The 56428-nt window shown below is 65.1% G+C and carries 56 protein-coding genes and 1 riboswitch (2 of these 57 only partly in view); of the genes, 42 read left to right on the top strand and 14 right to left on the bottom strand.

The window, feature by feature from the left end; translation table 11 throughout:
* The 33 genes from OOT33_RS13005 to OOT33_RS12845 all read left to right on the top strand — a co-directional run.
* A protein-coding gene (locus OOT33_RS13005) for a segregation/condensation protein A (protein ID WP_307750449.1) crosses the window boundary here: on the top strand, positions 1–431 show its 3' portion. It extends 376 nt beyond the left edge of the window; the window shows 431 of its 807 coding nt (coding positions 377–807); the start codon falls outside the window, past its left edge; its stop codon occupies positions 429–431.
* A gap of 2 nt (positions 432–433) precedes the next feature.
* Positions 434–1045, top strand: coding sequence for an SMC-Scp complex subunit ScpB (scpB, locus tag OOT33_RS13000; RefSeq protein WP_307750999.1), 612 nt, complete (start codon positions 434–436; stop codon positions 1043–1045).
* Between the two features lie 40 nt (positions 1046–1085).
* Positions 1086–1328 carry a twin-arginine translocase TatA/TatE family subunit gene (locus OOT33_RS12995; protein ID WP_307750448.1) on the top strand — a complete coding sequence of 81 codons (243 nt, stop codon included), beginning with the start codon at positions 1086–1088 and terminating at the stop codon, positions 1326–1328.
* A 35-nt stretch (positions 1329–1363) separates the two neighbouring features.
* Complete coding sequence (gene tatB, locus OOT33_RS12990) at positions 1364–1735, top strand: Sec-independent protein translocase protein TatB (RefSeq protein ID WP_307750447.1); 372 nt, start codon at positions 1364–1366, stop codon at positions 1733–1735.
* A complete protein-coding gene (gene tatC / locus OOT33_RS12985; RefSeq protein ID WP_307750446.1) occupies positions 1732–2514 on the top strand; it encodes a twin-arginine translocase subunit TatC in 783 nt (260 codons plus the stop codon). Before tatB ends, tatC begins: the two co-directional genes overlap by 4 nt.
* Positions 2515–2747: 233 nt before the next feature.
* Positions 2748–3749, top strand: a complete 1002-nt coding sequence (locus OOT33_RS12980; protein ID WP_307750998.1) for a cysteine synthase A — start codon at positions 2748–2750, stop codon at positions 3747–3749.
* Between the two features lie 36 nt (positions 3750–3785).
* Positions 3786–4118, top strand: coding sequence for a hypothetical protein (locus tag OOT33_RS12975; protein ID WP_307750445.1), 333 nt, complete (start codon positions 3786–3788; stop codon positions 4116–4118).
* A 44-nt stretch (positions 4119–4162) separates the two neighbouring features.
* The gene (locus tag OOT33_RS12970; RefSeq protein WP_307750444.1) at positions 4163–5290 is read left to right on the top strand and encodes a hypothetical protein; all 1128 of its coding nucleotides are present in this window, start codon (positions 4163–4165) and stop codon (positions 5288–5290) included.
* Positions 5291–5541: 251 nt separating this feature from the next.
* Positions 5542–6051: a division/cell wall cluster transcriptional repressor MraZ gene (locus tag OOT33_RS12965; RefSeq protein ID WP_307750443.1), complete on the top strand. Its 510-nt coding sequence runs from the start codon at positions 5542–5544 to the stop codon at positions 6049–6051.
* Positions 6052–6074: 23 nt separating this feature from the next.
* Complete coding sequence (rsmH, locus tag OOT33_RS12960) at positions 6075–7025, top strand: 16S rRNA (cytosine(1402)-N(4))-methyltransferase RsmH (protein ID WP_373690591.1); 951 nt, start codon at positions 6075–6077, stop codon at positions 7023–7025.
* The gene (locus OOT33_RS12955; RefSeq protein ID WP_307750441.1) at positions 7022–7666 is read left to right on the top strand and encodes a colicin transporter; all 645 of its coding nucleotides are present in this window, start codon (positions 7022–7024) and stop codon (positions 7664–7666) included. The genes rsmH and OOT33_RS12955 overlap by 4 nt, the downstream gene beginning before the upstream one ends.
* Positions 7666–9369, top strand: coding sequence for a penicillin-binding transpeptidase domain-containing protein (locus OOT33_RS12950; RefSeq protein ID WP_307750440.1), 1704 nt, complete (start codon positions 7666–7668; stop codon positions 9367–9369). The genes OOT33_RS12955 and OOT33_RS12950 overlap by 1 nt, the downstream gene beginning before the upstream one ends.
* Positions 9369–10796, top strand: a complete 1428-nt coding sequence (locus OOT33_RS12945) for a UDP-N-acetylmuramoyl-L-alanyl-D-glutamate--2,6-diaminopimelate ligase (RefSeq protein ID WP_307750439.1) — start codon at positions 9369–9371, stop codon at positions 10794–10796. Before OOT33_RS12950 ends, OOT33_RS12945 begins: the two co-directional genes overlap by 1 nt.
* A complete protein-coding gene (murF, locus tag OOT33_RS12940; protein WP_307750438.1) occupies positions 10793–12175 on the top strand; it encodes a UDP-N-acetylmuramoyl-tripeptide--D-alanyl-D-alanine ligase in 1383 nt (460 codons plus the stop codon). The genes OOT33_RS12945 and murF overlap by 4 nt, the downstream gene beginning before the upstream one ends.
* Before the next feature lie 4 nt (positions 12176–12179).
* Positions 12180–13250: a phospho-N-acetylmuramoyl-pentapeptide-transferase gene (gene mraY, locus OOT33_RS12935; protein WP_307750437.1), complete on the top strand. Its 1071-nt coding sequence runs from the start codon at positions 12180–12182 to the stop codon at positions 13248–13250.
* Positions 13251–13260: 10 nt separating this feature from the next.
* Complete coding sequence (gene murD, locus OOT33_RS12930; RefSeq protein WP_307750436.1) at positions 13261–14604, top strand: UDP-N-acetylmuramoyl-L-alanine--D-glutamate ligase; 1344 nt, start codon at positions 13261–13263, stop codon at positions 14602–14604.
* The gene (locus tag OOT33_RS12925; RefSeq protein ID WP_373690574.1) at positions 14597–15835 is read left to right on the top strand and encodes an FtsW/RodA/SpoVE family cell cycle protein; all 1239 of its coding nucleotides are present in this window, start codon (positions 14597–14599) and stop codon (positions 15833–15835) included. The genes murD and OOT33_RS12925 overlap by 8 nt, the downstream gene beginning before the upstream one ends.
* Positions 15832–17007, top strand: a complete 1176-nt coding sequence (gene murG, locus OOT33_RS12920; RefSeq protein WP_307750435.1) for an undecaprenyldiphospho-muramoylpentapeptide beta-N-acetylglucosaminyltransferase — start codon at positions 15832–15834, stop codon at positions 17005–17007. The genes OOT33_RS12925 and murG overlap by 4 nt, the downstream gene beginning before the upstream one ends.
* Positions 17004–18437 (top strand): UDP-N-acetylmuramate--L-alanine ligase, encoded by a 1434-nt coding sequence (gene murC / locus OOT33_RS12915; RefSeq protein ID WP_307750434.1) that lies wholly within the window; start codon positions 17004–17006, stop codon positions 18435–18437. The genes murG and murC overlap by 4 nt, the downstream gene beginning before the upstream one ends.
* The gene (locus OOT33_RS12910) at positions 18434–18574 is read left to right on the top strand and encodes a hypothetical protein (protein ID WP_307750433.1); all 141 of its coding nucleotides are present in this window, start codon (positions 18434–18436) and stop codon (positions 18572–18574) included. Before murC ends, OOT33_RS12910 begins: the two co-directional genes overlap by 4 nt.
* A 3-nt stretch (positions 18575–18577) precedes the next feature.
* Positions 18578–19492 (top strand): UDP-N-acetylmuramate dehydrogenase, encoded by a 915-nt coding sequence (gene murB, locus OOT33_RS12905; RefSeq protein WP_307750432.1) that lies wholly within the window; start codon positions 18578–18580, stop codon positions 19490–19492.
* Positions 19489–20418 carry a D-alanine--D-alanine ligase gene (locus OOT33_RS12900; protein ID WP_307750431.1) on the top strand — a complete coding sequence of 310 codons (930 nt, stop codon included), beginning with the start codon at positions 19489–19491 and terminating at the stop codon, positions 20416–20418. Before murB ends, OOT33_RS12900 begins: the two co-directional genes overlap by 4 nt.
* Positions 20415–21410: a cell division protein FtsQ/DivIB gene (locus tag OOT33_RS12895; RefSeq protein WP_307750430.1), complete on the top strand. Its 996-nt coding sequence runs from the start codon at positions 20415–20417 to the stop codon at positions 21408–21410. Before OOT33_RS12900 ends, OOT33_RS12895 begins: the two co-directional genes overlap by 4 nt.
* A gap of 5 nt (positions 21411–21415) precedes the next feature.
* Positions 21416–22681: a cell division protein FtsA gene (gene ftsA / locus OOT33_RS12890; protein WP_307750429.1), complete on the top strand. Its 1266-nt coding sequence runs from the start codon at positions 21416–21418 to the stop codon at positions 22679–22681.
* 159 nt (positions 22682–22840) lie between these two features.
* Positions 22841–24325: a cell division protein FtsZ gene (gene ftsZ / locus OOT33_RS12885; protein ID WP_307750428.1), complete on the top strand. Its 1485-nt coding sequence runs from the start codon at positions 22841–22843 to the stop codon at positions 24323–24325.
* Between the two features lie 182 nt (positions 24326–24507).
* Complete coding sequence (locus tag OOT33_RS12880; protein WP_307750427.1) at positions 24508–26112, top strand: SPOR domain-containing protein; 1605 nt, start codon at positions 24508–24510, stop codon at positions 26110–26112.
* A gap of 3 nt (positions 26113–26115) precedes the next feature.
* Complete coding sequence (locus tag OOT33_RS12875; RefSeq protein WP_307750426.1) at positions 26116–27279, top strand: deoxyguanosinetriphosphate triphosphohydrolase; 1164 nt, start codon at positions 26116–26118, stop codon at positions 27277–27279.
* A 56-nt stretch (positions 27280–27335) separates the two neighbouring features.
* Positions 27336–27438: riboswitch (glycine riboswitch) on the top strand.
* 172 nt (positions 27439–27610) lie between these two features.
* Positions 27611–28744 carry a glycine cleavage system aminomethyltransferase GcvT gene (gene gcvT, locus OOT33_RS12870; RefSeq protein WP_307750425.1) on the top strand — a complete coding sequence of 378 codons (1134 nt, stop codon included), beginning with the start codon at positions 27611–27613 and terminating at the stop codon, positions 28742–28744.
* 19 nt (positions 28745–28763) lie between these two features.
* Positions 28764–29135 carry a glycine cleavage system protein GcvH gene (gene gcvH, locus OOT33_RS12865; RefSeq protein ID WP_307750424.1) on the top strand — a complete coding sequence of 124 codons (372 nt, stop codon included), beginning with the start codon at positions 28764–28766 and terminating at the stop codon, positions 29133–29135.
* Between the two features lie 15 nt (positions 29136–29150).
* Complete coding sequence (locus OOT33_RS12860; RefSeq protein WP_307750423.1) at positions 29151–29918, top strand: methyltransferase domain-containing protein; 768 nt, start codon at positions 29151–29153, stop codon at positions 29916–29918.
* Between the two features lie 3 nt (positions 29919–29921).
* Positions 29922–31280, top strand: coding sequence for an aminomethyl-transferring glycine dehydrogenase subunit GcvPA (gene gcvPA, locus OOT33_RS12855; RefSeq protein ID WP_307750422.1), 1359 nt, complete (start codon positions 29922–29924; stop codon positions 31278–31280).
* Between the two features lie 139 nt (positions 31281–31419).
* Complete coding sequence (gcvPB, locus tag OOT33_RS12850) at positions 31420–32982, top strand: aminomethyl-transferring glycine dehydrogenase subunit GcvPB (RefSeq protein ID WP_307750996.1); 1563 nt, start codon at positions 31420–31422, stop codon at positions 32980–32982.
* Positions 32983–33018: 36 nt separating this feature from the next.
* The gene (locus tag OOT33_RS12845; protein WP_307750421.1) at positions 33019–33489 is read left to right on the top strand and encodes a methyltransferase; all 471 of its coding nucleotides are present in this window, start codon (positions 33019–33021) and stop codon (positions 33487–33489) included.
* A 9-nt stretch (positions 33490–33498) separates the two neighbouring features.
* Here the strand turns inward: OOT33_RS12845 and OOT33_RS12840 are convergent, their stop codons facing one another.
* The 5 genes from OOT33_RS12840 to OOT33_RS12820 form a co-directional block, all read right to left on the bottom strand.
* Complete coding sequence (locus OOT33_RS12840; protein WP_307750420.1) at positions 33499–34419, bottom strand: EamA family transporter; 921 nt, start codon at positions 34417–34419, stop codon at positions 33499–33501.
* A 69-nt stretch (positions 34420–34488) separates the two neighbouring features.
* A complete protein-coding gene (locus OOT33_RS12835) occupies positions 34489–35280 on the bottom strand; it encodes a methyltransferase (RefSeq protein WP_307750419.1) in 792 nt (263 codons plus the stop codon).
* A 103-nt stretch (positions 35281–35383) separates the two neighbouring features.
* Positions 35384–36928 carry an ATPase, T2SS/T4P/T4SS family gene (locus OOT33_RS12830; protein WP_307750418.1) on the bottom strand — a complete coding sequence of 515 codons (1545 nt, stop codon included), beginning with the start codon at positions 36926–36928 and terminating at the stop codon, positions 35384–35386.
* Between the two features lie 61 nt (positions 36929–36989).
* Positions 36990–37592 carry a hypothetical protein gene (locus tag OOT33_RS12825; RefSeq protein WP_307750417.1) on the bottom strand — a complete coding sequence of 201 codons (603 nt, stop codon included), beginning with the start codon at positions 37590–37592 and terminating at the stop codon, positions 36990–36992.
* A complete protein-coding gene (locus OOT33_RS12820) occupies positions 37589–39574 on the bottom strand; it encodes a hypothetical protein (RefSeq protein ID WP_307750416.1) in 1986 nt (661 codons plus the stop codon). The genes OOT33_RS12825 and OOT33_RS12820 overlap by 4 nt, the downstream gene beginning before the upstream one ends.
* 408 nt (positions 39575–39982) lie before the next feature.
* Here OOT33_RS12820 and OOT33_RS12815 point away from each other — a divergent pair, with 408 nt between their 5' ends.
* From OOT33_RS12815 to OOT33_RS12805, 3 genes are read left to right on the top strand one after another with little or no spacing between them, the layout of a single operon-like run.
* Positions 39983–41215: a glycosyltransferase gene (locus tag OOT33_RS12815; RefSeq protein ID WP_307750415.1), complete on the top strand. Its 1233-nt coding sequence runs from the start codon at positions 39983–39985 to the stop codon at positions 41213–41215.
* Positions 41216–42202 carry a glycosyltransferase gene (locus tag OOT33_RS12810; protein ID WP_307750414.1) on the top strand — a complete coding sequence of 329 codons (987 nt, stop codon included), beginning with the start codon at positions 41216–41218 and terminating at the stop codon, positions 42200–42202.
* Between the two features lie 13 nt (positions 42203–42215).
* A complete protein-coding gene (locus OOT33_RS12805) occupies positions 42216–42602 on the top strand; it encodes a GtrA family protein (protein WP_307750413.1) in 387 nt (128 codons plus the stop codon).
* Here OOT33_RS12805 and OOT33_RS12800 read toward each other — a convergent pair.
* The 7 genes from OOT33_RS12800 to OOT33_RS12770 all read right to left on the bottom strand — a co-directional run bounded on the left by OOT33_RS12800 (position 42559) and on the right by OOT33_RS12770 (position 51529).
* The gene (locus OOT33_RS12800; protein ID WP_307750412.1) at positions 42559–44622 is read right to left on the bottom strand and encodes a hypothetical protein; all 2064 of its coding nucleotides are present in this window, start codon (positions 44620–44622) and stop codon (positions 42559–42561) included. The genes OOT33_RS12805 and OOT33_RS12800 overlap by 44 nt on opposite strands.
* Before the next feature lie 72 nt (positions 44623–44694).
* Positions 44695–44949, bottom strand: coding sequence for an ATP synthase F1 subunit epsilon (locus OOT33_RS12795; protein ID WP_307750411.1), 255 nt, complete (start codon positions 44947–44949; stop codon positions 44695–44697).
* 298 nt (positions 44950–45247) lie between these two features.
* Positions 45248–46717, bottom strand: coding sequence for a F0F1 ATP synthase subunit beta (gene atpD / locus OOT33_RS12790; RefSeq protein WP_307750410.1), 1470 nt, complete (start codon positions 46715–46717; stop codon positions 45248–45250).
* A gap of 26 nt (positions 46718–46743) precedes the next feature.
* Positions 46744–47613 (bottom strand): F0F1 ATP synthase subunit gamma, encoded by an 870-nt coding sequence (locus OOT33_RS12785; RefSeq protein WP_307750409.1) that lies wholly within the window; start codon positions 47611–47613, stop codon positions 46744–46746.
* Positions 47614–47741: 128 nt separating this feature from the next.
* Positions 47742–49271 carry a F0F1 ATP synthase subunit alpha gene (gene atpA / locus OOT33_RS12780; RefSeq protein WP_307750408.1) on the bottom strand — a complete coding sequence of 510 codons (1530 nt, stop codon included), beginning with the start codon at positions 49269–49271 and terminating at the stop codon, positions 47742–47744.
* Positions 49272–49273: 2 nt separating this feature from the next.
* Positions 49274–49828 (bottom strand): F0F1 ATP synthase subunit delta, encoded by a 555-nt coding sequence (locus OOT33_RS12775; RefSeq protein ID WP_307750407.1) that lies wholly within the window; start codon positions 49826–49828, stop codon positions 49274–49276.
* Between the two features lie 123 nt (positions 49829–49951).
* Positions 49952–51529 (bottom strand): trypsin-like peptidase domain-containing protein, encoded by a 1578-nt coding sequence (locus tag OOT33_RS12770; RefSeq protein ID WP_307750406.1) that lies wholly within the window; start codon positions 51527–51529, stop codon positions 49952–49954.
* Positions 51530–51676: 147 nt separating this feature from the next.
* Between OOT33_RS12770 and leuC the strand changes: the two genes are divergently transcribed.
* The 5 genes from leuC to grxD all read left to right on the top strand — a co-directional run bounded on the left by leuC (position 51677) and on the right by grxD (position 54819).
* The gene (leuC, locus tag OOT33_RS12765; RefSeq protein WP_307750405.1) at positions 51677–53116 is read left to right on the top strand and encodes a 3-isopropylmalate dehydratase large subunit; all 1440 of its coding nucleotides are present in this window, start codon (positions 51677–51679) and stop codon (positions 53114–53116) included.
* Positions 53117–53231: 115 nt separating this feature from the next.
* Positions 53232–53825, top strand: a complete 594-nt coding sequence (gene leuD / locus OOT33_RS12760; RefSeq protein ID WP_307750404.1) for a 3-isopropylmalate dehydratase small subunit — start codon at positions 53232–53234, stop codon at positions 53823–53825.
* A 58-nt stretch (positions 53826–53883) separates the two neighbouring features.
* Complete coding sequence (locus OOT33_RS12755) at positions 53884–54210, top strand: ATPase inhibitor subunit zeta (protein WP_307750403.1); 327 nt, start codon at positions 53884–53886, stop codon at positions 54208–54210.
* Between the two features lie 10 nt (positions 54211–54220).
* Complete coding sequence (locus OOT33_RS12750; protein ID WP_307750402.1) at positions 54221–54457, top strand: BolA/IbaG family iron-sulfur metabolism protein; 237 nt, start codon at positions 54221–54223, stop codon at positions 54455–54457.
* A gap of 32 nt (positions 54458–54489) precedes the next feature.
* Complete coding sequence (grxD, locus tag OOT33_RS12745) at positions 54490–54819, top strand: Grx4 family monothiol glutaredoxin (protein WP_307750401.1); 330 nt, start codon at positions 54490–54492, stop codon at positions 54817–54819.
* Positions 54820–54830: 11 nt separating this feature from the next.
* Here the strand turns inward: grxD and OOT33_RS12740 are convergent, their stop codons facing one another.
* Together OOT33_RS12740 and OOT33_RS12735 are read right to left on the bottom strand one after the other, a co-directional pair.
* Entirely contained in the window at positions 54831–55325 is a 495-nt protein-coding gene (locus tag OOT33_RS12740) for an SRPBCC domain-containing protein (RefSeq protein ID WP_307750400.1), read from the bottom strand.
* Positions 55322–55663, bottom strand: a complete 342-nt coding sequence (locus tag OOT33_RS12735; protein WP_307750399.1) for a metalloregulator ArsR/SmtB family transcription factor — start codon at positions 55661–55663, stop codon at positions 55322–55324. The genes OOT33_RS12740 and OOT33_RS12735 overlap by 4 nt, the downstream gene beginning before the upstream one ends.
* Positions 55664–55994: 331 nt before the next feature.
* On the opposite strand from OOT33_RS12735, the gene OOT33_RS12730 reads away from it, so the two are divergent.
* On the top strand, positions 55995–56428 hold the beginning of the coding sequence (locus tag OOT33_RS12730; RefSeq protein ID WP_307750398.1) for an MBL fold metallo-hydrolase. It continues 457 nt past the right edge of the window; 434 of the gene's 891 nt are visible here — the first part of the coding sequence; the start codon lies at positions 55995–55997; its stop codon lies off the right edge, out of view.

Raw genomic sequence — 56428 nt, 5'->3', positions numbered from 1 at the left:
TGCTCGCGCGGGATCGGCTGGGGCGCGATGTGTTTGCGCGCGGCGCGCCCGAGGGGCTGCGCGTCGACAAAAAGGCGCTGTGGCAGGCGAGCCTCTATGAGCTGGTCGCGGCCTATGGGCAGGTCAAGGCGCGCACCGCACCGGTGGTGCATGTGGTATCGCGCCGCCCGGTGATGACGCTCGACGAGGCGATCGAGCGGGTGGGGCGGCTGGTCGGCGCGCGGCTCGACTGGGCGCGGCTGGAGAGTTTCCTGCCCGAGGGCGTCGGTGGGGCGCTGGGCCGATCGGCGCTGGCGTCGAGCTTCGTCGCGATGCTGGAGCTGGCGCGGCAGGGCAGGGTGGACATCCGGCAGGACGGTATTTTCGAGCCGATCTTCATGCGCGTGGCGGCCGGCGCGGAGGCGGATGCGCGCGAGGAGGCGGAGGCATGAGCATGGACGCGCGCGACGAACCGGATGACCTCTCCCGCGCGCTGGAGGCTGCCTTGTTCGCCGCGACCGAGCCGATGAGCATCGCGCAGCTGCGGCAGATACTGGGCGATGCGCCGGATATTGCAGGCGCGCTCGCCGCGCTTGCGGCCGCCTATGCGGGGCGCGGCGTCAATCTGGTGGAGCGGGGTGGGCGCTGGCATTTCCAGACGGCGCCGGACATGGCGCACCTGCTGCGGCGCGAGAAGGACGAGCCGCGCAAGCTGAGCCGCGCGGGTATGGAGACGCTCGCCATCATCGCCTATCATGAGCCGGTGAGCCGTGCGGAGATAGAGGCGATCCGCGGCGTGCAGGTGGCGAAGGGCACGCTCGACGTGCTGATGGAGGCGGGCTGGATCCGCCCCGCCGGGCGGCGCGAGGTGCCGGGCAGGCCGCTGATCTACGCCACCACGCCCGATTTCCTGACGCATTTCGGCCTTGCGAGTCGCCGCGACCTGCCGGGGATCGACGATCTGCGCGCCGCCGGGCTGCTCGACCCGATAGACCTGGCCAGCGAAGGGCTGTTTGAACGCGACGAGGGCGATTCCGCGCTGGAAAATGAAGGCGAAGACGCCTAGACTCGCATGCTTGAAGGGTTTCGCCCCAAGGAGATTTTAAATGGGTTCGTTTTCGCTGATGCACTGGGTTCTGGTGGTGCTGGTCATCGTGCTGCTGTTTGGCGGCGGCCGGATTTCCGGGCTGATGGGCGATGTCGCCAAGGGCATCAAGGCTTTCAAGAAAGGCATGGCCGACGACGATGATGCGTCGATTGCGGCGCGCCCGGCCACCCGCATCGAGGGGCAGCCCGCGCCAGATGCGCCCGCCCCGTCCGCAACCAAGGATGAGCAGAAGCAGGCTTGAGCGCGCACCGCTTCACACGCATCGCGGTTTGACCCATGTTTGACGTTGGCTCTTCCGAGCTGTTGCTCATCATCATCGTAGCCGTTGTCGTCATCGGCCCCAAGGATCTGCCGCGCGCGCTCTACAAGGTGGGGCAGGTGGTTGGGAAGGCGCGGGCGATGTCGCGCCATTTCCGCTCCGGCATCGACGCGATGATCCGCGAGGCGGAGATGGAGGAGCTGCAAAAGAAGTGGGACGCGGACAACCGCCGCATCATGGCGCAGCATCCGCAGGCCGATGCGCTGCCGGAGCCGGAATATGACCCATCGACGGTCATTGGCGCTGGCAGCCTGCCGCCGCCGGATAGTGACGCATCCGCCGCGCCGGAGTCCGCGCCTGCTGCGCCCGCTTCGGAAAAGCCGGCATGAAGGATCTGGACGACACCAAGGCGCCGTTGCTCGATCACCTGATCGAGCTGCGCGGGCGGTTGCTCAAGTGCGTGATCGCGCTGGTGCTGGGCTTTGCGCTGTGCTTCTATTTTTCCGACACCTTGTTCGCGATCCTCGTGCATCCGCTGAAAGACGCCTTCGGCCCGGCGGGCGGCAAGCTCGTCTACACCAAGCTTTACGAGGCCTTTTTCGTGCAGGTGAAGGTGGCGCTGTTCGGCTCTTTCTTCCTCTCCTTCCCGATCATCGCCAACCAGCTCTGGGCGTTCGTGGCGCCCGGCCTTTATGCCAAGGAAAAGCGCGCGCTGCTGCCGTTCCTGCTGGCGACGCCGGTGCTGTTCATCGCGGGCGCGAGCCTCGCCTATTTCGTGGTGATGCCGACCGCGTTTCATTTCTTCCTGCAATATCAGGGGACGAGCAGTGGCTTGCAGGTGGAGGCGCTGCCGAGCGCCGACGCCTATCTCGGGCTTGTGATGCAGTTCATCCTCGCGTTCGGCATCTGCTTTCTGCTGCCGGTACTCTTGATGCTGCTCAATCATGCGGGGCTGGTGACGCGCGCGCAGCTGGTGGGCCTGCGCCGCTATATGATTGTGGTGGCGTTCGTGGTGGCTGCGGTGCTGACCCCGCCGGATGTCGTCTCGCAGCTGATGCTCGCGGTGCCGCTGGTGCTGCTCTATGAGCTGGCGCTGATCGCGATGTGGTTCACCGACCGCAAGCGTGGGGCGGACGAACAGGCTTTGGCGCTTTCGGAAAAAAGTTGAGCCCGGAACGCGGGGTTGGGGGGGATGCGTTCCGGGCTCTGGTATCGGATGGCTCTGCGGGGGGCAAAGGGTCGCCATCCGAAGAACAGAACCCGGCACCACGCACATGGTTCCAACGCGACGCAAAAAATTTTCAATTTTTTTCGCGCTGGTCCGAACGCCGCATTCTGCCTTTACCGCGCTAAAGGATCGCTCGCTTGGCACGGGCCATGCCGTGCGCTATTCGGCAGAGCATGACCACGATTACCGACACGCTTTCGCTCATCGGCAACACACCGCTCGTTCGCCTCGCCGGGCCATCCGAGGCAAGCGGCTGTGACATTTACGGCAAGTGCGAGTTCGCCAATCCCGGTGCCTCCGTGAAGGACCGCGCCGCGCTTTTCATCGTGCGCGATGCCGAGGAGCGGGGCTTGCTCAAGCCCGGCGGAACGATCGTCGAAGGAACCGCAGGCAATACCGGGATCGGGCTTGCGCTCGTTGCCAATGCGCGCGGCTACAAGACGATCATCGTCATGCCGGAGACGCAGAGCAAGGAGAAGATGGACACGCTCCGCGCACTGGGGGCGGAGCTGATCCTCGTGCCCGCTGCGCCATATTCCAACCCCGGCCATTTCGTGCATACCTCGCGCCGCATCGCCGAGGAAACGCCCGGCGCGGTCTGGGCCAACCAGTTCGACAACATCGCCAACCGCAAGGCGCATATCGTCGGCACGGCGGAAGAAATCTGGACGCAAATGGACGGCCGCATCGACGGATTTACCTGCGCGGCGGGGACGGGTGGCACGATTGCGGGCGTGGGCCTCGGCCTCAAGGCGAAGGATGAAGACATCACGATCGCGCTGTCGGACCCCTATGGCGCGGCGCTCTATAACTATTACGCGCATGGCGAGCTGAAGGCCGAGGGGTCTTCGGTGGCCGAGGGCATCGGGCAGGGGCGCATCACCGGCAACCTCGACGGCGCGCCGATCGACACGCAGTTCCGCATCTCTGACGAGGAAGGGCTGGAGTGGGTGCGCCGCCTGCTGAGCGAGGAGGGACTGTGCCTAGGACTTTCCAGCGGCATCAACGTTGCGGGTGCGGTGGCGCTGGGTAAACAGCTGGGGCCGGGCAAGCGCATCGCCACGATATTGTGCGACACGGGCTTCCGCTATCTCTCCACGCTCTACAACCGCGAGTGGCTGGAAATGAAGGGCTTGACGGTGTTCCCCTGGCTCATGCACAAGGTGGACGCCTGAGCGACCCCGCGATGGGTCGTGAGTTAAGCGAGGCCAATGACCGAAGCAGCCACACGCCGCAAGGAAGCGATGCAGCGGATTCAGACCGGATTGACCGGCCTGGTCGGCATTGTGTTGCTGATCGGCCTTGCCACGGTGGTGGTGGACACGGTGCGGCGCGACGACGTCACCGAAGCCGATCCGGCGGTCGCCGCCAATGTTGCGGAGGCCGATGCGGCCAATGGCGCACCGAGCGAGCCGCTGGCTGAGCTAGGCGTGACGCCGTCAGCCGATGAGGAAACGGACGAGTCCGTCGTTGCCGATCTCAAGCCCGATCCCAACCTCAAGAAGCGCATGGATCGCGCGCCCGCGCCGGATGGCGGCAAATAGCTGGAGAAACATCTGCGACGAGTGGAGGCTGGCGCGGTTTCATCGTGGCGGCGGGGGTTTTCCTGTTGATTGCGGCTGTGCTGTTCGCCGGGATGCTGCCGCTCGTCATGCCGCTCGGCTTGGCGGCGGGCGGGGTGCTGGAAACGGGGCAGATCGCGCCGACGCGCTGGTGGCTGGCGGGCAGTATCGCCGTCGCGCTCTACGGGCTGGCGAGCTGGCGGATGGGCGCGCGGGCGCGGCGCTGGTGGCTGGGTGTGCTGGTGGGTGGAATGGTGAGCGCGGTGCTGCTGTTCGGCTGGCGCGGCGCGCGGGATCAGCCGGAGTTCGGGGCGCGAGGCGCGTTGAGCGGGGCCGGTACGGTTGGCCTGATAAGTGCGCTGCCCTTGTTCTGGGCCGAGGGCGCCGGGCCGGGTGGGGCGATGACGGGCACGGAGGGCGGCGGGCGCTCGCCGCTTGTTGACCTCCTCAAGCCCCGGGCGGTCGATCATATCGACGCGGCCTCCTTGCGCGGCCTCGACTCACTTGTTCTCGCGCAGCCACGGCTGTTGCAGCCTGCCGAGCTCGTGGCGTTTGATGCCTGGGTGCGGGGTGGCGGCAGGGCGGTGATTTTCGCCGATCCCTTGCTGGCGTGGCCGAGCGAGCTGCCGCTGGGCGATCCGCGCCGCCCGCCGCTTACCAGCCTGCTCGATCCGCTGATGCTGCACTGGGGTCTCGCGCTGGCGCCGGTTCGGGAGGGCGGGGGTGGAGTCGAGCGGCGAATGCTTGGCACCGGCCATGTGGTGATGCTGGCGGGAGCCTCCCGCTTCCTGCCGCTGGGCAAGACGGCGTGCGCGCTGGAGGAGGATGGCCTGATGGCGCTGTGCCGCATCGGCAAGGGCAGGGTCCGGCTGATCGCGGACGCGGACGTGCTGGACGATCGGCTGTGGCTGGCGGACCCGGACCATCCTGGACGCAGGGAGGCGCATGCCTCGGACATCATATCGTTGCTCGCAGGTTGGGCGGCGGATCCGCTCGCGCCGCCGCGCGACACCGCGCCGCGCAGGGTAACAAACGATGCTGCGCTGATCGCTGCGTTGCGCTGGGGGCTGCTGGCTGGTTTGGGCTGGGCAGGGCTGGGATGGTTTGGGTTGCATGGCCCTTTTGCACGGAAATCAGCCAAAAACACGACATAGGGTACACACGGAGGTGGCCGGTGACAGTCCATGTCCCTTACGAGGAAGCGCGGAAAACGAGATAAAACGAGTCTTTTCCCACAATTTCCCAAAATTTCCCCTTTTCTCCCAAGTCGACCCTTGATACACAATCCGCACTAGGGGCTGTTCATCCTGTGTGATTCCGTGGCGGATCGGCGCTCCCCAATGCGCTTTTCCGGGCGGCGTCGTGCGGCCTTCGAACGGCGCAGAAATTGGGGATTTGTGCACCGGTGTCCGAGGGCGTCTTCTTTTCAGGGCACGACATCAGCGTCGCGGACGGCAAGGGCCGTTTCGTACTGCCGCTGGACATGCGCAAGGCCACCCGGCAGAGCAGCGGCGACGCCAACAAGCTGTGCATCACCCTCCACCCCGAGCATGACTGCGCCGTCGGTTTTGGCCTGGCGCACAAGCAATGGCTTGAGGATCAGGTGACGGCGGACCAGCAGGCGGCCCGCTCGCGCGGCGAGGTATTCGATGATGAAGCCGCGCGCGAGAAATTCTTCCCCGATCTCGAAGACCTGAACTTCGACGATGGCGGCCGGTTTTTCATGCCGGAGGACATCAAGGGCATGATGGGCATTGGCGATGTCGCGCTGTTCGTCGGCACCGGGCGTCATATCCAGATCTGGGCGCCGGAAAAATATCTGGAGTACAAGGGCCGCAGCCGCCGCGTCGTCTATGCGGTCGAGCAGTTCCTGGCAGGCAACGCGCCGACCAAGGGCAAGGGGGCGGCCAAATGAGCGCCTCCACTGCCGCCCCGGCGATGACGAACGCGCCGCACATCCCCGTGCTGCTCGATGAAGTGCTGGCCGCGCTGGGCATCCGGCAGGGCGAAACGCATGTAGACGGCACCTATGGCGCGGGTGGCTATTCCCGCGCGATGGCGGCGGCGGGCGCGCATGTGATCGCGATCGACCGCGACCCGGATGCTGTATCCGAAGGCCGGGAGCGGATCGCGCGCGAGGGCAGCGATATCCGTCTTGTCGAAGGGCCGTTTTCCGCCATGGCCTCGCTGGTGGAGCAGGCGGGCGCAGCCCAAGTGGATGGCGTGGTGCTCGATATCGGCGTGTCCTCGATGCAGCTCGACCGGGCAGAACGCGGTTTTTCGTTTCAGGCCGATGGCCCGCTCGACATGCGCATGGCTCAGGCGGGCATGACCGCCGCCGAATTCGTCAACAGCGCGGATGAGGAAGAGATTGCGGACGTGCTCTATCGCTATGGCGAGGAGCCGCGCTCGCGCCGGGTCGCCCGCGCCATCGTCGCCGCGCGGCCGATCACGCGGACGAGCGAGCTGGCGAACGTGGTCCGCCGCGCACTCGGCCACAAGCCGCATGACAAGAAGGATCCGGCCACACGCGCATTCCAGGCGATCCGCATTCACCTGAACGGCGAGCTTGATGAGCTGGAGCGCGGGCTGGAGGCGGCGGAAGCGATCCTCGCGCCGGGCGGGCGGCTCGCGGTCGTGACGTTTCACAGCCTTGAGGACCGGATCGTGAAGCAGTTCCTGCGGCGGCGCTCCGGCAGCGAGGCGGCAGGATCGCGCCACCGGCCGTTGACGCAGCAGGCGCAGGCTGCCGCTTTCGCCAAGCCCGCCAAGGCCGTGCGCCCCTCCGACACAGAGATCAGCCGCAATCCGCGTGCGCGCTCCGCCACATTGCGCAGCGCCGTGCGGCTCGATGATCGCATCACCCCCGTGCAGGAGACCCGAGAATGATCGCCGTCAAGCGTCTGCAAAGCCTGTTCTGGGTGCTGTTCGTGGCGTTCGGCGCGCTGTCCGCCTATCTGGTGTCGCTGAAGGTGGCGACGGAGCGCAACGAGCTGATGCGGGTGCGCGCGCAGATCGCCTCGGCCCGCGCGGATATCCGCTATCTTGAGACAGAGTTCGCTGCGCGCGCCAATATGCGCCAGCTGGAGCAATGGGCGAGCCGGGATTTCCATTATTCGGCGCTAGGGGCGGACAATTATCTGTCCGACGAGCGCCAGCTCGCGCATTTGGATGGATTGCAGCCCAATGGCCCTGACTATGTGCCGCAGCCGGTGCTGGTGGCGATGATCGAGAGCGGCGACCGGGCGCCTGCGGCAGATGAGGCTGCGCAGCCTGTGAGCGTGGCCGCGCCCGCTGAGCAGCCCAAGCCGATCACGCCTGCTATCGTCAAGGCGAAGCCCGAGAAGGTGGAGGTAGCGCCCGCGCGGTTGGCCAAGGCGGAGAAGCCCGCACGCGCCGAGGCTGCCACCCGCAAGGCTGAGCGCAAGGCCGAACGGCTTGCCATGCTGGATGCGCAATTGCTCGATAGCAGCACATTGGGCGAGCTGGGCCGGAGGGCCGCCTCCGAAGGCCGGAGGGGCGCGCGCTGATGGCCACCATCGTCGTCCGGCATGACAGACCCCCGATCCGGCGCGAGCGGCTGAACCTGACGGCGGTGGCGCATCAGCGGCTGATGCTGGTGCTGTTGATCCTGATTGCGGTGTCGGTGATTCTGGTGGTGCGGCTGACGTGGATCGGTGCGGCTGCGGGCGGAAAGGGCGGACGGGATGGCGCGCTCGCCGGGGTGCCGCCGCGTGCGGACATCGTCGATCGCAACGGTGTACCGCTGGCGCGGATGATGGACGCCTATGCCATTTCGGTGCGGCCGCACAAGCTGATCAGCGACCCTGCCGAGCTGGCGCGCAAGCTGCACGAGATTTTCCCCGATACGCCTATGGCCGAGTTCTACGCCAAGCTGACCGGCAAGGGCTGGGCCTATCTGCGCCACCGTGCGCTGCCCGAGGAGGTGGCGGCGGTAAACGCGCTGGGCGAGATTGGCATCGAGTTCCCGCGCGAGAAGGAACGCTTCTATCCGCAGAGCACGCTCGCCGCGCATGTGCTCGGTTTTGCACCGGTGAAGGACGGGGACACTTTTTCGGGCGGCATGGGTGTGGAGGCCGCGTTCAACGACCGGCTTGTCGACCCGGCGCAGCGCGGCGAGCCTTTGGTGCTGGCGCTCGATGCGCGCGTGCAGGGGGCGCTGGAGAGCGAGCTTTATTCCGCTATGGTCGACCAGAAGGCCAAGGGTGCGACCGGCATCGTATTGAACGCCAATACCGGCGAGGTGGTGGCGATGGCGTCCTTCCCGGTGTTCGACCCGAACAAGCTCGGCAGGGATGCCAATGCGCGCAGCAACAATGTGGTGCAGGCGCGCTATGAGCTGGGATCGACTTTCAAGCCGCTGTCGATTGCGGCGGCGATGGATGCGGGCGTAGTCACCTCGATGGCGCGCACCTATGATGCGACCGCGCCGATCCAGGTGGGGAAATACAAGATCAAGGACGATCACCCGCTGGGCCGCTGGCTCAACGTGCCGGAGACGCTGATCCATAGCTCCAACATCGTCACCGCGCGCATCGCGGACGAAATGGGCTCCGGGCCGATGCAGACGCTCTATCGTGCGCTGGAGTTTGACCGGCGGCCGAGCATCGAGCTGAAAGAGCGCTTCCCGACGCTGTGGCCGCGCGACTGGGGCCGCATCACCAACATGACCGTGTCCTACGGCCATGGCATCGCCGTTACGCCGATGCATCTGGCGAGCGCCTATGCCGCGCTGGTCAATGGCGGCATCTGGCGCCCCGCGACGCTGCTCAAGCTGGAGGCGGACAAGGTGCCCGAGGGGCGCCGCGTCTTTTCCGCCGCGACCAGCGCGCGGATGCGCCAGCTGCTGCGCCTGATCGTGATGTATGGCACCGGCCGCACCGCCAATGCGCCAGGTTACCGGATTGGCGGCAAGACCGGGACGGCGGAAAAGCCGTCTGCGGGCGGCTATGCGCATCATGCGAATATCACCACCTTTGCCTCGGCCTTTCCGATGGACAATCCGCAATATGTCGTGCTGGCGATGATGGACGAGCCGCAGGGCAGCAGCAAATATCCCGGCGTGCGCACGGCGGCCTATACCTCCGCGCCGGTGGTGAAGCAGGTGGTGACGCGCATCGGCCCGATGCTCGGAATCCTGCCCGATCAGCGCCGCGATGTTGACATCTCCGAACTTATGCCGCTCCTGTCCCAAGACACAGGAGAAGAGTGATGCGCCTCGATATGCTCGCCAAGGGTCTGGCGGGAGAAGTGCCCGAAGTGGAGGTGAGCGGCTTTGCCCTCGACAACCGCAAGGTGGCCCCGGGCTGCGTGTTCGGCGCGTTCGAGGGCGCGCGCGTCAACGGCGAGGACTATATTCCGCAGGCGGTGGCGGCCGGGGCGGTTGCGGTGGTGGCGCGGCCGGAGGCGAAAGTCGAGGGCGTTTTCCACGTAGCGGATGCCAACCCGCGCAGGCTGTTCGCGCAGATGGCTGCACGATTTTATGCCCCGTTTCCAGATACTTGTGTGGCGGTTACGGGAACCAATGGCAAGACATCGTGCGTTGAGTTGACGCGCCAGCTCTGGCGCGCTTTGGGCCACTCCTCGGCGTCCATCGGCACGCTCGGCGTCACCACCTCGGTCGATCAGGTGTCGACCGGACTGACGACGCCGGACATCGTGACCTTCCTATCCAACATGGCGGGCCTCAAGAAAGAGGGCATTACCCACGCCGCGTTCGAGGCATCGAGCCACGGCCTCGCACAATATCGCACCGAAGGGCTGCCGGTGAAGGCGGGCGCGTTTACCAACCTCTCACGTGATCATCTCGATTATCATGGCACGATGGAGGCCTATTTCGCCGCGAAAATGCGCCTGTTCGACGAGGTGATCGAGGACAATGGCGCGGCGGTGATCTGGACCGATGACGCATATTCAGACCAGGTGATCGCGCGGGCGAAGGCGCGGGGACTCCGGCTGGTCACCGTCGGTGAGGCGGGTGAGACCCTGCGCCTCGTCAGCCGTGAGCCGACCGCGCTTGGCCAGAAGCTCGTCATCGCGGCCGAGGGTGTGGAGCACAGGATCGAGCTGCCGCTGATAGGCGCTTATCAGGCCGCCAATGTGCTGATTGCCGCCGGGCTGGTGCTCGCAACCGGCACGCCGTGGGCGCAGATCATGCCGCATCTTTCCCGCCTGATGCCGGTGCGCGGGCGGCTGGAGCGCGCGGTGCTGAGCAAGACGGGCGCCCCGGTCTATGTCGATTATGCACATACGCCCGATGGCCTGCGCGCGGCAATCGAGGCGCTGCGCCCGCATACCAGAGGCCGCCTGATCGTGCTGTTCGGCGCGGGCGGAGACAGGGATGCGGGCAAGAGGCCGCTGATGGGCAAGGTGGCCTCGGAAATGGCCGATCATGTGATCGTGACCGATGACAATCCCCGCTCCGAAGACCCGACCGTCATTCGTGCGGCGATCATGGCGGGCGCTCCGCAGGCGCAGGAGATCGGCGGGCGCCGCACCGCCATCGCCGCCGCCATCGCGCAGGCAGGGCCGCAGGATATCGTGCTGCTTGCCGGCAAGGGGCATGAGCAGGGGCAGATCATCGGTGAGCGGGTGCTGCCGTTCGATGATGTCGAGGTGGCGCGGGAGTGCGCGCGATGAGCGATGCGCCGCTGTGGACCGCGCAGGAGATTGCAGAGGCGACCGGAGGCAAGGCCTCGGCGGATTTCGATGTCTTTGGCGTCGCATTCGACAGCCGCGAGGTCGGGCCGGGCGACCTGTTCATCGCCTTGAAGGGCGAAGCGACCGACGGGCACAAGTTTCTCGACAAGGCGTTCGGCGCTGGCGCGGCGGGGGCGATCGTCTCGCAGCCGATAGACCAGCCCCATGTGCTGGTGGCCGATACCACCGAGGCGCTGAACGCGCTCGGCCGGGCGGCGCGGGCGCGGATGAAGGGCAAGGTAATCGGCGTCACCGGCTCGGTCGGCAAGACCAGCACCAAGGAGGCGCTGTTCGCCGCGCTGGAGCGGGGGCGGCGCGGGCCGGTGCACCGCTCGGTCAAGAGCTATAACAATCATGTCGGCGTGCCGCTGTCCTTGGCGAGAATGCCGCGCGATGCGGCGTTCGGCGTGTTCGAAATGGGCATGAACCATGCGGGCGAGCTGGCGGCGTTGACGCGGCTGGTGCGGCCGCATGTCGCGATCGTCACCGCGATTGCCCCCGCGCATATCGAGTTTTTCGGCACGGAGGAGGCGATTGCCCGCGCCAAGGCCGAGATCTTCGAGGGGCTGGAGCCGGGGGGCTTTGCCATCGTCCCCTATGACAGCCCGCATCGTGACCTGCTGGTGAAGGCGGCGGAGGACCAGGGCGCGCGCGTCGTCACCTTCGGCCTGAAGCAGGGCGCGGACGTGCGCGCGGCGGAAGCCGTTCCCGCATCGTCGGGCGGCACGCTGGTGGCGGCGCAGCTGCCCGAGGTGGAGCTGTGCTACACGGTCTCGACCCCGGGCGATCATAATGTGGCGAACTCGCTCGCCATCATCGCGGCGGTGGAGGCAGTCGGCGGTGATCTGGCGGCGGCGGGCCTCGCGCTGGCGGAGATGCCGGGGCTGGCGGGGCGCGGGGCGCGGCACACCGTTCCGCTTGAGGATGGCACCGCGCTGCTGATCGACGAAAGCTATAATGCCAACCCGCTCTCTATGGCGGCGACGCTGGGTCAGCTGGGGCGCGAGCAGGCGGCGCGGCGCATCGCCGTGCTCGGCGCAATGAAGGAGCTGGGCGATCAGAGCGAGCGGCTGCACGCCGGCTTGGCCGATCCGGTCGAGCAGGCCGGTGTCGATTGTGCCATATTGGTGGGGCCGGAGATGGATCCGCTCGAACGCAGGCTTGAAGGCCGCCTCGCTTTGGCGCATGTGGCCGATGCGGAAGCAGCGACGGCGACGCTGCGCGATATGATGCGCGCGGGCGATGCTGTCCTTGTCAAGGGTTCAAACAGTGTCGGCCTGTCGCGGCTTGTCGCGGCGCTGGCGGGCGGAGAAAGATAGACCGATGCTTTACTGGCTGGCGGCGCAGCTCGACTTTCCCGGCGTTCTGAACCTTATTCGCTACCTTACATTCCGGGCGGGTGCGGCGGTGATGACGGCGCTGTTCCTCGGCCTCATCATCGGCCCGCGTTTCATCGGCTGGTTGCGGGTGCGGCAGGGCAAGGGCCAGCCGATCCGCGACGACGGGCCGCAGAGCCACCTCGCCAAGAAGGGCACGCCGACCATGGGCGGGCTGATGATCCTCACGGCGATGATGGTCTCCGTGTTGCTGTGGATGGACCTTAGCTCCACCTATGTCTGGGCGTGTATCGCGGTGACGATGGGGTTCGGCGCGATCGGTTTTCTCGACGATTATGACAAGGTGACGAAGGCGAGCCACAAGGGCCTGTCCGGCAAGTTCCGGCTGCTGGCTGAGTTCATCATCGCAGGGATCGCGGCGATGCTGATCGTGCAGCACAATGGCACCGCGCTCTATGTCCCATTCTGGAACGGACCGGCGCTGGACCTTGGACCGCTTTATTATGTCTTTGCCGCGTTCGTGATCGTATCGTTCGGCAATGCTGTCAACCTCACCGACGGGCTGGACGGGCTGGCGACGATGCCGGTGATCATCGCCTGCATGGCATTTACGGCGATCACCTATCTTGCCGGGCGCGCGGATTTTGCCGCTTATCTCGGCATCCCGCATGTGCCGGGCGCGGGCGATCTCGTGATCCTCACCGGGGCGATGATCGGCGCGGGTCTGGCGTTCCTGTGGTTTAACGCGCCGCCCGCCGCCGTCTTCATGGGTGACACCGGCAGCCTCGCGCTGGGCGGCACCATCGGCGTCATTGCGGTGGTCAGCCATCACGAGATCGTGCTCGCGATTATCGGCGGGCTGTTCGTGGTGGAGGCGCTGTCGGTCATCATCCAGGTGTTCTTCTACAAGCGCACCGGCAGGCGCGTGTTCAAGATGGCGCCGATTCATCATCATTTCGAGCAGCTGGGGTGGCCGGAGACGCAGGTGGTGATCCGCTTCTGGATCGTCTCGTTCGTGCTGGCGCTGGCGGGCCTCGCCACGCTGAAGCTCAGATAAGGGGGCGCGGGTGGGGATCGTCTCTTCCGTCTTTGCTGGCAAACGCTATGCGGTGCTGGGGCTGGCGCGCTCCGGCCTTGCGACCGTGGAGTGTCTGCTGGAGAGCGGCGCGCGGGTGCTGGCATGGGACAGCCGAGAGGATGCGCGCGCGGAAGTGGAAGGCAGGGCGGAGATTGCCGACCCGCTGCTGGTCGATCTTGCAGGGTTTGACGGCGTGGTCGTCTCGCCCGGCGTGCCGCTCAACAAGCATCCAATTGCCGAGCATGCGCGCAGCTTTGGCGTGCCGGTGATCGGCGATATCGAGCTGTTCGCGCTGGCGCGACCGACGCTGCCCGCGCACAAGGTTGTCGGCATTACCGGCACCAACGGCAAATCGACCACCACCGCGCTGGTGCATCACATCATCGAGACGGCCGGCATACCGACGCGGATGGGCGGGAATATAGGGTTACCCATCTTGGGGCAGGAACCGCTGCCCGAAGGCGGCATCTATGTGCTGGAGCTGTCGAGCTATCAGATCGACCTGACGTTCAGTCTCGATTGCGATGTGGCGGTATTGCTCAACGTTACGCCGGATCATCTCGATCGCTATGACGGGTTTGCGGGCTATGTCGCGTCCAAGATCAGGCTGCTTGAAATGCAGAGCTGGGACCATGTCGCGATTGTGGCCAGTGGCGAGAATGGCCTCAAAGAGGCGGTCATGGCTCTGGAAGGCGGAGCGGAGCTGACCCAGTGGTTCGGCGGCGATTATGCGAGCGATTTCGCGGACGAGCAACGCAGTTGGCCCGCATTGCAGGGACCACATAACGCGCAAAACGCATGGGCAGCCCGCATGGTCTGTCTCGCGCTGGGGCTGGCGCGCGATCAGATCAATCTCGGCCTCCAGACCTACGCCGCGCTGCCCCATCGGATGCAGCGGGTGGCGGAGCGCAATGGGGTGCTGTGGGTGAACGACAGCAAGGCGACCAATGCCGCGTCCACGGCGCCCGCGCTTGGCGCTTATCCGCCGGTGAACGGCAAGCCACGTATTCACTGGATCGTCGGCGGTCTCGCCAAGGCCGATCATCTGGACGAGTGCGTGCCATATTATCCCAACATCAAGGCGGCCTACACCATCGGCGAGGCAGGGCACAAATATGCCGAGCTGCTCTCCCCCCACATGCCGGTGGACGACTCGGAGATGCTCTCCGCCGCCGTGCGCCGCGCCGCGCGGGTGGCGGAGCCGGGCGATGTCGTGCTGCTCTCGCCCGCCTGCGCGAGCTTCGACCAGTTTCGCGATTATGAGGCGCGCGGAGAGGCCTTTGTAGCCGCCGTCGCCGCGCTGGACGAGAGCGAGGCCGCAGCCGATGCGTGAGACCCGCCCGCGCCGCATGTTCTCTCGCCCCGGCGAAATGGTGCGCGACTTCCGCAGCCGCACCGTGCCGCGCGAGCGCACGCCATTGGGCGTCTGGTTCTGGGAGATCGACCGTGTTCTCCTTTCGCTCATCGTCGTGCTGATCGCCATCGGGCTGGTGGCGGTGGCGGCAGCGTCTCCGGTGGCGGCGATCGACCGCTCGACAGCGAAGGTCAGCGTCGATCCGCTGATCTATTTTTATCGCCAGCTTTTGTGGGTGGGCCTCGGCGTGCCGTTGATGCTCGTTATATCGATGATGCAGCGCGATCAGGCGCGCAGACTTGCGATCGGTCTGTGCGGATTTTTCCTGCTCACGCTGGTTCTGGTGCCGATATTGGGCAGCAGCATCAACGGTGCGAAGCGCTGGATCGAGCTGCCCGGCATGCGCTTTCAGCCCTCCGAATTCCTGAAACCCGCCTTTGTGGTGACGATGGCGTGGCTGCTTTCCCTGCGCGAGCGGGATGCGGCGCTGCCCGTGGTGCCGCTGACCGGCGCGATCACGGGGATCATCGCGCTGCTGCTGATGCGCCAGCCCGATTTCGGGCAGACGGTGATCTTCTGCGTGTGCTGGGGCGTGCTGCTGTTGCTCGCGGGGGTGAGCTGGCGGCTGATCGGCGGGCTGACGGGCGCGGGCGTGGCGGGGCTCTTCGCCGTCTATCTGTTTTACGAGAACGGGCGGCAGCGCATCAACGACTTCCTCGGGCTGGGCATTGTGGCGGACACGGGGCCGGACCAGGTGGAGCTGGCGCATCGCACGATCAGCAACGGCGGCTTCGGCGGCGTAGGGCCGGGGCTGGGGCAGGCCAAGTTCCGCCTTCCGGAAGCGCACACGGATTATATCTTCTCGGTGATCGGCGAAGAGTTCGGCCTGATCTCGTGCATTGCGGTGGCGCTCGTCTATCTCGCGATCATCGTGCGCGTGCTGCTGAAGCTGCTCGACGAGGACAATCTGTTCATCCTGCTGGCGGCGGCGGGCCTCACGATCCAGTTCGGCCTGCAGGCGATCATCAACATGGGTGTCAATGCACAGATTTTTCCTTCAAAGGGCATGACGCTCCCCTTTATCAGCTATGGCGGCTCCTCTATGCTGGCGCTGAGCATCGGCGTGGGGCTGCTGCTCGCCTTCACCAGGCGCAACCCGTATCTGGATGGCAAGCCCCGCGCGAGCAAGACAAGGTGGAGTGGCCGATGAGCGTTACCCGTCACTTCGTTCTCGCGGCAGGCGGGACCGGGGGGCATATGATTCCGGCGCATGCCGTGGCGGAGGAGCTGATGGCGCGCGGCCATCATGTCGCGCTGGTGACGGACGAGCGCGGCGCGAAGATCCCCGGCATTTTCGAGAAGGCGGCGGTGCATGTGCTGCCCGCCGGGCGGATGCAGGGCGGGCCGCTGGGCTGGCTGAGGGGCTTGAAGGGCATCCGCGACGGGCGCGACATGGCGCGGCGCATGTATGACAATTTCCAGCCGATGGTCGTGTGTGGCTTTGGCGGATATCCGGCGCTGCCCGCGCTGCTCGCCGCGTTGAAAGAGGGCATCCCCACCGTCGTGCACGAGCAGAACGCCGTGCTGGGGCGGGTGAACCGCTATCTGGCGGGCAAGGTCAACGCCATCGCCACCGCCTATCCGCATGTCGAGCGGCTGAAGGACAAGTTCGACCACAAGGTTCACCTCGTCGGCAATCCGGTGCGCGAGGAAGTGTTGGCGCTGAGGGGAGAGGAATTCCCCGCGCTGACCGACGAGAGCGTGTTCCGCCTGCTCGTCACCGGCGGTAGCCAGGGCGCGAGCATCCTGTCCGACGTGGTGCCGGAGGGGCTGTCGATGCTGCCTATCTCGCTGCGGCGGCGCTTGCAGGTGACGCAGCAGTGCCGCGCGGAAGATATAGAGCGGGTGCGCGCCACCTATGCCGAGCTGGAGATACCGGCGGACCTCGCGACCTATATCACTGACATGCCGGAGAAGCTCAACTGGGCGCATCTGGTGATCGCGCGGGCGGGGGCGTCGACGCTGGCGGAGCTGACGGTAGCCGGGCGGCCCGCGATCCTGATCCCGCTGCCCAGCGCCATGGACGACCACCAGACCGCCAATGTGCGCGAGCTGGTCGAGGCGGGCGGGGCGCGCTCGATCCCGCAGGCGCATTTCACGCCGGTCGAGCTCGCCAAGCAGATGCAGAAGATGGCGATGGAGCCGGGCGCACTGCAAAATGCGGCGAAGCGCGCATGGAATTGTGGCCGACCGGACGCCGCGCGCGATATGGCCGACCTGCTGGAATCGATAGGAAGTGCTCCCCTGATGAATGACCCGTTGCCCGTGAAACCCCGAATTGCTTCGCCCTCCGCGCTCAACCTTGGCGGGGCGGCGGCATGAGGGGTGTTGCGACCGACATCGGCACGATCCATTTCATCGGCATCGGCGGTATCGGCATGTCCGGCATTGCCGAGGTGATGCACAATCTCGGCTATAGCGTGCAGGGGTCTGACGTTGCCGAGGGCTATGTGATCGAGGGCCTGCGCAAAAAGGGCATCAAGGTGATGATCGGCCACAAGGCCGAGAATCTGGGCGATGCGGCGGTTGTCGTCACCTCCACCGCAATCAAGCGCGGCAACCCTGAGGTCGAGCTTGCGCTGGAGAAGCGGGTTCCGGTGATCCGCCGGGCGGAGATGCTGGCCGAACTGATGCGCCTCAAATCCACCGTCGCGGTGGCGGGCACGCATGGCAAGACGACGACGACCAGCATGATCGCGGCGCTGCTCGATGCGGGCGGGGTGGACCCCACGGTGATCAACGGCGGCATCATCAATGCCTATGGCTCCAACGCGCGGCTCGGCTCTTCCGAATGGATGGTGGTGGAGGCGGACGAGAGCGACGGCAGCTTCCTGCGCCTCGACGGCACCATCGCCGTGGTGACCAACATCGACCCCGAGCATCTCGATCATTATGGTGATTTCGAGAAGGTGAAGGACGCGTTCGTCGAGTTCGTGGAGAATGTGCCCTTCTATGGCGCGGCGATGCTGTGCCTCGATCATCCGGAGGTGCAGGCGATCCTGCCGCGCGTGCAGGACCGGCGGATCGTGACCTATGGCTTTTCCGCGCAGGCGGACATTCGTGGCGAGCACGTGCAGCCCATTCCGGGCGGCAACCGCTTTGACGTGCAGGTGCGCGCGCGCGATGGATCGGTGCGGCGGATCGAGGGGATCGAGCTGCCGATGCCCGGAAGGCACAATGTGCTGAACGCGATGGCCGCGATCGGCGTCGCGCTGCATATGGGCATATCCGACGAGACGATCCGCACCGGCTTTGCCAAGTTCGGCGGGGTCAAGCGGCGCTTCACCAAGGTGGGTGAGATCGCGGTTGCGGGCGGCGGCATGGCGACGGTGATCGACGACTATGGTCATCACCCGGTCGAGATCAAGGCGGTGCTTGCGGCAGCTCGCGAGGGCGCGAAGGGCCGCGTCATCGCCGTGGTGCAGCCGCACCGTTTCACGCGCCTGCGCGATCTGATGGATGAGTTTCAGCAGGCATTCAACGATGCGGATGTCGTTTATGCCGCGCCGGTCTATGCGGCGGGCGAGCAGCCGATCGAAGGTGTGGACAGCGCGGCGCTGGTGGCGGGGTTGAAGCGGCGCGGGCATCGCGCGGCGGCGGAAATCGCGGGTGCCGACGCGCTTGCGCAGGTGATCGCGGGCGATTGCCAGGCGGACGACATGATCGTCTGCCTCGGCGCGGGCGACATTACCAAATGGGCGGCGGGGCTGGCGGCGGCGGTTTCGTCCGAGCTGGAGACGCAGGCGGCATGACGTTCGCCGGTCAATTGTTTACCCGTCATGCTGAACTCGGTTCAGTATCCATTTCGCCGCCTTGGGCCTGGCTCTGTCGGGATGGATGGATCCTGAAACAAGTTCAGGATGACGTCGGTTTTGAACAGGCGATGTGAAGAATGAGAAACGCCGCACTTTCGTTCTCTCATGCTCTACCTTCCGTGCGCGGCAAGCTGACGCCGGACGCTGCGCTCGCGCCGCTTGTGTGGTTTAAGTCCGGCGGAAACGCGCAATGGTTGTTCGAGCCGGAGGATGTGGCGGATTTACGCGCGTTTCTCTCCGCGCTCGATCCGGCCATGCCGGTGATGGCGCTGGGGCTGGGCAGCAACCTCATCGTGCGCGATGGCGGGGTGCCGGGCGTGGTGGTGCGGCTGGGCAAGGCGTGCGGCAAGGTGGAGTTGGCGGACCCGCTCACCCTGCGTTGCGGCGGCGGGGCGAGCGGCATTGCGGTGTCTTCGGCCGCGCGGGATGCGGGCATCGCTGGGCTTGAATTCCTGCGCTCCATTCCCGGCACGGTTGGCGGGTTTGTGCGCATGAACGGCGGCGCTTATGGCCGCGAGGTCAAGGACATATTGGTCGAGGCCGAGGTGGTGCTGCGCTCCGGTGAGCAGGTGACGGTGAGTAACGCCGAGCTGCATTACAGCTATCGGCATTCGGAGCTGCCCGAGGGCGCCATCGTCGTTTCGGCGCTGTTCCGGGGCGAGGCGGGCGAGTGTGAAGCGATACAGGCGGAGATGGACCGGATCGCGGCAGAGCGCGAGGCGAGCCAGCCGCTGCGCAGCAAGACGGGCGGATCGACCTTCAAGAATCCGGATGGGCACAAGGCTTGGGCATTGGTCGATGAGGCGGGATGCCGGGGGCTTAGGCAAGGCGGCGCGCAGGTGAGCGAGAAGCACACCAATTTCCTCATCAACACTGGCGACGCGACCTCGGCGGACATCGAGGCGCTGGGCGAGGAGGTGCGGCGGCGGGTGAAAGAGAAGAGCGGCGTCGAGTTGCAGTGGGAGATTCAGCGCGTCGGGGTGGCAAAGTGAGCCGCGGACCCTGGCATGTCGCCGTCCTGATGGGCGGCTGGTCGGCGGAGCGGACGGTCTCGCTCTCCAGCGGCGAGGGGGTGGCGAAGGCGCTTGAGTCGCGCGGCCACCGCGTTACCCGCATCGACATGGGCCGCGATGTCGCGCAGCGGCTTATGGAAGCCGCGCCCGATGTCGTGTTCAATGCGCTGCATGGCGTGCCGGGCGAAGACGGCACGGTGCAGGGCATGATGGACCTGATGGGTCTCAAATATACCCATAGCGGCCTTGCGACCTCGGTCATCGCCATCGACAAGCAGCTCACCAAGCAGGCACTGGTGCCGCATGGCGTGCCGATGCCCGGTGGCCATATCATCGAGAGCGAGAGCCTGTATGCGGGTGATCCGCTGCCCCGGCCTTATGTGTTGAAGCCGGTCAATGAGGGCAGCTCGGTCGGCGTCGCTATCGTGACGGCGGAGGGCAATTATGGCAACCCGATCAGCCGGGATAGCGAAGGGCCGTGGAAACATTTCAAAGAGTTGCTGGCCGAGCCTTATATCCGTGGGCGGGAGCTGACCACGGCGGTGCTGGCCGACGAGGCGCTGCTGGTAACGGAGTTGCGCCCAAAGTCGGGCTTTTACGATTTCGACGCCAAATATACCGACGGCATGACCGAGCATGTCTGCCCCGCCGAAATCCCGGAGACAATCGCGCTTGCCTGCAAGGATATCGCGCTCAAGGCGCACCGGTTGCTGGGCTGCAAGGGCACATCGCGCTCCGACTTCCGCTGGGATGACAGCCGGGGCGTTGAGGGGCTGTATCTGCTGGAGGTCAACACCCAGCCCGGGATGACGCCCTTGAGCCTGGTGCCCGAGCAGGCGGCGAAGCTGGGCATCGACTATCCCGAGCTGGTCGAGCGGATCATCGAGGAGGCATTGGCGCCATGACCAAGGGTGAGCGCATCCGCCGGGGCGGCACGTCCAACAGGCTGTCGGTAAAGGACGCGCCCCGCGCCGCGCGGCAGGTGAAAAAGGCTGCGGGCAAGACCGCGCTCGGCCGCTCGGTCGCGCGCCTGCCGATCAGCGCCGAAGCGATGCAGCGCGGCATGACATGGGGCATCGTGGCGCTCTCGCTTGCGGTGCTCTGGGGCGTGGCAAGCTTCTTTGGCCTGCCGGGCATGGCGCGCATGGAGCTTGCGGAAGTTGCCGCGCATTCGGGCTATGAGGTCGAGAAGGTCGAGGTGCACGGCACCAAGCGCATGGACGCCAAATCGGTGTACGACATCGCGCTGGGGCAGGTGGACCGCTCGATGCTCAATGTCGATCTCGCGGCGGTGCGCGCCGAGATCGTGCGCCTGCCCTGGGTGAGTGACGCGCGCGTCTCGCGGCGTTTGCCCGATACGCTGGTGGTGGATATCGTCGAGCGCACGCCCGCCGCCGTGTGGCAGCATCAGGGCAGGCTGGCGCTGATCGACGCGAATGGCGTGGTGCTAGAGGCGGTTTCCCCGCAGGCGATGCCCGACCTGCCGCTGTTGGTGGGCGAGGCGGCGAACGGGCAGGCGGATCGGCTGGCGAAGCTGATGGAGGCGGCGCCGGCGCTCAAGTCCCTGCTCGCGGGGGCGACATGGGTGGGCAACCGGCGCTGGGACCTGCGCTTTCAGTCTGGCGAAACGCTGGCCCTGCCGGAGGGGGACGCGCAGGCGGCGGCCGCGCTGGTGAACTTCGCGCGGCTGGACGGGGTCAATCATCTGCTCGGGCGCGGCGTGTTGCGCTTTGACCTGCGCGACCCTGCGCGGATGGTGATGCGCATGCCGGAAGGGCGGGCCGCGCCTGCCGTGCCTGCGGACAATGCCGCAAGCCCCGCGCAAGGCGATGCCGCCAAGACGACCAAGCCCGAGGCCGCGCTGCCGCAGGCGCTGGCGAGCCGGGAAGAGGGCTGATCGGCATGGCGGCACCGGGCAAGCGGACCCTCATCACGGCAGTCGACATCGGATCATGGAAGATCTCCGCCCTTATTGCTTGCCTGAATGATGCGGGCGAGCTGGAGGTGCTGGGCACCGGCCAGCGCGAGAGCCGGGGTGTGCGGCGCGGCTTCATTGCCGACATGGAACGCACCGAGATGGCGATCCGCGAGACGGTGGAGCAGGCGGAGCGCGTTGCGGGCAGCAATATCGAGGACGTGTGGGTCGGCTTTTCCGGCGGCAATCAGGTGAGCGACGTCGTCTCGGTCGAGCGGGCGCTCGGTGGGCTGCGCGTGGAACAGACCGACATCGACGACCTGCTGGAGCTGGGGCGAGACAGCATCGACCCGGGCGGCAAGGTGGTGCTGCATGCGCAGCCTGCCTGCTATACGATCAACGGCAACGAGGGCGTGCGCAAGCCCGAGGGCATGCATGCGGACCGGCTGGGCGTGGACATCCATGTGGTGATGGCGGACGGCGCGCCGCTTGCGAACATGGAAGCGTGCGTGCGCGGCGCCTATCTTAACGTCAATGCCATTATCGCCGCGCCGCTCGCGACCGGGATGGCGTGCCTGAGCGAGGAGGAGCGCGACCTCGGCGTGGCCCTGGTGGAGCTGGGGGCAGGGGTGACCAACGTATCGGTCTATGCCGGTGGCGTGCTGCTCGGCATGCACAGCATCCCGATGGGCGCATCCGACATCACGGACGATATTGCCTCGGCGTTCGGCATCCGCCGCAGCCAGGCGGAGCGCGTGAAATGTTTTTACGGCTCCGCCATGCAGAACCCGCGCGATTTCAGGGAGATGATAGAGATCGTTCCCAATGTGGCGGAGGGAGAGCGATCGGACGGCGGAAAGATTACGCGGGCGGCGCTGGTCGCCGTCATCTGCCAGCGGCTCGATCAGATCCTCTCCCGCGTGAACGAGGCGCTGAAGGAACTGGGTTTCGGCGCGCCCGCGGGGCGACAGGTTGTGCTGACTGGCGGCGGCGCGGAGATGAAGGGCATTGCCGACTATGCGCAGGGCGCGCTCGGGCGCACGGTGCGGATCGGGCGGCCGCGCGGGCTAGCGGCGCTGCCCGAGGCGCATGCCGGCCCCGCGTTCGCCACGCTGGTCGGGCTGGCGCTCTATGGCCATATCAAGCCGCTCGACATTGGCGGGCCGGGAAGCGCTGGCGGATCCAAGGGATCGGGCGGCGCGAAAGGCGGCCTCTGGCAAAGGCTTATGCACGCGCTCAAGACGAATTATTGATCCTGGGCGATGAAGGATGGGGCAAACGGTAAAAAATGGTTAAAAAAGGGGTGAATTGCCGATCCATCTCGTGCATGAAGCAAGTGTGAGACGCGCAGCCGCTTCGCGCGGGAAGTATAGGCAAGGTTGAGGGTGGGGAATGCCCCAGGGAGCAAGCATATGAGCATCGAAATCGGACCGCCGCTTGTGGATGAACTGAAGCCGCGCATCAGCGTGATCGGCGTTGGTGGGGCAGGGGGCAACGCCATCGCCAACATGATCGCGGCGCAGGTCGAGGGGGTCGATTTCATCGTCGCCAATACCGACGCGCAGGCGCTCAACGCTTCGCCCGCAGAGCGGCGCATCCAGCTCGGCCCGCGTATTACCGAGGGGCTGGGCGCAGGCTCCCGCCCCGAGATCGGCCGCGCGGCGGCTGAAGAGACGATCCTCTCGGTCGAGCAGGCGCTCGAAGGCGCGCATATGGTGTTCATCGCCGCAGGCATGGGCGGCGGCACCGGCACCGGCGCCGCCCCGGTCATCGCCAAGACCGCGCGGGAGAAGGGCATTCTCACCGTCGGCGTCGTCACCAAGCCGTTCACCTTCGAAGGCTCACGCCGGGCGCGCTCTGCCGAGGCGGGGATCGAGGAGCTGCAGAAGCATGTCGACACGCTGATCGTCATTCCCAACCAGAATCTGTTCCTGGTCGCCAACCCGAACACCACCTTCAAGGAAGCGTTCCTGATGGCGGACGAGGTGCTGCAGCAGGGCGTGCGCGGCATCACCGACCTGATGGTCATGCCCGGCCTCATCAACCTCGACTTTGCCGACGTGCGCTCCGTGATGGGCGAGATGGGCAAGGCGATGATGGGCACCGGCGAGGCAGAGGGCGATGGACGCGCACTGGCCGCAGCCGAGAAGGCGATCGCCAACCCACTGCTCGACGGCGTATCGATGAAGGGCGCGAAGGGCGTCATCGTCTCGATCACCGGCGGCGAGGACATGCGCCTGATGGAGGTTGACGAGGCGGCAAACCATATCCGCGAGCTGGTGGACCCGGACGCGAACATCATCTGGGGTTCGGCGTTCAACGACAATCTCAACGGCAAGATCCGCGTGTCGGTCGTCGCGACCGGAATCGACAGCGACGGTTCGGCCGCCGCCACCCAGCCGTTCAGCTTCTCCAGCACCGCCCGCTCAACTGGTGCAGCGGCAGCGCCCGCAGTGGCGCCAGCGGCCGAGGCGGCGCCGCGCATGTTCGACGCACCGGCGGAAGTCGCCCCCGAGGCCGACGGGTCCATGGATCTCGCCGGAACGGAGATCATCGAAGAAGTCGAGGCCGAGGTGGTGGAGCCGACGGCTTCGCCGATGCCGCTTCCCCCGCTCTCGCAGTCGACACCTGTTGCCCGGTTCGATGATATCGACGGCAATGATGAGCTGCTGCTCGGCGCGGAGGCGAGCGTGGAGCCGGAAGCACCTGCTCCCGCCCCGGCAGCGCCGACTCCCGCCCCTGCATCAAAGCCCGCAGGCGGAACCTTGTTCGAGCGCATGTCCGGCCTGTCTCGCGGGCTGGGGCGTGGATCGAGCAGCGATGACGATGACGACGACGATAGCGGCCCGCCGGTGACCAAGTTCCCGCAGTTCCTCAATCGTCAGGGCAATCAGTAAGATTGGTTCCGCTTCGGGGGTGCGGATCCGTTGGAGCGCGTGGTGTTCAACGTTGATCAAACAGCGCGCTTCAAGCTTTTGTATTCGCATCGCTTTTGCCAAACACCGGTTGCCATGTTTTGGCGCGATGCCGCAAGCTCTCGCTAGGATATTCGATGAGGCCGTATAGCATTTCGCGATCAATGCCCGCGGTGGCCGCCGGGCTGCTCTGGGCCGTGGCGCTACCCCCATTGGCGCAGGCGCAGATGATGGCGACGCCGTCCTCGCAGTTGCAGCTGAAGCCGACCGATGCCGGCACGGCGCTCGCCACCGCGATGACGCGGCTGGCCGCCAGCCCGCGCGATCTCGATGCGTTGATCCGCGCGGGCGAGGCCTCGCTGGAGCTGGAAGACCCGCGCTCGGCGCTCGGTTTTTTCGGCCGGGCGGATGATGTGGCACCCGACAATGGCCGCGTGAAGGCGGGGCTTGGCCGCGCCATGCTCCAGCTCGATCAGGTGGGCGATGGCCTCCGGCTGATGGAGCTGGCGGGCAATCTGGGATATAGCGATTTTGGCCTGCTTGCCGATCGTGGCCTGGCGCGCGACCTTGCCGCCAATCAGTCGGGCGCGCAGGCCGACTATGCCGCCGCCCTGCGGATCAACCCGGACGATGCGCGGGTGATGCGGCGGCAGGCGGTGTCTTACGGCATATCGGGGCAGGTGGACCTCGCCGACAAGGCGCTGCAACCGCTGCTCTACAAGAGCGATCGCGGCGCGTGGCGCGACAAGGCCTTCATCCTCGCGATGAACGGGCGGACAAGCGAGGCGATCTCGATCGCGAACAAGGTGATGCCGACCCAGCTGGCCGCGGCGATCCGCCCCTATCTGGAACGGATGACCGCGCTCAGCCCGGCGCAACGCGCGGCCGCGGTGCATATGGGCCGCTTTCCGCCGGGGCTGGTGAATGTGCAGGTGGCGTCGGCAGCGGGGAGCACGCCCGCGCGCGCTGCGCCCACGCCAACGCCCGCACCCGCGCCCCGGCAGCAGAGCCAGCCGCAGCCCGCACCCGTGCAGGCGCCGGTCGCCCGGACACAGCCGGTGGCCAAACCTGTCTCGCCGCCACCGCAACGGCCCGCGCCAACACCGACAGCGACGCAGCCCGCCCCGACGCAAAGCCGGGCGCCGGTGGCGCAGGTGGCGGCAGCCACTCCAGCTACCCCGGCTGCTCCACGCACAGTGCAGGGGCCGCCAGCACCCGCCGCCGCTGCGCCAGCGCCTGCCCCGGTGAGGGCTTCGCCGCCGCCAGCCGCACGGCCCGCGCCGACACCGGGAACGTCTACGCGCACCCTTGCCGACATCATGGCCGAGGTGGAAATTCCGCAGTCTGAACTCGCCCCGCGCGTTGCAGCCGTGGACCTTTCCGACGTCGCCTCGATGAGGGCGGCGCGCAAGAAGGCGCAGGAGGCCGCTGCAAAGAAGAAGGCGGAGGCCGAGGCGAAAGCCAAGGCGGATGCCGAAAAGAAGCGCCTTGCCGCCAACCCGGCGCGCTATTGGGTGCAGATCGGCACCGGGCGCAACAAGAGCGCGCTCGCCTTCACGCTGAAGCGCATGAAGAAAGAGCATGATGCGCTCGCCAAACAGGATGGCTTCTCCGCCGCGTGGGGCGCGACCAACCGGCTGGTCGTCGGCCCGTTCAAGAACCTCGACCGCGCCAAGGCGGTGGAGGCAGACCTCAAGAAGGGCGGCAGCGATGCGTTCGTCTGGCGGTCTGACGCGGGCGAGGAGCTGGAAGCTCTCGGCGGCAACTGAGCGATGGCAGCATCGCTCGCGCCCTATGCGTGCCTGCCGGAAGCGAGCCGGGGCAGGCTCCACCCCGAGGGCGGTGGCGAACAGCGCGGCCCGCGCGATGTGTTTCAGCGCGACCGGGATCGCATCATCCACTCGATCGCCTTTCGCCGCCTGCGCCACAAGACGCAGGTGTTCATGGCGCCTGACGGCGATCATTATCGTGTGCGCCTCACCCACAGCCTCGAGGTTGCGCAGATCGGCCGCACGATTGCCCGCGCGCTAGGGTTGAACGAGGACCTGACCGAGGCGCTGTGCCTTGCGCACGATATCGGCCACCCGCCGTTTGGCCATGCGGGCGAACATGCGCTGGAGGAGGCGATGGCCGAGGTCGGCGGGTTCGATCACAACGCGCATTGCCTGCGCGTGCTGATGCTGCTCGAAAGCCCCTATCCGCGCTTCCCCGGCCTCAATCTGAGCTGGGACATGCTGGAGGGGCTGGCCAAGCACAATGGCCCCATCACCGATCCAACATGGGCAATGGCGGAGCTGGATGCGCTCTATCCGCTGGAGCTGGAAAGCTGGCCTTCATTGGAGGCGCAGGTCGCGGCGGTGGCGGACGACATCGCCTATGACAATCACGACATCGACGACGGCCTGCGCGCCGGGATGCTGAGTATCGATCAGATTTGCGCAGTGCCGTTGGTACGCGAGGGGTGGGACGCGGTGCGGGCGCGCTATCCCGATGTGGCGGAGGACCGCCTCGCGCGCGAGCTGATCCGCGACCAGATCGGCCGGATGGTCAATGACGTGATCGAGACGAGCGCGCGCGCGATTGCGGAGTCGGGGGTCGGCAGCGTTGCCGATGTGCGCGCGTGCGGCAGGCGCCTGGTTGGCTTTTCGGGGCCACTGGCGGCGGAGGAAAAGGCGCTGTCCCGCTTCATGTACGACAATCTCTATCTCCACGAGTCGCAGCTTGCCGAGGCGGAGCGGGCGCGCGCGATCGTCGCGAGCCTGTTTGCAGCCTACAGGGATGACCCGGCGCTGATGGGCGCGGCGTGGCAGGGCGCGACGGCGGAGGACGAACCGCAGCGCAGCCGCCATATCGGCGACTATATTGCCGGCATGACGGACCGCTATGCCGAGCGGCAATATGAAGTAATCTTCGGGAAGCCTTCCACCACTGATTGACAGCTGCCGCCGTTAAGGCCAAGGCTCTGCCTGTCTCCGCGCCGAGGATTCGGTGCGGGCAGGATGCGGGAGAGCGCTGAGCCGGGGGCAACCCCAAGCAAAGCCGCCGAAGGAGCAACCGCCCCGGAAACTCTCAGGCCACAGGACCGCATCCTGAACGAGGCACTCTGGAAAGCGGGCGGGTCACCGCCCCACCGAAGGGGTAAGCCGCGTATGTCCAGCCGGGCATCATGCGGTCAAAACTCTCAGGTTCCGTGACAGAGGGGGTAGCCGGGCAGGCGCGCTTGTTGGCGCGTCGCGCGTGGCTGCACTCGAGTCAAGGAACCAGAAGATGAGCGCCGAACCCGATATCGACATTGAGGAGGAACTGCCGCCGCAGGAGCTGGTGCTCGACGGCTGGCATCGGGCGCGCGGCGCGCGGATGGTCGAGTTCGCGGGCTATATGATGCCGATCCAGTATGAGGGCATCATGGCTGAGCATCTGTGGACGCGCGCACATGCCGGGCTGTTCGATGTCAGCCATATGGGGCAGCTGTGCTTCACCGGAGACGGGCTGGATGCGGCGCTGGAGGCGATCATCCCCGCCAGTGTCACAAGCCTCGCCGTAGGGCGGCAGCGCTACTCGCTGCTGCTCGACGAGGAGGGCGGGATATTGGACGACCTGATGGTCTCCCGCCGCCCGGACGATATCTACATGGTCGTAAACGGCGCGACCAAATATGACGATATCGGCTGGCTGATCGAGCATCTGCCCGACGATGTGACGATGAACCTGATGGATGAGCATGCGCTGCTGGCGCTTCAGGGGCCTGAGGCGGTGGTGGCGCTGTCGCGGCTGGTGCCGGGCGTGGAAGGCTTGTTCTTCATGCAGTGCGCGGGATTTGCGTGGCAGGGGCATGATCTGTGGGTCAGCCGCTCCGGCTACACCGGCGAGGACGGGTTCGAGATCAGCCTGCCGGCGGAAGCGGCGGAAGCCTTTGCCGATGCGCTGTGCGCCCAGGCGGAGGTGAAGCCCATCGGCCTTGGCGCGCGTGACAGCTTAAGGTTGGAAGCTGGCCTGCCGCTCTATGGGCATGACCTCTCGCCCGAGATCAGCGTGATCGGCGCGGATCTGGGCTTTGCGATCCTGAAGAAACGCCGCAAGGCGGGCGGCTATATCGGCCATGAGCGCGTGGCGCGCGAGCTGGCCCAAGGCGCGCCGGTGAAGCGGGTTGGCCTCAGCATCGAGGGCAAGCTGCCCGCGCGGGAAGGGGCGGAGATTTACGCAGGCGGGGCCAGGGTAGGCACCGTGACCTCAGGCGGCCATTCGCCCAGCCTCGGCGTGCCGATCGCGATGGGCTGGGTCGCCGCCGCGCACGCCGCGACTGGCACTGCGCTGGAGATCGAAGTGCGCGGCAAGCGCCTTGCCGCGCGGGTCGCGCCCATGCCGTTCGTGCCGCATCGTTATCATCGCCAACCGTCCTGACAGAAAGGAGCCACCTTTTATGAGCCGTTATTTCACCGAAGACCATGAGTGGATCGATGTCGAGGGCGAGGTCGCCACGGTCGGCATCACCAACTATGCGCAGGAGCAACTGGGCGATATCGTGTTTGTCGAGCTGCCTGAGGAGGGCAAGAGCTTCGACAAGGGTGACGACGCGGCGGTGGTCGAGTCGGTAAAGGCGGCGTCGGATGTCTATGCGCCGGTTTCCGGCGAGGTGATCGAGGCCAATGCCGCGCTGGAAGGCGAGCCTGCGCTGGTCAACTCCGACGCAGAGGAGGATGGCTGGTTCTTCAAGCTGCGCCTCACCGATGCGAGCGAGTTGGAGTCGCTCATGAACGAAGCCGCATACGCCAAATATGTCGACGGGCTGTGAGCTGAGCGCCTGGCAATGAAAGCGCCCAACCAGTCGAGCCAGTGGAACGCCGCCGATTATGGCCGCAATGGTGCGTTTGTGCCCGCGCTCGGCCTGCCAGTGGTGGCGCTGCTCAATCCCGGGCCGGGCGAACATATTCTCGATCTGGGCTGCGGCGACGGCACGCTGACGCAGGCGTTGGTGGACGCGGGCGCGATTGTTACCGCGGTGGATGCCTCGGCGGATATGGTGGCGGCGGCGCGTGAGCGTGGGCTGGATGCGGCGGTGGCTGACGGCGAAAAATTGAGCTTCGTCAATGCGTTCGATGCCGTTTTTTCCAACGCGGCGCTGCACTGGATGCTTGATGGCGCGGCGGTAGCGGCTGGCGTGTTTCGCGCGCTCAAGTCCGGTGGGCGTTTCGTGGGCGAGATGGGCGGCGCGGGCAATGTCCGCGCAATGCGCGCCGCGCTCAATGCCGAGCTGGAGGCGCGGGGCTATGAGCTGCCAGCAGGGGACCAGCAATGGTACCCGTCGCCAGAAGAATTCGGCGCGATCTATGGCGCGGCGGGGTTCGGGAACATTGACGCGCGGTTGATCGACCGGCCGACGCCGCTGCCCGCCGGACCGCAGGGATGGTTCCGCACCTTTCGCAGCGGTTATTGCGATGTCGTCGGCGTGGCCGAAGCGGAGCGCGAGGCGCTGTTCGATGCTGCCGCCGCGCGCCTGCCTGCCGCGATGCAGGGCGAGGACGGCGTGTGGCGGGCGGACTATGTGCGCCTGAGATTTTCAATGAGGAAACCGTAACTTATGCGTTATCTTCCCCTGACAGACACAGACCGGCGCGCGATGCTGGACACCATCGGCGCCGCGAGCATCGACGATTTGTTCGTCGATGTGCCTGCTGAGGCTCAGCTCACCGCCAAGATCGCGGGCCTGCCTGATCATGCGAGCGAGCTGGCGGTGGAGCGGCACATGGGTGCGCTGGCACGGCAGAACCGGGCGGCGGGGGACGGGCCGTTTTTCCTCGGCGCGGGGGCCTATCGCCATCATATCCCCGCTTCGGTGGATCACCTCATTCAACGCGGCGAGTTCCTCACCGCCTATACGCCTTATCAGCCGGAGATCGCGCAGGGCACGCTCCAGATGTTGTTCGAGTTTCAGACCCAGGTTGCGCGCCTGCTCGGCTGCGATGTCGCCAACGCCAGCATGTATGACGGCTCGACCGCGTGCTGGGAGGCGGTGGCGATGGCCGCACGCATTACCAAGCGCAAGAAGGCCGTGCTCTCAGGCGCGCTGCACCCCCATTATGCACAGGTCGTGAAGACCATGTCCAAGGTGACGGACTATACGATTGCCGACTCGCTGCCCTCGATCCAGCCCAAGCCCGACAATGCCGGTCTGATCGCGCGGATCGACGGGGAGACGAGCTGCGTCGTGGTGCAGTATCCGGACATATTGGGTCGCCTGCCCGATCTGGAAGAGATCGGCGCGGCGGCGCGGGCGCAGGGCGCGCTGCTGGTCGTGGTGGTGACGGAGCCGGTGGCGTTGGGCGCCATTCGCTCGCCCGGCGAGATGGGCGCGGACATTGTGGTGGGCGAGGGGCAGTCGCTCGGCGTCGGCCTGCAGTTCGGTGGGCCGTATCTTGGCCTCTTTGGCTGCAAACAGAAATATGTGCGGCAGATGCCGGGCCGCCTGTGCGGCGAGACGGTGGACGCGGAAGGCAAGCGCGGTTTCGTGCTGACGCTCTCCACGCGCGAACAGCATATCCGGCGCGAGAAGGCGACATCGAATATCTGTACCAATTCAGGGCTTTGCGCGCTGGCGTTCAGCATCCACATGACCTTGCTGGGCGAGAGGGGGCTGCGCGAGTTGGCTGCGCTCAATCATGCGCTGGCGGTGCGGGCGGCGGACAAGCTCGCCACTGTGCCGGGCGTCAGGGTTTTGAACGACAGCTTTTTCAATGAGTTAACGGTGATCCTTGAGAAGGATGCGCGCGAGGTTGTGCGCACGCTGGCAGCGCGCGGGATTTTGGCGGGCGTCTCGCTCGGGCGGTTGTTTCCGGGCGAAGAGGGGCTTTCGAACGGCCTCGTCGTCGCGGTGACGGAGACGACGACGGACGAGGATGTCGATGCCTTGTGCGCAGGTTTGGAAGCGGTGATCCAATAATGATGGATGACCGCTTCCAATTTTTTTGTTTGACCGCGATTTCCGAGTCAGCAGGCAGGCGCCTGCTTCGAAATCGCTCTGAGGAGGTGCTGGCATGAGCGGCAAGGCAATTGGCAACCAAAGCGGATGGAAGCCCGAAATGGCTGCTTCGGATGCGCTGATCGCTGCGCCGACCGCAACCGGCAACCGCGCGCTGATGCTTGAAGAGCCGTTGATCTTCGAGATCGGCAGCACGGACCGCACCGGGGTGGATCTGGCCGATGTACCCGCCGCGCCGAGTCGCCTCGGTGGCATGGAGCGGGCAACGCCCATCGGCCTGCCGGGCCTTTCCGAGCAGGAGACGGTGCGGCACTATACCCGCCTGTCGCGCCAGAATTACGCCATCGACCTAGGGCTGTTTCCGCTCGGCTCCTGCACGATGAAGCACAATCCGCGCCTCAATGAAAAAGTAGCGCGGATGCCGGGCTTTGCGGATCTGCACCCCCTGTCACCCCAGTCTGAGGTGCAGGGTGCGCTTGCTGTCATCCATGAGCTGGGCCAGTGGCTGAAGACCCTCACCGGCATGGCGGCGGTGGCGATGAGCCCGAAGGCGGGTGCGCATGGCGAGCTGTGCGGGCTGCTCGCGATCCGCGCGGCGCTGGAAGCGCGGGGAGACGCGCGTTCCGTCATCCTTGTGCCCGAAAGCGCACATGGCACCAATCCGGCCACGGCGGCCTTCTGCGGCTATGCGGTGGAGGATATTCCGGCAACGCCAGAGGGGCGGGTGGACCTTGAGGCTTTGGAGGCGCGCCTCGGGGTGGGCGGGCCGGACTGCGACGTCGCGGCGGTGATGATCACCAACCCCAATACCTGTGGCCTGTTCGAGCGCGACATGAAGAAGATCGCCGACGCCGTGCATGCGGCGGGCGCGTTCGTCTATTGCGACGGCGCGAACTTCAACGCGATCGTCGGCCGGGTGCGCCCCGGCGACCTCGGCGTCGACGCGATGCACATCAACCTGCACAAGACCTTCTCCACCCCCCATGGCGGCGGCGGGCCGGGCAGCGGGCCGGTGGTGCTGAGCGAGGCGCTGGCGCCGTTTGCGCCGCTGCCGATTGTTGAGAGGCAGGCGGACGGCAGCTTCCACCTCGTCGAGGAGGAGACGGCGGGTGCGGACCATGGCCAGGCTTTCGGCCGCATGGTCGCATTTCACGGCCAGATGGGCATGTTCACCCGCGCCCTCGCATACATCCTCTCGCACGGTGCGGACGGCTTGCGGCAGGTGGCGGAGGATGCGGTGCTCAACGCCAATTACATCCTGCGCAGCCTGGAGGATGTGGTGGATGCACCGTTCGGCGGGACCGGCCCATGCATGCACGAGGCGCTGTTCTCCGACAAAGGGCTGGCAGAGGGCTTTTCGACCCTCGATGTCGCCAAGGGGCTGATCGACGAGGGCTATCACCCGATGACGATGTATTTCCCGCTGGTGGTACATGGCGCGATGCTGATCGAGCCGACCGAGACGGAGAGCAAGGCAGCGCTCGACCAGTTCATCATGGCGCTGCGGTCTGTCGCCGAAAGGGCGAAGGCGGGCGACGAGTCGCTGAAGGGCGCGCCGTGGTTCGCGCCGCGCCGGCGGCTGGACGAGACGCTCGCCGCGCGCAAGCCCCGGCTGGCGTGGGAGGAAGCGGGCGGGCTTGCCGTGCAGGCGGCGGCAGAATAAGCTGCGCCCCGCCTGACAGGGGTGGGGAGCAAGCCGATGAAAGCCGACGACGACAGCGCGCATGTCACGTTTCCGCCGCCGTTTGTGTATCTGGGATTTCTGATGATCGGGCTGGCGGCGGACAGGGCGATTGGCCAGCCGCTGGGCCTGCCGCCGCTGACGCGCGGCGTGCTGGCGATTGCGCTTATCGTGCCCGGCGCGGGGCTGCTGCTGGCGGCGAGCGGGCTGTTCAGGCGGGCGGGGACCGACGTAAAGCCCTGGAAAACCGCAACGGCGCTGGTGGACAGCGGCGTGTATCGCTTCACGCGTAACCCCATGTATCTGGGCATGGCCCTGCTCTACGCCGGGCTGGGGTTTGCATTTGCAAGCGCCGGTGCGCTTTTGCTGTTGCCTGTGGTGATCATCGTCATCCAGACTCAGGTGATTGCGCGCGAGGAGCGGTATCTGGAAACCAAGTTCGGCGACGCCTATCGCGCATACAGGCAGCGGGTGCGCCGCTGGATGTAGCCTTTGCTTTCAGGGCACTGTGACTTCCCGGTCGATCGATTCCCGATGCTTCACACGCTCCCGCCACAGGATGTAGAGGCTGCTGCCCGCGATGATAGCTGCTCCTGCCCAGGTCGAGTTGCCGGGCCATGTCTGCCAGACCAGCCAGCCGAGCAATGTGGACCAGAGCAGGGACGAGTAATCCATCGGCAGCACCAGCGACACAGGCCCCCAGCGCAACGCGGCGGTCATGAGCAGCTGGGCTATGCCGCCCATTGTTCCCAGCACGATCAACATGGCCCATGTCGCAGCGTCGTGGGCCTGCCCGAACCACAACATCGCCAGCCCCAGAAACGGCAGCGGCAGCAAGGTGAAATAGAAGACGATGACGGAGGAATGCTCCTTCTGGCTCAGCTGACGCAACAGCAAGGAGATGCAGGCGGTCACTACCGCCGCACTTACCGCAACGATGATCCCCAACGTCGTAACGCCTGCATGATGCCCCGGACCGACGATGACCAGCACGCCGAGGAAGCCCATAATAACCGCCGCCCATCGATGGATGCCCGGCCGCTCCCGGAGCAGCATGACCGAGAGCAGGGTTGCGAAAATCGGCATGCTGAAGCCGATCGTCGTGGCCTCAGCCAGCGGCAAAAGGATATATCCTCCGAAATTCAGCACCATGCCCATCGAGCCGAGCGTGGCCCGGCTGACATGTCCGCCGAGATGCCGCGTCTTGAGCGCGGCCAGCCCTGGCCCCATCATCACGCCCGCCAGCGCGATGGGCATCCCCCATAGTTGGCGATAGAACAGCGATTCAACGATGTTCACGCCATGTTCGCTCAGCCATTTCACGCTGGCGAACATGATCGAGACGGCCAGCATCGAAAGCAGCCGCAACGTCAGCGCATAGAGCGGACGTGAGGGGGGCGGGGAGGTGGGCGGAGGCATGGGCCTCCATTAGCACGAATGGTCTTTAGTGCAATGCCTTGACCCCGCCCTTGGTGACGCGCGGGTTGGTCAGCTCTTCGGCTTGCGGAAGCGCAGCGTCATGCGGTCACTTTCCCCTATGGCGAGATATTTGTCGCGATCGACCGCGCCGTTCGTCAACGTGGGCGGTAGCGTCCACACGCCCTTCTCCCAATCTGCGCTGTCCTTGGGGTTGGCGTTGATCTCTGACTGTGCCTCCAGCACGAAGCCCGCGTCCTCCGCCAGCTTGCGCACGGTCGATAGCTTCAGATAGCCGCTGGTCTTTTCCATGGCCGAGTCGCGTGTCTCAGGCAGGCGGTGATCGACCACGCCCAAGGTGCCGCCTGGCTTCAGCAGCTTGAAGAAGGTCGCGAAGGCGGCGGGCGCCGCGTCCTTCATCACGAGATTATGGACGTTGCGGAAGGTGAGGATGGTATCGACGCTGCCTGCCGGGATCACGTCGCCTACGGGCCAATCGACAAAGCGGATGTGCGCGCCGGTGAACCGGGCCTTGAGCTTGTCCAGCCCTGCGCCGGGCGCCTGCGTGCCGATATAGTGGCCATGGCCAGCCACGACCGGCGTGAGAATCTCGGTATACCAGCCGCCGCCGGGGTTGAATTCCAGCACGGTGTCGCTGGGTTTGACGCCAAAGAAGGTCAGGGTCTCGGCGGGATGGCGATATTTGTCGCGCGCCATGTTCTCCGGCGTGCGGGCAGAGGACGCGACGGCAGCGGCGATGGCCGGGTCAATGTGCGCGCCGTGATGTTGCGCCGATAGGGGCGCAACCGAAAATGCGAGCGGGAGCATGGCGGCAAGTGCGAGGCATTTGGGAAGGCGCGGCATCGACGGTTCTCCGGCAAGAGGGGGGAGCGCCGAAGACTATAGGCGCGCCGCAGCCCGCGCAATGCACTGTTGTGAGATTATGGGATGAGTTGACGCTCGCCGTTTACAGGCAGGCGTCCAGCATCGCCTGATCGAAACCGAAACCGCGCGCCTTTTCCAGCGTATAGGGGCGCAGGCCCATGGAGCGGTATTCGCCGATGATCTTGCCGCTGGGGTCTTCGGAGAGATATTCAAACTTGAACAGCTCCTGCGTCACGATCACCTCGCCCTCCATGCCGATCACCTCGGTGATGTTGGTGACGCGGCGGGAGCCGTCACGCAGGCGCTTGACCTGCACGATGAGGTCGACCGAGTCGGCGATCTGCTTGGAGATCGCTTCCTTGGGGATTTTGATGTCGCCCATCAGGATCATGTTCTCCATACGGCCCAGGCACTCGCGGGGCGAGTTGGAGTGAAGCGTACACATGGAGCCGTCATGGCCGGTGTTCATGGCGGCGAGCAGGTCAAAGCACTCCGCGCCACGAATTTCGCCGAGGATGATGCGATCGGGGCGCATACGCAGGGCGTTCTTGACGAGATCGCCGATGGTGATCGCGCCTTGCCCCTCAAGGTTCGCGGGGCGGGTTTCGAGCGGCAGCCAGTGCGGCTGTTGCAGGCGGAGTTCGGCTGCGTCCTCGATGGTCAACACGCGCTCGCCGGGGTCGATCATTTTGGACAGCGCGTTGAGCATCGTCGTCTTGCCCGAGCCGGTGCCGCCCGAGATGACGATGTTGAAGCGGCAGGCGCCCGCGATCTTCAGTGCGGTGCACATCTTCTGGCTCATCGCGCCCCATTCGGCGAGATTATCGAGCGTGATCGGCTTGGCCGAGAATTTACGGATCGAGATGGCGGTACCGCGCAAGGACAGCGGCGGCACGATCACGTTGACGCGCGAGCCATCGGGCAGGCGGGCGTCGGCCAGCGGCGTCGTCTGGTCGACACGACGGCCGACCTTGTTGACGATGCGCTGCGCGATCTGGAACAGATGCTCCTCGTCGCGGAACTGGATCGGCGCGATCTGGAGCTTGCCCTTCTTTTCGATGTAGGTCTGGAGCGGGCCGTTGACCATGATGTCCGAAATGTCCGGATCGTTGATCAGCTCTTCCAAGGGGCCAAGGCCGAGCAGCTCGTCGACCAGCACCTTCTCGAGCGCGAATTGCTCGCGCCGGTTGAGGGTGAGCTTGAGTTCGGCGAGCACCTCCATGATGATCGGGCGGAATTCCTCGGCCAGCTCATCCTTGGTCAGCGTCGCGGCAGCCTCGGGGTCGACGCGCTCGAGCAGGCGGGGCAGCACCTGCTCCTTGATCTTGTGAACCGAGGCCTCGAAGCCTTGCGGGCCTTCCTGCGCACTGTGGTCCGCGTTCATGCGGTCCTGCAGCCGCGCCATGGCCTCGGCGTTCTTGGTCTGCTGGGGCGACAGCTCTTCACCGTCGAGCGGGGGCAGGGTGGTGGCGTCTATCGGCGGGAACTGGGCGCCGCCGATCGGGTCCGCAGGGACGGCCGGTCTGTCCGACGCGGCGGACTGCGGGGTAACAACCTGCATGGGCTTGGCCACGCCGAAGGCAGGCCGCATGGCCCCGGGGCCGTTTTTCCGTCCAAATGCGCTCATTTTCTGCCCGATTTGCCCAATCTTCCTGGGTTCAGAATAGGGCGCAAACTTTTACAAACTGCTAATCGCCGGGCTGGCGGTGCTCGGCCGGGGCGGGGGCGAGTGCGTCTGGGGCCTGGCCGCCGCGTACAAATTGCGGGTCAATGTGTAACGCGTCGGCGACAGTGCGCGAGAAGCGGACAAACGCTCGACCGCGCTGGGTCATGACGATTTTTCCGTTGTCGATCCGTATGTTGCCGGAGCGGATCTGTTCATGGATCCTGCGGTCGACCTGCCTCAAATCGTGAACATAGCCGTTGACGAACAGCGTCTGCAGATCGTGTGCGGTCAATTCCCCGTCGTTCTTCTCGATGCTGGCGAGCAGAAATATGCTGACGGAGCGGTCTATCGTCACCGGGATCACGATGAGAAAACACAGGTTGACGCTGAGTGAAAGTGCGGCGGCGGCGATGATGCTCTCAACCCCGAGTGTGGTGCGTCGCCTTGTCGCCAGCCCCAGCGCGAAGATGCCTGCGGAAATCAGGATACAGAGCAGGGTGCCACGGTAGAACAATATGTCGACACTGGCGAGTAGCGGGCTGCGGATGAGCGCGACGAGGCCGAGCAGCCCGAGCACCGGGACGATCGCCATGAGGCCGACATGCTTTGCGAGCGAGCGGATCATGGGATCGCTTTCACCAGGGCGACGCAGGCCCGGTCGTCCCGCCATGCGCAGGGAACGCCGGCAGGCGGACCGCGCCTTGAGCGCCAGACCGGGTCGAGATCCGTGAACAGCAGGGAGTCGATGCCTTCCGACCGCGCGATCGACTTGATGCGATCGGCCGGCATGGGCTGCTCGAATATCGGGCGCAACCGCGCTATCCGCTGCTGCACCTGGGCACGCGAGGCGCCGAACAACACGGCATCGCGATCGGCCACGCCTGTCCTGAAATGCCCATAGAGGCCGAAATCAAAGATCCGGCGCGCAGTGGCCGGATTATGTTGGATGACCGAGCTGGGAGGAAGATGGGCATTGGCCCAACCATAAGCGGCGCGCTGGCTGTAATCGCAGTAGGGGTGCGGCCTGAAGAGGCGGATGGACGTCTGCACGCCGGAGTAAAAGGCGATGCGCGAACTCACCAGATTCCACAGGTTGGGCAGAAAGCCGAGCACGAGCAGGGCGGTGAACATACGCCCCATCCTGAGCGCGCGGGGCATGTTCTGCATCACGGCCGCGGTCCAGATCATTGCGGGCAGCTGCGCAAACCAGGGCGCGCGCCAGCCCAGGTCGTTGTTGATGATCGTCGATTTGAAGAAGCTCATCACGATCAGGCCGCCGATGGCGGAGGCAACGAGCAGCGAGCGCATCATTGCGCCAAGATCGTCGCGCACCGGAGGGCGCGCCCGGAAATACATATAGCTGCCCAGCGCGAAGACGCCGAATTGCAAGGCGTATTGGAATGGCATGAACAACAGCAGCGGCAGGATCAACTCGGGGTCGTTCTGCCAGGCGGTTCCCATGAAGGGGCGTATGGTGAGGCCGACGGGGAACGGCCCCGGTGCGCGCCCCGCCAGCAGATCGAGGATTTGCGCCGACGCCAGCAGCGCGCCGACCATGCCGCAGATGGCGAAGATCCCGATCATCCATGGATCGCGCCTGACACGCGCTAGCGCCCAGATGGCGAAGATCGCGACGGCCGTCAGCATGATCCACACCGACGATCCGAACGCCGCCGCAAATGCGCCGCCCGCGATGATCGTCCAGAACACAGCCTGACGCCCGCTGCTCGCCCTGACCCTGCCGACCGCGAGCAGCGCGGTGAAGACGGACAACAGACTCATGATGTGATGGGGCGTCCACAGGACGGAGCCGGATGCGAAGCGCACCTCCTCGGTCCAGTATTCCGCCTGCACGATCCATGTTTCAGCGGCCCAGGAGCGGAAGATGACCAACGGGAAGTCCGCACCGCTGACGAAGAACAGCAGGGTGCAGATGCTTAAGAAACGCGCCTCCCTGCCCGGCCGGATGAGGTGGGCCGCCCGCGCCGTCTCCCACATAACCGCGATGAAGGGTATCGCCGTCCAGAATGCCGTGGCGGTGAAGGCCAGCCTCCCGCTCGCCAGCCCGCCGCTCAGATATTCGGTCTGCGCGCCCCACAGGTAGAAATAATAATAATAGCCTGCGGGACCCGGCCTGTTGAAAAAGGGGTCCGACAGCGGCAGTCCGCTCCGGACGATAGCCTCCACCACCGCGCCATGCTTGACGAGATCGAACACAAGCGTGCTTTGGTAAAGAGCGCCCCCCATCGCGACATCGACGGTGAACAGGGCGACAAGGCACCACCATAGCAGGCCTGCCCATACCCAGTGGGATAGGGGAGGCCATGACAGGCGCAGGCAATAGGCGAGGCCGAGAATGCCGCCTGCGGCATGGAGGAGCGACACAGACCCGAGGCCGATCCAGCGGATCGCCAGCGCATCGAAAGACGGCAGGACGCACAGGCCGGCAATGGCGCCGAGGCCGAATGTGCGCGGGCCGCTCATCCGCGCAACCCACCCGGCGCGTTCTCCCAACCAGATGATCGCGGCTCCGGCAAGCGGACCCGCAAAAGGCGCGATCAACGTCGCCACGAAAAGCTGGAAGAGATCGTCTGCGGTTACATGCATGGCCTATCCTACCGGGCAGGCCTAGTCGACTATGGTTAACAAGGGATTATTGGCGGAGCTGCACCGGCTGTGGTGAGCGGCGCCGGATCATGGGCCTGCACATACCGGCAGTTCGCTCGACCTAGGGGCTGTGGGGATTCAGTCCATATAGGCCTACAAAGCGCTATTTTCTGCGCTTCGGTGCTCACGTACCTTTAAGTACGCTGCGCTCCGATGCTCGCCAATCCCCCTTTTGCCCTGCGGTCGCCTGCGGCCCCGGCTCCATCTGAACTGAATCCCCACAGCCCCTAGCGTGGTCATAAGAAAGTGTTAACCAGCTGCCAATAGAAGTCATACCGGTTTTTCGCGGTAGCATAGGGCGAGCGCCCAGCGTGAAGTTCGTGGCTCATGCTATCGCCAGGAGGCGGCATGTCGGTAATTTCCCCGTCACAGCAATTCGTTGCGGACAGCGAGCTCTATCTGCTCGACGTGTCCATCGTGATGCCCTGCCTCAACGAGATCATCAGCCTGAGGCATTGCATTGCCAATGCGCAGGACGCGCTGGACCAGATTTTCGAGCGATATGGGCTGACCGGTGAAATCGTCATTGCCGACAATGGCTCGACCGACGGCAGCCAGGCGCTGGCCAGCAGCCTTGGTGCGCGCGTGGTGCCCGTGGCCGAGCGTGGCTATGGTGCGGCGCTGATCGGCGGATGCCGGGCCGCCGCCGGGCGCTATATCCTGATGGGTGATTGCGACGGCAGCTATAATTTCGTCGACGGCGTAGCAATGATCGGCCGGCTGGATGACGGCGCGGATATCTGCATGGGGTCGCGCTTCAAGGGCGGAATCGAGCCGGGCGCGATGCCCTGGAAAAACCGATACATCGGCAACCCGGTGCTGACAGGCATCCTCAACCTGTTCTTTCGCAGTGGCGTTTCCGATGCGCATTGCGGCCTGCGCGCGATTACCAAGGATGCGTTTCACGCATTGGGCCTCACCGGCAGCGGGATGGAGTTTGCCAGCGAGATGGTCATCAAGGGCGCGCTCAAGCGGCTGCGCATGGATGAGGTGCCGGCGAGCCTCTCCCGAGACCTGAGAGACCGTGCGCCCCATCTGCGGCCATGGCGCGACGGCTGGCGTCACCTCCGCTATCTGCTGATGCTCAGCCCGCGCTGGATCTTCGGGGTTCCCGGTAGCGTCGCGTCCTTGTTTGGGCTTGCGATGCTGGCGATGGCGATCAGCGATGCCCTCGTACCCGGTACCTTCCCCGCTGTTGGAAACTATTGGACGATATTGGGCGCCGCTGCGCTCAGCACGGGCCATATGGCGCTGATCCTAGCGATTTCGGCGCAGCTTTATGGAGCAAGGCAGGGCTATCGCCTGATGACGCGGCGCACCCGCTGGCTGGTCGAGCGACTGTCGCTTGAAAAGCTGCTCGGCATCGGCGCACTGCTGGGCTGCAGTGGTGCAGCAACGCTTGGCATGGTGTTCTGGCAATGGACCGAGCGCGACTATGGCGCGATCTACACGATTCTGCCCGCTGTGTTGGGCACCACCTTGATCACGCTCGGCCTGCAAGCGGGGATGGCGGGATTTCTCCTCGCGATACTCGGCGGCAATATTGCCCGTTTTCGGGATTTCCCGGTCGAGGGGCGCTGAATGTCTGCTCAAGGCGCGGGCGCTCTGGCAGATGCGGCCGGCGATCGCCCGTGGCTGACTGTGGTCATGCCGGTGCATGAGGGCGAAGACTATCTCGAAGCCACGCTGGAAAGCGTTGCCGCGCAAGAGGGGGCGGGGATCGAACTCATCATCCTCGATTCCAGCGGGAATGGCCGTTGCGGTCAGATCGTCGACCGGTTCCGCACGCGCCTTGCAATCCGCTATCGGTTTTGCCCCGACATCAAGCCATGGACACAGAAAACCAATCTTGCGGTTGCCCAGGCCAGTGCACCTCATGTTGCGATGCTCCATCAGGATGACCTTTGGCTACCCGGCAGGCTGGAGGCAGTGCGTCAGACGATCGCCAGCCATCCGCACGCAGCGATGCATCTCTTTCCATCGCGCCTCATAGACGGCAAGGACAGGGATATCGGCGGCTGGCATTGTCCGCTCGACGGTGGGCGAGCTTGGGCCGGTTCGGACGTCGCGGAGCGGCTGATCGTGCAGAATTTCGTGGCCATTCCCGCGCCCGTCATCCGGAGGGATGCTTGGCTCGCCGCCGGAGGGCTGGACGAAGCGCTGTGGTATACTGCGGACTGGGATCTCTACCTCAAGCTGGCGGCGATTGGAGAAGTGGCGTGCAATTCGCTCGCGACAACGGCCTTCCGGGTGCACGGCCAGTCTCTCACCGTGCAGGGCAGCCGTGATCTTCACGCCTTTGAGGAGCAGCTGCGCATCGTCGTGGAACGCCATGGCCGTGGCATCGCCGCGGATCGGCGCCCTGCTGCACTGAGGCTGGCGCGGGCGTCCATGGCCGTTAACGTTGCACTTGCTGGCGCCCTTTCCGGCAATGCGCGATCGATGCCTCGCGCGATGGCCGAGCTGCTGAGCCTCTCCCCAGCGAAGCTGGTGCGGTTCTTTCGCTATTCGCGGCTGTGGGAACGGGTGTGGCCCCGGCTCCGCCTGCGACTGTCGGGCAGCCTTTGACATGGGGGCGCATGTGCAACGGGCGATGCGGTTCGTCCTGTCGGGCGCGGTGGTGACGAGTAGTTGCTATGCCGTCTATCTGCTCCTGCTGGCGGTTCATACGCACTATCTGCTCGCCAACGGGCTGGCATGGCTGTTCGGCCTGAGCCTGAGCTACATCCTCAACAAGAATTTCACCTTCGGCGATACCCAGCGGAGCAGCATGAGGATGCTGTCGTCGTTCGCGCTGATCTATATCGGGCAGTTCATCGTCGGGACGATCGGCCTTGCGGTGCTGGTGGAGATATGTGGCTTTGGCGCGCGCATCGCTTACGCAATCAACCTGCTGTTCACGGCGTCGTTCAGCTTCGTCTTCCTCAGCCGGCTGTTTGCCGCGAGGCCTGCGCCGCAAACGGAATGATCTTGCACCCCGCTGCCTTAAGGCGCGTGTCGACGGACTGGATAGCGGTCTCAGTGGGTTGGTGCGCACCCGTCTCGAAAAGGGCGCGCACCGGCGCGAGCGCATCTGCCCCGACTATCAGCGTTGTATCACCCTGAGCGCAGAGCCGCGACAGCGGCACTTTTGCCAGCTCGCTCTGCATCAGGCGGATGGGGCGTGTGCCGAGATCGGGGCTGTTGATCACCAGATTCTCGGCAAAGGGCGCGGCTCTGTCGTCGACGATTGCCCAATGCGCCGGGCTGGCCTGAATGGCCCTGTCGATGGTCGCATAGTCACCCGCCATGCGCCACGTCTGCCAGCCATGCATTGGGATGAGCACGAGGCAAGTCGCGGCAGTGGCCGTGACCATGGCATTGCGCACGCCCGCCTCGTGCTTGAGATATTGCCACCCGAAAACGCACAGCAAAACGGCGTTGCCCAGCACGCCGTGCAGATAGCGATAGCCCCAGCCATGGCCCTGATAGGGCAACAGGATGAGCAGGACAGGGAGCGGGAGTAGGCAACCGAGTGCCAACGCGCGGCCTAGGGGCTGTGGGGATTCAGCCCATATAGGCCTGCAAAGCGCTATTTTCTGCGCTTCGGTGCTCACGTACCTTTGAGTACGCTGCGCTCCGATGCTCGAAAATCCCCCTTTTCGGCTCCATCTGAACTGAATCCCCACAGCCCCTTGGGCGGATCGACATTCAGCCCTGACGGCCTGCAAATGCCGGTCCCCCGCGCTTCCGGTGCCCACGTACCTTAAGTACGCTGCGCTCCGGGTCACGGAAAACCGACATTTTCCGCACGTCATCATCTGAATGTCGATCCGCTCTAGATCATTTCGTTCACGCCAAACGCGCACCATGCCGACGACCAGCAGCGGCAGGAAGAGCGCGTGCTGCCATGAGATGAGGCGCAGGAGGTTGAGCGCCATCAGCCACAAAGCGCCGGGGCCGGGCAGGGCCGCGATGCGCAGGATGCGATCCCAAAATCCGATCCCATCACCCGGATTGCTGGCTTGGTGTAGGCCATGTGCGCTCAACCATAGCGGCCACGCCAGCCAGAAAAGCGCTATTGCTGCATAGCTGGCGCCATAAGCGCAGAGCAGTTTCCAGCGCCTGTCGCGCAGGAGCAGCAGCATGAATGGCGCGACGAACAGTGGGTGAAAGATCGGCTGATGCAGCCCGGTCGCGACAAAGCCGACCATGACGGCCATTACGTGATATCTTGGCCGATCTGCGAGGTATAGCGCCAGCCAGATTAGGTTCAGCGCCAGATGGGCGCTCATCGCATAGGCTGTCATAGCGGTGAAAAGGACCTGCGATGATGTGGCGAGGAGGATCACCGCCACGGCGGCATTGTCCGGCTCGTCCGGCCACAGGCGGCGGGCGATTTTCCACAGCGCGATGGCGGCAGCTCCAGCGGCAAGCGGGCTGGTTAATGCCGGATCCGCTACCACGCCCACCAGCGTGCGCAGCGCGGCATTTCCCGGAAGATAGTTGGAAACCCAGGCCTCGTGATCGCCGATCGGCAGGATGAACAACTGATGGAGTGCGGCTGCCTGCGGCCCGCGCCAGAGCTCCGGCAACTCCCATAGCAGGCGACCATGCGTGAATATCCAGGCGTCGAAATTAGCCATCTGCTCGTCGCGGCTGAGGTCATATCCCTGAAAGACGAAATAGTGGCCTGCCCAGCACGCTAGGACGAGCAGCGATGCTCCCGCCCAAAGCATCCAGCGCGGCGGAGTGGCCCTCAGCAGGGCGAACGCGCGCTTCCCGGGTTTCCCGCCGGGAGTTGCGCTCTGACACATGATGAAAAGGATGAGGATGACGCCGATGGCCGCGATGTCCTGACGAATGAACAGGAACCAGCTCAGGCCGCCCCCGGGGTCGCTCATTCCAGCGACCTGCACGAGCGTTGCGAGCGCAAGAAGCGCCAGCATCACATGGATGCTCATCGCCACCGAACGATTAAGGGCAGAAGATGGCGGGCGCATGATCATGCTGCCCGCTTACCGCACAAAGTGCTTATTTGTCGTTAGCGCGCTTCCTGTGCGTATCGCGCGCGAATGAGCTTACCCCGCCTTTTCGGCCAGCACCGTGAGGCCGTTCTCGTTTACTTCGGCAAAGCCGCCGACCACGGGGATGCTCTCTGGTGCGGAATTGGCGCTTTCGAACACCTGGATCGCGCCATCGCGAATGGTGGACATGAACGGCGCGTGGCCCTCCAGCACGCCGAAATCGCCTTCGGTGCCGGGCACCACAACCTGATAGACCTCGGCCGAGCGGACGAGCTTTTCAGGTGTTACGAGTTCGAAATGCAAAGCCATAATCTTGTTTCCGTTTCTTGAGGGCGGTCCGGAACCTTCAGATGCCGTTCGCCCCGGACCAAACGCCTAATATATCAGGCGACAGAGAATGAAGTCGATTATCAGAGAGGCTGTGATCACCGCACACATTATCCCGACGAGTGAGACAATATCGCGCTGGATCGAGCCGCTGTTCGTCCTTAGTCCATTCCGTCCGGCCCTTCTGGCCGCACCCAGCTGTCTGCTCTCCATATCCTCTCCCCATGCCCCGCTTGTGCGGGTGCATGAGGGATATGCTAACTCACTTTGCCGTGCGAGATCAAGCGGCTTCGGCAGCCAGCTTCTTGCCCTTCTCGATGGCCTCGTCGATGCCGCCGACCATGTAGAATGCGGACTCTGGCAGGTGGTCGTACTCGCCGTCGACAACCGCCTTGAAGCTCTTCACGGTATCCTCAATCTGCACGAACTTGCCGGGGATGCCGGTAAAGACCTCCGCGACGTGGAACGGCTGGCTGAGGAAGCGCTGGATCTTGCGCGCGCGGGCGACCGTGAGCTTGTCCTCTTCGCTGAGCTCGTCCATGCCGAGAATGGCGATGATGTCCTGCAGCGACTTGTATTTCTGCAGCGTTTCCTGAACGCGGCGGGCGGTCTCATAGTGCTCCTGGCCCACAACGGCGGCGGTGAGCACGCGCGAGGTGGAGTCGAGCGGGTCAACCGCCGGATAGATGCCCAGCTCCGAGATCGCGCGGTTAAGCACCGTGGTGGCGTCCAAGTGCGCGAACGAGGTTGCAGGCGCAGGGTCGGTCAAGTCGTCCGCAGGCACGTAGATTGCCTGCACAGAGGTGATCGAGCCCTTGTTGGTCGAGGTGATGCGCTCTTGCAGCGCGCCCATATCCGTCGCGAGCGTCGGCTGATAGCCCACCGCCGAGGGAATACGACCCAGCAGCGCCGACACTTCCGAGCCCGCCTGGGTGAAGCGGAAGATGTTGTCGACGAAGAAGAGCACGTCCTGGCCTTCCTGATCGCGGAAATATTCGGCCATGGTGAGGCCGGAGAGAGCGACGCGTGCGCGGGCGCCCGGCGGCTCGTTCATCTGGCCGAACACGAGGGCCACCTTGGAGCCTTCGCTGGTGGCGTTGCCGTCCGCGTCCTTGGCAATAACGCCCGCGTCTAGGAACTCGTGATAGAGGTCGTTACCCTCGCGGGTGCGCTCACCCACGCCCGCGAACACCGAGGTGCCGCCGTGGCCCTTGGCGATGTTGTTGATCAGCTCCTGGATGAGCACGGTCTTGCCGACGCCCGCGCCTCCGAACAGGCCGATCTTGCCGCCCTTCGCATAAGGGGCGAGCAGGTCGATCACCTTGATGCCGGTGACGAGAATGCTGGTTTCGGTCGACTGGTCGACGAACTCCGGCGCCTTCGCGTGAATGGGGGCGGAAGCCTTGGCGTTGACCGGGCCGCGCTCGTCGATCGGCTCGCCGATGACGTTCAAGATGCGGCCCAATGTTTCGGGGCCGACGGGCACGGAGATCTGCGCGCCGGTGTCAGTCACTTCCTGGCCGCGAGTGAGGCCGTCGGTCGAGTCCATCGCGATGGTGCGGACGGTGTTCTCGCCGAGGTGCTGCGCGACTTCCAGAACGAGCTTCTGGCCGTTGTTGCTGGTCTCCAGCGCGTTGAGGATCGCCGGGAGCGCATCCGGGAATGTCACGTCGACGACGGCGCCGATGACCTGAGAGATGCGGCCAACATTGTTGGTGCTTACCGTGGCGGAGGTGGGCTTACGGGCCATGTCTGTGCTTCCTTGCCTGCTTGTCCTTAGAGCGCTTCCGCGCCGGAGATGATTTCAACGAGTTCGGTGGTGATCGCGGCCTGACGGCTGCGGTTATATTCAATGGTGAGGCGGTTGATGAGATCGCCTGCGTTGCGCGTGGCGTTGTCCATCGCGGTCATCGATGCGCCCTGCTCGGAGGCTTCGCGCTCCAGCAGCGCGCCGAACAGCTGCGTCTTCACATAGCGGGGCAGCAGCTCTTCGAGGATCGACTCCTCGTCCGGCTCATATTCCACCACCGCGCTCGATGCCGCAGCATTGGCGGGGGCGGGGACGGGGATGAGCTGGGTGACGGTCGGGTCCTGCGCGAGGGCGGACTTGAAGATCGGGAAGATCAGGTGCGCGACATCGAACTTGCCCGCCTCATACATGGCGACCAGCTCGGCCGAGATCGCCTCCGCCTCGGCAAAGCCGGGGTTGCGCACGGTGCTCGTGTCGAAGCCTTCGCCGACGCGGTTGGCATAGTCGCGGCGGATGGGCGCGCGGCCCTTCTTGCCGACGAGGTAGAACTGCACGTCCTTGCCTGCGCCGATCAGCTCTGCCGCCTTGAGCTTTGCTGCCTTGACGATGTTGGAGTTGAGTCCGCCGCACAGGCCCTTGTCAGTGTTGACGACGACGAGCAGGTGGCGCTGGTCCGAACCGGTGCCGGCGAGCAGCTTGGGCGCGCCATCGCCGGAGACCTTGCCCGCGAGGCTCGCCATCACCGCGCCCAGACGCTCGGCATAGGGACGCGCGGCCTCGGCAGCGGCCTGCGCCTTGCGCAGCTTGGCCGCGGCGACCATCTGCTTGGCCTTGGTGATCTTCTGGGTCGATTTGACCGACCCGATCCGGCCCTTGAGTTCCTTCAGACTTGCCATCTGTCCTGACTTACCCTTCCTTCGTCATGCTGAACCTGGTTCAGCATCCATTTCGCCCCACACTCAGTGCCATCTGGATCAATGGACCCTGAAACAAGTTCAGGGTGACGATGAAATTAACCCCTGTCTTACGCAAACGTCTTACCGAAGCTGTCGAGCGCGGCCTTCAGCTTCGCCTTCGGCTCGTCGCCCAGATCCTTGCTGTCGCGGATGCTCTTGAGCACATCGGCGTGATCGCTGCGCAGATAGGCGAGCATCGCGGCTTCGTAGCGGGTGACATCACCCACCGCGATGCCATCGAGATAGCCGTTGGTGCCCGCGAAGATCGACGCGGTCTGCTCCTCGAACGGCAGCGGCGAGAACTGCGGCTGCTTCAGCAGCTCAGTGAGGCGCGCGCCGCGATTGAGCAGCTTCTGCGTCGAGGCGTCAAGGTCCGAACCGAACTGGGCGAAGGCCGCCATTTCGCGATACTGCGCCAGCTCCAGCTTGATGCTGCCGGACACCTTCTTCATCGCCTTGGTCTGCGCGGCGGAGCCGACGCGCGACACCGAGAGGCCGACGTTGATCGCCGGGCGGATGCCCTGATAGAAGAGGTTGGTTTCGAGGAAGATCTGGCCGTCGGTGATCGAGATCACGTTGGTCGGGATATAAGCCGACACGTCGCCCGCCTGCGTCTCGATGATCGGCAGCGCGGTGAGCGAGCCGCCGCCATTGGCGTCAGACATCTTCGCCGCGCGCTCCAGCAGACGGCTGTGGAGATAGAACACGTCACCCGGATAGGCTTCGCGGCCCGGAGGACGACGAAGCAGCAGCGACATCTGGCGATAGGCGACCGCCTGCTTGGAAAGGTCGTCATACACGATCACGGCGTGCATGCCGTTGTCGCGGAAATATTCGCCCATGGTTACGCCGGTATAGGGCGCGAGATACTGAAGCGGGGCGGGCTCGGACGCGGTCGCGGCGATAACGATGGAATATTCCATCGCGCCATTCTCTTCGAGCTGGCGGACGATCTGCGCCACGGTCGAGCGCTTCTGGCCGACGGCGACATAGATGCAGTAGAGCTTCTTGCTCTCGTCGTCGCCCGCGTTGACGCCCTTCTGGTTGATGAAGGTGTCGATGGCGACGGCAGTCTTGCCGGTCTGGCGGTCACCGATGATCAGCTCGCGCTGGCCACGGCCAACGGGTACGAGCGCGTCGATCGCCTTGAGGCCGGTCTGCACCGGCTCGGAAACCGACTGGCGGGGGATGATACCCGGTGCCTTCTTTTCGACGCGCATGCGCGCTTCGGCAACGATCGGGCCCTTGCCGTCGATCGGGTTGCCGAGGCCGTCAACGACGCGGCCCAGGAGACCCTTGCCGACGGGAACGTCCACGATGGTGCCGGTGCGCTTCACCGTGTCGCCCTCGCGGATTTCGGCGTCGGAGCCGAAGATCACGACGCCGACGTTATCGGCTTCGAGGTTGAGCGCCATGCCCTGCACGCCATTGGCGAACTCGACCATCTCGCCCGCCTGAACATTGTCGAGGCCATGGATGCGCGCGATGCCGTCACCCACGCTCAACACCGAACCGACTTCGCTTACCTGCGCTTCGGTGCCGAAATTGGCGATCTGGTCCTTGATGACCTTGGAAATTTCTGCGGCGTTAATGTCCATGTTCAGCCTTTCATCGCCTGGGCGAGACTATTTAAACGAGTGCGGATGGAGGAATCGATCATCTGGCTGCCGATCTTGACGACCAGCCCGCCGAGGACCGCGGGATCGACCTTGAGATCAACCGCGACATCGCGGCCGACCCGGGCCTTGAGCGCCTTTTCCAGCGCCGTGACCTGAGCCTTGGCGAGCGGATGGGCGGAGGTGACTTCGGCGCGGCTCTCACCCTTGTGGTTGGAGAGCAGCGTCTCGAACGCGCGGATCGCGGCGCCGAGCTGGGAGAGGCGGCGGCCCTGAGCCATCACGCCGAGGAATTTCCTGGTGAGCGGATCGAGGCCCATTGTCTCGCCGACGGCGGCAACGGCCTTGGTGGCTGCCTCGCGGCCGATCACCGGGCTGGTGGTGAGGGTGCGCAACTCGGTCGATTCGCCGAGCGCACGCTTCAGCGCCGCGAGGCTCTGTGCCACCGAATCGAGCTGATTGCTGTCACGGGCCAGTTCGAACAGCGCCAGCGCGTAACGCCCGCTCAAGCTAGCCTGAATGCCGCCGGAATTCTCCACGCGCCCTTTTTCCTCCAGTTCGATATGCCGCGTTCGGGAACAGGGGAAAACGCATGCGCCACCCCGTCAAACGTGCGCGCCGGTTAGCAGGGGTCTTTCGCGGTTGCAAGATGGTGGTGGAGATTAGTTTGGACTCGGCTGGTCGGCGGCGCCTGGCTCTCGCCCCTTGCGCCCGCATCGATAGATCAGCCGCTCATTGGGCTGGGCGGTGAGGAGCGCGCGAATCTGGCTCTGTGCCTGTTGAAGCCGTGCGAGGAGCGCGGGGTCCACCGTGCATCCCTTCACCGAAAGCTTGGCGTCGATCTTGCGCGCCTGTTCCATAGTCGCGGCGTCGGGCAGAAAGCGTTCGATCTGGTAGGAGCCGTCCGAAGGATCGAAGTTTGCCACCGAAACGCTCTGGTCGTCATGCAGCGACAGGCGGCTCCAGCCCTTGCTTGCCTGCACGAACTGGTGGGAGCCATCGGCACAGCCTTCGGGCGTCCAGGCGAGGTTGGTGTTTTGCGTGTCGGAAAAGATGATGCGGCTGCGCGCTTCGTCGATGCGGCAGATATTGTCGCCGTTCGCGTCATAGCTTGGGCCAGCGACCGGGAAGGTGGCGTTGTCGGCCGGCAGTGTGTCGGCCATGCGGTCTTCGATGCCGGAGAAGGAGGGGCGCAGCAGGAATGCCGCCACTGCGCCGGCGATCAGTACGCCGCCGCCGATCATCGCCCATTTGCGCTGGCGCGGCTTGTGTTCGGCGTTGAACATCATCGCTCCGCCGAGGCTGAGGCCGCCGAGCACCAACAGCACGGCGGAAAGCGCCATCATGTTTTCACGCGCGGAAACGATATCCTGCGATGCGCGCTCACGCGCGGCGGACAGCGCCTTTTCCCGCGCCATTGCCGCCTGTTGTTCCTGCTGTTGCTGCTTGAGCAGGGCGTCGGACTGCATCTTCGCGTTGAGCGCCTCCATCTCGGCCATGCTGCGGCAGGGCACGGTGGTGCGTCGGAACTGCACGCCCGCCTGCCGGAGGAAGGAGGCGATCTCCCGGTTCGAGACGGCAAAGCCGAACTCCGCGTCGGCCTGCGTTTCCGCAACCGATCCCATGCTGTTGAGGCCAAGAATCCGCCCACAATCGTCGGCCAGCGGCCCGCCGCTGTTGCCTGCCGCGATGGGGGCCGTGTGGAGGATGGTATCGAACGCCTGGCTTGACCGCCCGGTGGACACCGAGCCGCCGGTCTTCACCGGCTCGAGCGGGCGGATGATCTCATTGAGGTCCAGCCCCTGCGCGCGATCGACCGTTGCCGGGTAGCCGATGGCGGTAACATGCTGGCCGTCCGTCACGCCGCCCGCGAAGAACGTGGCGACCGGCAGGCGCGCGTCCTTCACCTCGATCAGCGCAAGGTCGTTGCCGGGCGAAAAGGCGATCAGCTTGCCGCCATAGCCGCGCGTACCCTCGGGCGGCACGATGCCAATGGTGAGGTTGCGCTCTGTGCGCAGCAGCTCGACCACGTGCGCATTGGTCAGCACCTTGTCCGGCGCGACGACCAGCCCGCTGCCGTGGCCGACGAAAAAGGCCTGATCGCCATTGGTGGCGATGATGACGACCCGCACAGCCGAACGCACCGCGACGGCAACGTCCTGCTGCTCCGCCCCGGCCTGGCTGGCAGGCGTCATTGCGAGGGCGCAGAGCGAAAGGACGAGGCGCATCAGGGTCTTCATGGCTGCGATATGTATGCGCCGCCTTGGCGAAGTAAACGGCTAATATGTCTGATCGCAAGAAACGCGGCCACGGGGCGCCCGCGACAGAGAGCCGAATGGTTAAAGGCCGAATTGATTCAGCACCGATATACCGCTAGGGGGCGTGGCATGACACAGCCACGCACCTTGTATGAAAAAATCTGGGACGCCCATATTGTCGAGCGGCAGGATGATGGCACCTGCCTCGTCTATATCGACCGGCATCTTGTCCATGAAGTGACCAGCCCGCAGGCGTTCGAGGGGCTGCGCATGGCGGGGCGTAAGCTGCGTCGGCCCGATCTTACGCTTGCCGTGCCGGATCATAACCTGCCCACCACAGCGCGTGTCGATGCGCAGGGCAACCGCCTGCCGATCGCCGACCCGGAAAGCGCGCAGCAGCTTGCGGCGCTGGAGCGGAACGCGCCGGAGTTTGGCGTGAAATATATCGGCGCGACCGATGCGGAGCAGGGCATCGTCCATGTCGTCGGGCCGGAGCAGGGCTTCACGCTGCCGGGCACCACTTTGGTCTGCGGAGACAGCCACACGGCAGCGCATGGCGCGCTGGGAGCTTTAGCGTTCGGCATCGGCACCAGCGAGGTCGAGCATGTGCTGGCGACGCAGACACTGTTACTCAAGCCCAGCAAGACGATGGAGATCCGCGTTGAGGGTCAGCTTGGCCCCGGCGTGACGCCCAAGGACGTGATCCTCCATGTGATCGGCGTGATCGGCACGGCGGGCGGCACTGGCCATGTGATAGAATATCGCGGCAATGTGTTCGAGGAGATGTCGATCGAGGGACGGCTGACGGTCTCGAACATGTCTATCGAGGGCGGCGCACGCGCAGGGCTGTTCGCACCGGATGAAAAGACGTTCGCGTATCTGAAGGGCCGCCCGATGGCGCCCAAGGGCGCGGACTGGGATGCGGCTGTGGCCTATTGGAAAACCCTTGTGACAGATGCGGGCGCGCGGTTCGATCGCACGGTGGTGGTCAATGCCGCCGACATCGTGCCGACCGTCACCTGGGGCACCAGCCCTGAGGATGTCGTGCCGATCAGCGGTGTGGTGCCTGCGCCCGAGAGTTTCGCCGATCCGTCCAAGCGCGCGGCGGCGGAAAAGGCGCTGGATTATATGGGTCTTTCCGCCGGGCAGCGGATGGAGGACGTCACCGTGCAGCATGTCTTCATCGGCAGCTGCACCAACAGCCGGATTGAGGACATGCGCGCCGCCGCAGCGGTAGCGAAGGGTCGCAAGGTCGCGCCGGGGATCAAACAGGCGCTGGTCGTGCCCGGCTCTGGCCTGGTCAAGCGTCAGGCCGAGGCCGAGGGGCTGGACAAGATCTTCCTGGAGGCGGGGTTCGAGTGGCGCGAGCCGGGCTGCTCCATGTGTCTGTCGATGAACCCGGACCGGGTGCCCGCAGGCGAGCGTTGCGCGTCGACATCCAACCGCAATTTCATGGGGCGGCAGGGGCCGGGCGCACGCACGCACCTCGTCTCGCCCGCGATGGCGGCGGCGGCGGCCGTGACGGGCCATCTGACCGATGTGCGCGCACTGACAGGAGAGATGGCATGAAGCGGGCGTTCTGGGTGCTGGCGCTCGGCGCTATCGTGAGTGCCGTGATGGCGGCGACCATCGGCCGGGCGGAAGATGCGCAGGTTCCTGCGTCGCATGTCGAAGGGGCGCGCTGATGGAACCGATCAATGTGGTCGAGGGACGCGCCTATCCGCTGGGTGTAAAGAATGTCGACACCGACATGATCATCGCCGCCAAGTGGCTGAAAGGCATCACTCGCGCGGGGCTGGGGCAGGGTGCATTCGAGGCGTTGCGGGCAGAGCCGGGCAATGTGTTCGACGATCCCACCTATAAGGGCAGCCCGATCCTGATCGCGGGCGACAATTTCGGCTGTGGGTCAAGCCGCGAACATGCAGCCTGGGCGCTCACCGACATGGGCGTCAGGGTGGTGATCGCGCCGAGCTTTTCGGACATATTCTCGGGCAATGCCTTCAAGAACGGCATATTGACGGTCGCGCTGCCGCAGGAGGCGATCGACCGGCTGATGGAGGTGGCGCAGACCGACCCCATCCATGTCGACCTCGAAAGCCAGACCGTCACCACCCCGTTTCAGGACCGCTTTACCTTCGAAGTCGATCCGTTTCGCAAATCCTGCCTGCTTGGCGGGCTGGACGAGATCGGTTTGACACTGTCACGCACCGATCGCATCGGCGCGTTTGAACAGGCGCGCGCGAATGACCAGCCGTGGCTGGTTCCGGCGCTTGCCTGAGGGCGCGGGCGGCCCTATCTAACTCCCAAGACCAACACTCTATCTCAGGGCAACCATCATGACCGACTTCAACGACCGGGAACGCGCATTCGAAGCCAAATTCGCGCATGACGAGGAGCTTCAGTTCCGCATCATCGCGCGCCGCAACCGGCTGCTTGGCGAGTGGGCGGGGGCCAAGATGGGCCTGACGGCGGCGGAAACGGACGCTTACGCCAAGGCCGTGGTGCAGGCGGACTTCGAGGAAGCGGGCGACGAAGACGTGATCCGCAAGCTGGTGGGTGACCTCACCAGCGCGGGCGTCGAGATCGACGAGCCGACGGTGCGCACCGCTCTGGAAGAGCAGGAAGTCATCGCGCGGCGCATGTTCATCGAACCGCAGGGCTGAGGCGCGCATCATGCCGATGGCCGCACAGGAAATCGAGGCGCTGATCCGCGCGGGCATCCCCGATGCGCAGGTGGAAATCACCGATCTGCGCGGTGACGGCGACCATTATGCGGCGCGCGTCGAGGCGGAGAGCTTTCGCGGGATGAGCCGGGTAAAGCAGCATCAGGCGGTGTATGAGGCGCTTGGCGGCAGGATGGGCGGAGTGCTCCATGCCTTGCAACTCACCACCGCCGTCCCCAACTCATAATATATGAGCCGCCAGCAACCGAGGAACCGATCATGAGTGACGTAAATAGCCGCATCGCGCAGATCGTGGGCGAGAATGATGTTGTGCTGTTCATGAAGGGGTCGCCGTTGTTCCCGCAATGTGGCTTTTCCAGCCGTGCGGTTGCGATCCTCAATCATCTTGGCGTCGAGTTTGAAAGCGTGGATGTGTTGCAGGATCAGGAGATCCGGCAGGGCATCAAGAGCTTTTCCGACTGGCCGACCATCCCGCAGCTTTATGTGAAGGGCGAGTTTCTGGGCGGTAGCGACATCATGATGGAGATGTACGAGGCGGGCGAGCTGCAACAGGTGTTTGCCGAGAGTGGCCTTTCCAACGCGGGCTGAGTACCGCCCGCTCACTCCGCTCCGACGAACCGCGCCAGCTTGCCGAGTGTCTGTAGGCCCAGCGCCTCGGCACCAAATCCTTTTGCTTCCCGCCATTCGGCAGCAGTACTGAATGTCATCGCCAGCGTCACTCTGGTCGATTTGCTATCCACATCTTCGATCGACACGCGGGCCTCCGCGTGCTCAGGACCGTTCTCGCCCCATAGCAATGTGTAGGCGATATGCTCCTCCGGCCGGACCTCGGTGTAACGATGGTGGTTGGGGAAGACTGTGCCGTCAGGGGCGATCATGTCGAACACCCATTCCCCGCCTGTGCGCAGGTCGATCCGCTTCGTGCGGCAGGAAAAGCCGTCTGGTCCCCACCATAATGGCAATGTCTCGGGGTTTATCCATGCATGCCATACGGCTGAACGGGGTGCGTTGATAATCCGGTGCAGCACCATGGTGCGTGCGGCCGCTTCGGGGTCGTGGGGGTGCGGGACGCCTTCACGCGTGGGGTCGGTCATTGTTCATCGTCCTTCATCATCTGCATCACAAACGCATCGAGTCGATCGAGCCGGGCCTCCCATTGGGCGCGTTGCTCATCCATCCAGGATTGCACGGGTTCCAGTGCGTCCGGCACGAGGGCGCAGGTGCGGGTGCGCCCGTCCTTGAAGCTGGTGATCAGCCCCGCTTCCTCCAGCACCGCGAGGTGCCGCATGACCGTAGGCAATTTAAGGTCTGTGGGCGCTGCAAGCTCCTTCACCGGCGCGGGTGAATGAGCGAGGCGGGTAAGCGCCGCGCGCCGCGTGTCGTCTGCGAGAGCGTGGAAAAGGCGGGAGAGCGATGGATCATACTTAGCCATATGACTAACTAACAAGCCAGATGGCTACGCGCAAGCAGATAGTTTGCCAGTAAGCTAAGTGTTGTAACCGCGGGGATGGGGAAACCGGGTGGGGGATGCGCGGCGGAGACAAGGCCTGCGAGCATCCCCCTGAAGGTCAAGCTTGGTAGTACCGATATATAAGCATGCTCCGTGCCAGGCGGCATAAGCGGCGCTCCGGGGCCGAGCTTGATGGTTAATGCCATCTTCATTCCACTTCGCTTTGTAAAAAAATCCGACAGATCGTGGCGCTCTCGGTTTATTTCTTTTCGAACGACTTGCGTGAGCCATGCGGATGCGCACATGAGGGGATATGAACCCACCTTTTGACATGGCGTCCCTGCCTACCGGCGAAGCGATGCGCCTTTCGCCTTTGGTCGCGCGGGTGCTGGCGCCGAATCCTTCGCCCTTCACCTATACCGGCACGCAGAGCTATGTCGTCGGGCGTGAGGATGTGGCGGTGATCGACCCCGGCCCGGCAGAGGACGCGCACCTCGATGCGCTGATAGCCGCTGTTGGTGGGCGGCCGGTGCGGGCCATCGTCTGCACCCACACCCACCGCGATCACAGCCCGGCTGCCGTGCTGCTGGCGGAGCGGATGAAGGCGCCGATCATCGGCTGCGCGCCCCTGATGCTGGAGGATGACGGCCCACGCGCCGATGCGGCCTTTGATGCGGGCTATCAGCCCGACGACGCGATGACGGATGGGGCGCTGATTGCGGGCGATGGCTGGACGATCGAGGCGGT

This window comes from Sphingobium sp. DEHP117, assembly GCF_030867385.1.
In the GTDB taxonomy this organism is placed as follows: domain Bacteria; phylum Pseudomonadota; class Alphaproteobacteria; order Sphingomonadales; family Sphingomonadaceae; genus Sphingobium.
Note: the sequence above shows the minus strand (reverse complement) of the source record. Positions and strands in the feature narration are given on the sequence as shown.

Bases quoted from the DNA above. Each gene is read 5' to 3' on its own strand.
- scpB (WP_307750999.1), top strand. From the start codon at position 434: ATGGACGCGCGCGACGAACCGGATGACCTCTCCCGCGCGCTGGAGGCT.
- OOT33_RS12995 (WP_307750448.1), top strand. From the start codon at position 1,086: ATGGGTTCGTTTTCGCTGATGCACTGGGTTCTGGTGGTGCTGGTCATC.
- tatB (WP_307750447.1), top strand. From the start codon at position 1,364: ATGTTTGACGTTGGCTCTTCCGAGCTGTTGCTCATCATCATCGTAGCC.
- tatC (WP_307750446.1), top strand. From the start codon at position 1,732: ATGAAGGATCTGGACGACACCAAGGCGCCGTTGCTCGATCACCTGATC.
- OOT33_RS12980 (WP_307750998.1), top strand. From the start codon at position 2,748: ATGACCACGATTACCGACACGCTTTCGCTCATCGGCAACACACCGCTC.
- OOT33_RS12975 (WP_307750445.1), top strand. From the start codon at position 3,786: ATGACCGAAGCAGCCACACGCCGCAAGGAAGCGATGCAGCGGATTCAG.
- rsmH (WP_373690591.1), top strand. From the start codon at position 6,075: ATGACGAACGCGCCGCACATCCCCGTGCTGCTCGATGAAGTGCTGGCC.
- OOT33_RS12955 (WP_307750441.1), top strand. From the start codon at position 7,022: ATGATCGCCGTCAAGCGTCTGCAAAGCCTGTTCTGGGTGCTGTTCGTG.
- OOT33_RS12950 (WP_307750440.1), top strand. From the start codon at position 7,666: ATGGCCACCATCGTCGTCCGGCATGACAGACCCCCGATCCGGCGCGAG.
- OOT33_RS12945 (WP_307750439.1), top strand. From the start codon at position 9,369: ATGCGCCTCGATATGCTCGCCAAGGGTCTGGCGGGAGAAGTGCCCGAA.
- murF (WP_307750438.1), top strand. From the start codon at position 10,793: ATGAGCGATGCGCCGCTGTGGACCGCGCAGGAGATTGCAGAGGCGACC.
- mraY (WP_307750437.1), top strand. From the start codon at position 12,180: ATGCTTTACTGGCTGGCGGCGCAGCTCGACTTTCCCGGCGTTCTGAAC.
- OOT33_RS12925 (WP_373690574.1), top strand. From the start codon at position 14,597: ATGCGTGAGACCCGCCCGCGCCGCATGTTCTCTCGCCCCGGCGAAATG.
- murG (WP_307750435.1), top strand. From the start codon at position 15,832: ATGAGCGTTACCCGTCACTTCGTTCTCGCGGCAGGCGGGACCGGGGGG.
- murC (WP_307750434.1), top strand. From the start codon at position 17,004: ATGAGGGGTGTTGCGACCGACATCGGCACGATCCATTTCATCGGCATC.
- OOT33_RS12910 (WP_307750433.1), top strand. From the start codon at position 18,434: ATGACGTTCGCCGGTCAATTGTTTACCCGTCATGCTGAACTCGGTTCA.
- murB (WP_307750432.1), top strand. From the start codon at position 18,578: ATGAGAAACGCCGCACTTTCGTTCTCTCATGCTCTACCTTCCGTGCGC.
- OOT33_RS12895 (WP_307750430.1), top strand. From the start codon at position 20,415: ATGACCAAGGGTGAGCGCATCCGCCGGGGCGGCACGTCCAACAGGCTG.
- ftsA (WP_307750429.1), top strand. From the start codon at position 21,416: ATGGCGGCACCGGGCAAGCGGACCCTCATCACGGCAGTCGACATCGGA.
- ftsZ (WP_307750428.1), top strand. From the start codon at position 22,841: ATGAGCATCGAAATCGGACCGCCGCTTGTGGATGAACTGAAGCCGCGC.
- OOT33_RS12880 (WP_307750427.1), top strand. From the start codon at position 24,508: ATGCCCGCGGTGGCCGCCGGGCTGCTCTGGGCCGTGGCGCTACCCCCA.
- OOT33_RS12875 (WP_307750426.1), top strand. From the start codon at position 26,116: ATGGCAGCATCGCTCGCGCCCTATGCGTGCCTGCCGGAAGCGAGCCGG.
- gcvT (WP_307750425.1), top strand. From the start codon at position 27,611: ATGAGCGCCGAACCCGATATCGACATTGAGGAGGAACTGCCGCCGCAG.
- gcvH (WP_307750424.1), top strand. From the start codon at position 28,764: ATGAGCCGTTATTTCACCGAAGACCATGAGTGGATCGATGTCGAGGGC.
- OOT33_RS12860 (WP_307750423.1), top strand. From the start codon at position 29,151: ATGAAAGCGCCCAACCAGTCGAGCCAGTGGAACGCCGCCGATTATGGC.
- gcvPA (WP_307750422.1), top strand. From the start codon at position 29,922: ATGCGTTATCTTCCCCTGACAGACACAGACCGGCGCGCGATGCTGGAC.
- gcvPB (WP_307750996.1), top strand. From the start codon at position 31,420: ATGGCTGCTTCGGATGCGCTGATCGCTGCGCCGACCGCAACCGGCAAC.
- OOT33_RS12845 (WP_307750421.1), top strand. From the start codon at position 33,019: ATGAAAGCCGACGACGACAGCGCGCATGTCACGTTTCCGCCGCCGTTT.
- OOT33_RS12840 (WP_307750420.1), bottom strand. From the start codon at position 34,419: ATGCCTCCGCCCACCTCCCCGCCCCCCTCACGTCCGCTCTATGCGCTG.
- OOT33_RS12835 (WP_307750419.1), bottom strand. From the start codon at position 35,280: ATGCCGCGCCTTCCCAAATGCCTCGCACTTGCCGCCATGCTCCCGCTC.
- OOT33_RS12830 (WP_307750418.1), bottom strand. From the start codon at position 36,928: ATGAGCGCATTTGGACGGAAAAACGGCCCCGGGGCCATGCGGCCTGCC.
- OOT33_RS12825 (WP_307750417.1), bottom strand. From the start codon at position 37,592: ATGATCCGCTCGCTCGCAAAGCATGTCGGCCTCATGGCGATCGTCCCG.
- OOT33_RS12820 (WP_307750416.1), bottom strand. From the start codon at position 39,574: ATGCATGTAACCGCAGACGATCTCTTCCAGCTTTTCGTGGCGACGTTG.
- OOT33_RS12815 (WP_307750415.1), top strand. From the start codon at position 39,983: ATGTCGGTAATTTCCCCGTCACAGCAATTCGTTGCGGACAGCGAGCTC.
- OOT33_RS12810 (WP_307750414.1), top strand. From the start codon at position 41,216: ATGTCTGCTCAAGGCGCGGGCGCTCTGGCAGATGCGGCCGGCGATCGC.
- OOT33_RS12800 (WP_307750412.1), bottom strand. From the start codon at position 44,622: ATGATCATGCGCCCGCCATCTTCTGCCCTTAATCGTTCGGTGGCGATG.
- OOT33_RS12795 (WP_307750411.1), bottom strand. From the start codon at position 44,949: ATGGCTTTGCATTTCGAACTCGTAACACCTGAAAAGCTCGTCCGCTCG.
- atpD (WP_307750410.1), bottom strand. From the start codon at position 46,717: ATGGCCCGTAAGCCCACCTCCGCCACGGTAAGCACCAACAATGTTGGC.
- OOT33_RS12785 (WP_307750409.1), bottom strand. From the start codon at position 47,613: ATGGCAAGTCTGAAGGAACTCAAGGGCCGGATCGGGTCGGTCAAATCG.
- atpA (WP_307750408.1), bottom strand. From the start codon at position 49,271: ATGGACATTAACGCCGCAGAAATTTCCAAGGTCATCAAGGACCAGATC.
- OOT33_RS12770 (WP_307750406.1), bottom strand. From the start codon at position 51,529: ATGAAGACCCTGATGCGCCTCGTCCTTTCGCTCTGCGCCCTCGCAATG.
- leuC (WP_307750405.1), top strand. From the start codon at position 51,677: ATGACACAGCCACGCACCTTGTATGAAAAAATCTGGGACGCCCATATT.
- leuD (WP_307750404.1), top strand. From the start codon at position 53,232: ATGGAACCGATCAATGTGGTCGAGGGACGCGCCTATCCGCTGGGTGTA.
- OOT33_RS12755 (WP_307750403.1), top strand. From the start codon at position 53,884: ATGACCGACTTCAACGACCGGGAACGCGCATTCGAAGCCAAATTCGCG.
- OOT33_RS12750 (WP_307750402.1), top strand. From the start codon at position 54,221: ATGCCGATGGCCGCACAGGAAATCGAGGCGCTGATCCGCGCGGGCATC.
- grxD (WP_307750401.1), top strand. From the start codon at position 54,490: ATGAGTGACGTAAATAGCCGCATCGCGCAGATCGTGGGCGAGAATGAT.
- OOT33_RS12740 (WP_307750400.1), bottom strand. From the start codon at position 55,325: ATGACCGACCCCACGCGTGAAGGCGTCCCGCACCCCCACGACCCCGAA.
- OOT33_RS12735 (WP_307750399.1), bottom strand. From the start codon at position 55,663: ATGGCTAAGTATGATCCATCGCTCTCCCGCCTTTTCCACGCTCTCGCA.